Origin of the sequence: Streptomyces spinoverrucosus (assembly GCF_006539505.1) — a bacterium.
In the GTDB taxonomy this organism is placed as follows: domain Bacteria; phylum Actinomycetota; class Actinomycetes; order Streptomycetales; family Streptomycetaceae; genus Streptomyces; species Streptomyces spinoverrucosus.
Map to the genome: position 1 here is coordinate 1 of NZ_BJND01000032.1, position 56495 is coordinate 56495.

General features: G+C 71.5%; 51 protein-coding genes (1 of these 51 running past the window's edge). 25 read left to right on the plus strand and 26 right to left on the minus strand.

Annotated elements, in window-relative coordinates:
- Positions 1–8 precede the first annotated feature (8 nt).
- Positions 9–1091 (minus strand): mannose-1-phosphate guanylyltransferase, encoded by a 1083-nt coding sequence (gene manB / locus SSP24_RS21865; RefSeq protein ID WP_141311376.1) that lies wholly within the window; start codon positions 1089–1091, stop codon positions 9–11.
- Positions 1092–1214: 123 nt separating this feature from the next.
- Positions 1215–2594, minus strand: a complete 1380-nt coding sequence (locus SSP24_RS21870; RefSeq protein WP_229865769.1) for a peptidoglycan recognition protein family protein — start codon at positions 2592–2594, stop codon at positions 1215–1217.
- Positions 2595–2723: 129 nt separating this feature from the next.
- Between SSP24_RS21870 and SSP24_RS21875 the strand changes: the two genes are divergently transcribed.
- The 4 genes from SSP24_RS21875 to SSP24_RS21890 all read left to right on the plus strand — a co-directional run bounded on the left by SSP24_RS21875 (position 2724) and on the right by SSP24_RS21890 (position 8646).
- The gene (locus tag SSP24_RS21875; RefSeq protein WP_141311378.1) at positions 2724–3479 is read left to right on the plus strand and encodes a TIGR03089 family protein; all 756 of its coding nucleotides are present in this window, start codon (positions 2724–2726) and stop codon (positions 3477–3479) included.
- Positions 3480–3633: 154 nt separating this feature from the next.
- The gene (locus SSP24_RS21880) at positions 3634–4899 is read left to right on the plus strand and encodes an LCP family protein (protein WP_141311379.1); all 1266 of its coding nucleotides are present in this window, start codon (positions 3634–3636) and stop codon (positions 4897–4899) included.
- A 246-nt stretch (positions 4900–5145) separates the two neighbouring features.
- Positions 5146–6885, plus strand: coding sequence for an LCP family protein (locus SSP24_RS21885; RefSeq protein ID WP_141311380.1), 1740 nt, complete (start codon positions 5146–5148; stop codon positions 6883–6885).
- A 99-nt stretch (positions 6886–6984) separates the two neighbouring features.
- Positions 6985–8646, plus strand: a complete 1662-nt coding sequence (locus SSP24_RS21890) for an LCP family protein (RefSeq protein ID WP_141311381.1) — start codon at positions 6985–6987, stop codon at positions 8644–8646.
- A 43-nt stretch (positions 8647–8689) separates the two neighbouring features.
- Here the strand turns inward: SSP24_RS21890 and SSP24_RS21895 are convergent, their stop codons facing one another.
- Positions 8690–9724 carry a glycosyltransferase family 2 protein gene (locus tag SSP24_RS21895; protein WP_141311382.1) on the minus strand — a complete coding sequence of 345 codons (1035 nt, stop codon included), beginning with the start codon at positions 9722–9724 and terminating at the stop codon, positions 8690–8692.
- A 137-nt stretch (positions 9725–9861) separates the two neighbouring features.
- Between SSP24_RS21895 and SSP24_RS21900 the strand changes: the two genes are divergently transcribed.
- Positions 9862–11325 carry an LCP family protein gene (locus SSP24_RS21900; RefSeq protein ID WP_141311383.1) on the plus strand — a complete coding sequence of 488 codons (1464 nt, stop codon included), beginning with the start codon at positions 9862–9864 and terminating at the stop codon, positions 11323–11325.
- Between the two features lie 60 nt (positions 11326–11385).
- Here SSP24_RS21900 and SSP24_RS21905 read toward each other — a convergent pair whose 3' ends face one another.
- Positions 11386–11961 carry an acyl-CoA thioesterase gene (locus SSP24_RS21905; RefSeq protein WP_141311384.1) on the minus strand — a complete coding sequence of 192 codons (576 nt, stop codon included), beginning with the start codon at positions 11959–11961 and terminating at the stop codon, positions 11386–11388.
- Positions 11962–12080: 119 nt separating this feature from the next.
- Here SSP24_RS21905 and SSP24_RS21910 point away from each other — a divergent pair, with 119 nt between their 5' ends.
- Together SSP24_RS21910 and SSP24_RS21915 are read left to right on the plus strand one after the other, a co-directional pair.
- A complete protein-coding gene (locus SSP24_RS21910) occupies positions 12081–13370 on the plus strand; it encodes an LCP family protein (RefSeq protein ID WP_141311385.1) in 1290 nt (429 codons plus the stop codon).
- Positions 13363–13986 carry an HAD family hydrolase gene (locus SSP24_RS21915; protein WP_141311386.1) on the plus strand — a complete coding sequence of 208 codons (624 nt, stop codon included), beginning with the start codon at positions 13363–13365 and terminating at the stop codon, positions 13984–13986. Before SSP24_RS21910 ends, SSP24_RS21915 begins: the two co-directional genes overlap by 8 nt.
- Positions 13987–14012: 26 nt before the next feature.
- Here SSP24_RS21915 and SSP24_RS21920 read toward each other — a convergent pair whose 3' ends face one another.
- The gene (locus SSP24_RS21920) at positions 14013–14363 is read right to left on the minus strand and encodes a four-helix bundle copper-binding protein (protein WP_141311387.1); all 351 of its coding nucleotides are present in this window, start codon (positions 14361–14363) and stop codon (positions 14013–14015) included.
- A 215-nt stretch (positions 14364–14578) separates the two neighbouring features.
- A complete protein-coding gene (locus SSP24_RS21925) occupies positions 14579–15736 on the minus strand; it encodes an acyl-CoA dehydrogenase (RefSeq protein ID WP_141311388.1) in 1158 nt (385 codons plus the stop codon).
- A 184-nt stretch (positions 15737–15920) separates the two neighbouring features.
- Between SSP24_RS21925 and SSP24_RS21930 the strand changes: the two genes are divergently transcribed.
- Positions 15921–17264 (plus strand): UDP-glucose dehydrogenase family protein, encoded by a 1344-nt coding sequence (locus tag SSP24_RS21930; protein ID WP_141311389.1) that lies wholly within the window; start codon positions 15921–15923, stop codon positions 17262–17264.
- Positions 17265–17563: 299 nt separating this feature from the next.
- Positions 17564–17956, plus strand: a complete 393-nt coding sequence (locus tag SSP24_RS21940; protein ID WP_141311390.1) for a VOC family protein — start codon at positions 17564–17566, stop codon at positions 17954–17956.
- Between the two features lie 32 nt (positions 17957–17988).
- Here the strand turns inward: SSP24_RS21940 and SSP24_RS21945 are convergent, their stop codons facing one another.
- Positions 17989–19110, minus strand: coding sequence for a dipeptidase (locus SSP24_RS21945; RefSeq protein WP_141311391.1), 1122 nt, complete (start codon positions 19108–19110; stop codon positions 17989–17991).
- 277 nt (positions 19111–19387) lie between these two features.
- Positions 19388–19747 carry a MerR family transcriptional regulator gene (locus tag SSP24_RS21950; RefSeq protein WP_141311392.1) on the minus strand — a complete coding sequence of 120 codons (360 nt, stop codon included), beginning with the start codon at positions 19745–19747 and terminating at the stop codon, positions 19388–19390.
- Between the two features lie 55 nt (positions 19748–19802).
- Between SSP24_RS21950 and SSP24_RS21955 the strand changes: the two genes are divergently transcribed.
- Positions 19803–20924 carry an oxidoreductase gene (locus SSP24_RS21955; protein WP_141311393.1) on the plus strand — a complete coding sequence of 374 codons (1122 nt, stop codon included), beginning with the start codon at positions 19803–19805 and terminating at the stop codon, positions 20922–20924.
- Here SSP24_RS21955 and SSP24_RS21960 read toward each other — a convergent pair.
- The 3 genes from SSP24_RS21960 to SSP24_RS21970 are packed head-to-tail and all read right to left on the minus strand — an operon-like array spanning position 20873 to position 23717.
- Positions 20873–22060, minus strand: coding sequence for a dipeptidase (locus tag SSP24_RS21960; protein WP_141311394.1), 1188 nt, complete (start codon positions 22058–22060; stop codon positions 20873–20875). The genes SSP24_RS21955 and SSP24_RS21960 overlap by 52 nt on opposite strands.
- Positions 22057–22581, minus strand: a complete 525-nt coding sequence (gene purE / locus SSP24_RS21965) for a 5-(carboxyamino)imidazole ribonucleotide mutase (RefSeq protein WP_141311395.1) — start codon at positions 22579–22581, stop codon at positions 22057–22059. The genes SSP24_RS21960 and purE overlap by 4 nt, the downstream gene beginning before the upstream one ends.
- The gene (locus tag SSP24_RS21970; RefSeq protein WP_141311396.1) at positions 22578–23717 is read right to left on the minus strand and encodes a 5-(carboxyamino)imidazole ribonucleotide synthase; all 1140 of its coding nucleotides are present in this window, start codon (positions 23715–23717) and stop codon (positions 22578–22580) included. Before SSP24_RS21970 ends, purE begins: the two co-directional genes overlap by 4 nt.
- A gap of 164 nt (positions 23718–23881) precedes the next feature.
- Here SSP24_RS21970 and SSP24_RS21975 point away from each other — a divergent pair, with 164 nt between their 5' ends.
- Positions 23882–24385 carry a GtrA family protein gene (locus SSP24_RS21975; RefSeq protein WP_141311397.1) on the plus strand — a complete coding sequence of 168 codons (504 nt, stop codon included), beginning with the start codon at positions 23882–23884 and terminating at the stop codon, positions 24383–24385.
- A gap of 30 nt (positions 24386–24415) precedes the next feature.
- Here the strand turns inward: SSP24_RS21975 and SSP24_RS21980 are convergent, their stop codons facing one another.
- Together SSP24_RS21980 and SSP24_RS21985 are read right to left on the minus strand one after the other, a co-directional pair.
- A complete protein-coding gene (locus SSP24_RS21980; RefSeq protein WP_141311398.1) occupies positions 24416–25684 on the minus strand; it encodes a sensor histidine kinase in 1269 nt (422 codons plus the stop codon).
- Positions 25685–25734: 50 nt separating this feature from the next.
- Positions 25735–26412 carry a response regulator transcription factor gene (locus SSP24_RS21985; RefSeq protein ID WP_141311399.1) on the minus strand — a complete coding sequence of 226 codons (678 nt, stop codon included), beginning with the start codon at positions 26410–26412 and terminating at the stop codon, positions 25735–25737.
- A gap of 355 nt (positions 26413–26767) precedes the next feature.
- Here SSP24_RS21985 and SSP24_RS21990 point away from each other — a divergent pair, with 355 nt between their 5' ends.
- The gene (locus SSP24_RS21990) at positions 26768–28279 is read left to right on the plus strand and encodes a peptide MFS transporter (protein ID WP_141311400.1); all 1512 of its coding nucleotides are present in this window, start codon (positions 26768–26770) and stop codon (positions 28277–28279) included.
- A gap of 105 nt (positions 28280–28384) precedes the next feature.
- Here SSP24_RS21990 and SSP24_RS21995 read toward each other — a convergent pair whose 3' ends face one another.
- The 6 genes from SSP24_RS21995 to SSP24_RS22020 all read right to left on the minus strand — a co-directional run bounded on the left by SSP24_RS21995 (position 28385) and on the right by SSP24_RS22020 (position 33650).
- A complete protein-coding gene (locus SSP24_RS21995; protein WP_373306761.1) occupies positions 28385–29638 on the minus strand; it encodes a hypothetical protein in 1254 nt (417 codons plus the stop codon).
- 35 nt (positions 29639–29673) lie between these two features.
- A complete protein-coding gene (locus SSP24_RS22000; RefSeq protein ID WP_141311487.1) occupies positions 29674–30720 on the minus strand; it encodes a hypothetical protein in 1047 nt (348 codons plus the stop codon).
- Positions 30721–30722: 2 nt separating this feature from the next.
- Positions 30723–31577, minus strand: a complete 855-nt coding sequence (locus SSP24_RS22005; protein WP_141311401.1) for a COG1470 family protein — start codon at positions 31575–31577, stop codon at positions 30723–30725.
- 66 nt (positions 31578–31643) lie between these two features.
- On the minus strand, positions 31644–32327 hold the full coding sequence (locus SSP24_RS22010) for an LPXTG cell wall anchor domain-containing protein (protein ID WP_174864685.1): 684 nt from the start codon (positions 32325–32327) through the stop codon (positions 31644–31646).
- Positions 32328–32535: 208 nt separating this feature from the next.
- Positions 32536–33072 (minus strand): ATP-binding protein, encoded by a 537-nt coding sequence (locus SSP24_RS22015; protein ID WP_141311402.1) that lies wholly within the window; start codon positions 33070–33072, stop codon positions 32536–32538.
- 194 nt (positions 33073–33266) lie between these two features.
- Complete coding sequence (locus tag SSP24_RS22020; protein WP_141311403.1) at positions 33267–33650, minus strand: STAS domain-containing protein; 384 nt, start codon at positions 33648–33650, stop codon at positions 33267–33269.
- A gap of 239 nt (positions 33651–33889) precedes the next feature.
- On the opposite strand from SSP24_RS22020, the gene SSP24_RS22025 reads away from it, so the two are divergent.
- Positions 33890–34852 carry an RNA polymerase sigma factor SigF gene (locus SSP24_RS22025; RefSeq protein ID WP_141311404.1) on the plus strand — a complete coding sequence of 321 codons (963 nt, stop codon included), beginning with the start codon at positions 33890–33892 and terminating at the stop codon, positions 34850–34852.
- A 210-nt stretch (positions 34853–35062) separates the two neighbouring features.
- Positions 35063–36994 carry an RICIN domain-containing protein gene (locus SSP24_RS44230; protein WP_229865766.1) on the plus strand — a complete coding sequence of 644 codons (1932 nt, stop codon included), beginning with the start codon at positions 35063–35065 and terminating at the stop codon, positions 36992–36994.
- 7 nt (positions 36995–37001) lie between these two features.
- Here the strand turns inward: SSP24_RS44230 and hutI are convergent, their stop codons facing one another.
- The 4 genes from hutI to hutU all read right to left on the minus strand — a co-directional run bounded on the left by hutI (position 37002) and on the right by hutU (position 42533).
- Entirely contained in the window at positions 37002–38189 is a 1188-nt protein-coding gene (hutI, locus tag SSP24_RS22040) for an imidazolonepropionase (RefSeq protein ID WP_141311405.1), read from the minus strand.
- Between the two features lie 38 nt (positions 38190–38227).
- Positions 38228–39568 (minus strand): formimidoylglutamate deiminase, encoded by a 1341-nt coding sequence (locus SSP24_RS22045; protein ID WP_141311406.1) that lies wholly within the window; start codon positions 39566–39568, stop codon positions 38228–38230.
- Complete coding sequence (locus SSP24_RS22050; protein WP_141311490.1) at positions 39559–40761, minus strand: allantoate amidohydrolase; 1203 nt, start codon at positions 40759–40761, stop codon at positions 39559–39561. Before SSP24_RS22050 ends, SSP24_RS22045 begins: the two co-directional genes overlap by 10 nt.
- Positions 40762–40868: 107 nt before the next feature.
- Complete coding sequence (gene hutU / locus SSP24_RS22055) at positions 40869–42533, minus strand: urocanate hydratase (RefSeq protein WP_141311407.1); 1665 nt, start codon at positions 42531–42533, stop codon at positions 40869–40871.
- Positions 42534–42688: 155 nt separating this feature from the next.
- Between hutU and SSP24_RS22060 the strand changes: the two genes are divergently transcribed.
- The 5 genes from SSP24_RS22060 to SSP24_RS22080 all read left to right on the plus strand — a co-directional run bounded on the left by SSP24_RS22060 (position 42689) and on the right by SSP24_RS22080 (position 46667).
- The gene (locus tag SSP24_RS22060; protein ID WP_141311408.1) at positions 42689–44089 is read left to right on the plus strand and encodes a type III PLP-dependent enzyme domain-containing protein; all 1401 of its coding nucleotides are present in this window, start codon (positions 42689–42691) and stop codon (positions 44087–44089) included.
- Between the two features lie 147 nt (positions 44090–44236).
- Positions 44237–44632 (plus strand): hypothetical protein, encoded by a 396-nt coding sequence (locus SSP24_RS22065; RefSeq protein WP_141311409.1) that lies wholly within the window; start codon positions 44237–44239, stop codon positions 44630–44632.
- Positions 44629–45501, plus strand: coding sequence for a transcriptional regulator (locus SSP24_RS22070; RefSeq protein ID WP_141311410.1), 873 nt, complete (start codon positions 44629–44631; stop codon positions 45499–45501). Before SSP24_RS22065 ends, SSP24_RS22070 begins: the two co-directional genes overlap by 4 nt.
- 289 nt (positions 45502–45790) lie before the next feature.
- The gene (locus SSP24_RS22075) at positions 45791–46276 is read left to right on the plus strand and encodes a roadblock/LC7 domain-containing protein (protein WP_141311411.1); all 486 of its coding nucleotides are present in this window, start codon (positions 45791–45793) and stop codon (positions 46274–46276) included.
- A 16-nt stretch (positions 46277–46292) separates the two neighbouring features.
- Positions 46293–46667: a roadblock/LC7 domain-containing protein gene (locus tag SSP24_RS22080; protein WP_141311412.1), complete on the plus strand. Its 375-nt coding sequence runs from the start codon at positions 46293–46295 to the stop codon at positions 46665–46667.
- Between the two features lie 10 nt (positions 46668–46677).
- On the opposite strand, the gene SSP24_RS22085 is transcribed toward SSP24_RS22080, so the two are convergent.
- The 3 genes from SSP24_RS22085 to SSP24_RS22095 form a co-directional block, all read right to left on the minus strand.
- Positions 46678–47277, minus strand: a complete 600-nt coding sequence (locus SSP24_RS22085) for a hypothetical protein (RefSeq protein ID WP_141311413.1) — start codon at positions 47275–47277, stop codon at positions 46678–46680.
- Positions 47278–47390: 113 nt separating this feature from the next.
- Positions 47391–48251: a MurR/RpiR family transcriptional regulator gene (locus tag SSP24_RS22090; protein WP_141311414.1), complete on the minus strand. Its 861-nt coding sequence runs from the start codon at positions 48249–48251 to the stop codon at positions 47391–47393.
- Complete coding sequence (locus SSP24_RS22095) at positions 48248–49756, minus strand: aromatic amino acid ammonia-lyase (RefSeq protein WP_141311415.1); 1509 nt, start codon at positions 49754–49756, stop codon at positions 48248–48250. Before SSP24_RS22095 ends, SSP24_RS22090 begins: the two co-directional genes overlap by 4 nt.
- Before the next feature lie 142 nt (positions 49757–49898).
- On the opposite strand from SSP24_RS22095, the gene SSP24_RS22100 reads away from it, so the two are divergent.
- The 6 genes from SSP24_RS22100 to SSP24_RS22125 all read left to right on the plus strand — a co-directional run.
- Positions 49899–50933: an ABC transporter ATP-binding protein gene (locus SSP24_RS22100; RefSeq protein ID WP_141311416.1), complete on the plus strand. Its 1035-nt coding sequence runs from the start codon at positions 49899–49901 to the stop codon at positions 50931–50933.
- Positions 50930–51571: an ABC transporter permease gene (locus SSP24_RS22105; RefSeq protein WP_141311417.1), complete on the plus strand. Its 642-nt coding sequence runs from the start codon at positions 50930–50932 to the stop codon at positions 51569–51571. Before SSP24_RS22100 ends, SSP24_RS22105 begins: the two co-directional genes overlap by 4 nt.
- 1 nt (position 51572) lies before the next feature.
- A complete protein-coding gene (locus SSP24_RS22110) occupies positions 51573–52271 on the plus strand; it encodes an ABC transporter permease (protein WP_141311418.1) in 699 nt (232 codons plus the stop codon).
- 11 nt (positions 52272–52282) lie between these two features.
- Positions 52283–53221: an ABC transporter substrate-binding protein gene (locus SSP24_RS22115; RefSeq protein WP_141311419.1), complete on the plus strand. Its 939-nt coding sequence runs from the start codon at positions 52283–52285 to the stop codon at positions 53219–53221.
- Positions 53222–53295: 74 nt separating this feature from the next.
- Complete coding sequence (locus SSP24_RS22120; protein ID WP_167529659.1) at positions 53296–53721, plus strand: hypothetical protein; 426 nt, start codon at positions 53296–53298, stop codon at positions 53719–53721.
- Between the two features lie 102 nt (positions 53722–53823).
- Positions 53824–56495, plus strand: partial view of an FtsX-like permease family protein gene (locus SSP24_RS22125; RefSeq protein WP_141311421.1) — the 5' portion only. It continues 565 nt past the right edge of the window; the window shows 2672 of its 3237 coding nt (coding positions 1–2672); its start codon is at positions 53824–53826; the stop codon falls past the right edge of the window.

The following is a 56495-nucleotide window of genomic DNA, read 5'->3' on the forward strand; positions in this document are numbered from 1 at the left end:
CCCGGCCCCTACTGATCCGACGAGAACCGCACCGCACCCCCCGGAATCCGCGCATCGCACCACACCCGCGCGCCCTCCCGGAGTTCGTTGTCCGGCCCGACCACCGCCCCGTCGCCGATGACCGTGCCGGTCAGTATGGAGCGCTGCCCGACGCGCGCCCGGGTGCCGATGAGGGAGTCGGTGATCACGGCGCCGGGCTCGATCACCGCCCCCGGCAGGATCGTGCTGCCGAACACCCGCGCGCCCTCCGCCACGAACGCCCCCTCGCCCACCACCGTGCCGCCGGCCAGTTTCGCGTCCGGCGCCACCCTCGCCGTGGGCAGGACCAGCCGGTCACCACAACGCCCCGGCACCGCCGGAGACGGCGCCCGCCCCAGCACCAGATCCGCCGAGCCCCGCACGAACGCCGCCGGCGTGCCCAGGTCCAGCCAGTACGTGGAGTCGACCATCCCCTGCAGATGCGCCCCCGCCGACAGCAGATCCGGGAAGGTCTCGCGTTCCACCGACACCGGCCTGCCCCCGGGAATCGTGTCGATGACCGACCGCCGGAAGACGTACGCCCCCGCGTTGATCTGATCGGTGACGATCTCCTCCGGCGTCTGCGGCTTCTCAAGGAACGCCGTCACCCGCCCCGTCTCGTCCGTCGGCACCAGCCCGTACGCCCGAGGGTCCGTCACCTGCGTCAGATGCAGGGAGACATCCGCCCCCGTCGTCTCGTGCGTCCGCACCAACGCCCTGATGTCCAGCCCCGTCAGAATGTCCCCGTTGAAGACGAGTACCGGATCGTCAGGCCCGGAGTGCAGCCGCGACGCCACGTTCCGGATCGCCCCGCCCGTGCCGAGCGGCTCATCCTCCGTGACGTACTCGATGTGCAGCCCCAGCGACGAGCCGTCCCCGAAGTACGGCTCGAAGACCTCCGCCAGATAGGACGTGGCGAGCACGATGTGCTCCACGCCCGCCGCCCTCGCCCGCGCCAGCTGATGCGTGAGGAACGGCACCCCCGCCGCCCTGACCATGGGCTTGGGCGTGTGCACCGTGAGCGGGCGCAACCGAGTGCCCTTGCCGCCGACCAGGAGGATCGCTTCTGTCACCTGTCGTCTCTGCTTCCTGCCAGGACCGGCCGAACTGTCTTTCGGCCGGCCAGTGTATGCAGACCGTTGTCCGGTGCCTTCGACGGCAGTACGCCCTCACCGAAAGCCCCCCTCTTCGAACCCTCAGGGCCGCCCCTGGAGGCGTGACGCATCCGACCGGACGGATCCGAGCTTGCCGTACAGGAGCTGTCCTGGGCAGTCCGTCAGGAAACCGTCCTTGTGGCCGGAGATCACATTCAGTCGTACGTTCGTACCCTTTTTGTAGAGGTTGCCACCCCCGGACTTCAGAGATGTCTTGCCCCCCGGATCGCCCCCGAAGAGGCCCAGCTTCCAGGCCGTCAACTGCCCGATGGCCTTTACCGACTTCGTGGGCGGTGAGGTGGAGTTGAACGTGCCGAGAACGGCGACCCCCATGCTGTCGTGGTTGAAACCGAGGGTGTGCGCCCCCATGACCGGCTCCGCCACGCCCCCGGCGCGCCCCTCGTAGATCTTTCCGCACTTGTCGACGAGGAAGTTGTAGCCGATGTCCCGCCAGCCCATGCTCACCACGTGGTAGCGGTAAATACTGCGGATGACGGACGGCGCCTGTGCGCAGGTGTAGTTGTTCCCGGTGGCGGTGTGGTGCACGAAGGCCGCCTTGACGTGCTTCGTGTAGAGGAACTCCTTCTCGCGCAGTTTCTCGTCGGCGCCCCAGCCGTGCCGGGTGGTGATGCCCGGGCGGGGGCCGATGTACGGCTTGGCCAGCTGCTCCGCCGTCATCTCGGGGGCACGCAGCACGAACAGCTCGTCCTCGGTGTCCGCCCGGCCCAGCTCCGGGATCTCGGTGGCGCCGAGCGGCGCGAGCAGGGCGTTGGCCTGCGAGGCGGCGGTCGTCTCGGCGTTGAGGGGACCGGTGAGCGGAGGATCGTCGTCGGTGCCGCGGGCGGTGCTCGCGCCGGTGTCCGCGCGGCCGGGGTCCACGAGTTCGAGGCGGAGGCCGGACGGGAGCGGGGCAGGCGTACGCGAGGAGGCCTCGGGCAGGACCCGTACCTCCACGCCGTCGGAGTCCCCCACCCACAAAGGCGCCGTGGCGCCACGGCGGCGACCGGAGGAGTCTTCGGGGGTGCCCGGGTCGGGGCCGTGGTCGGCGTTGTGGGTCTCGACGTCCTGCCAGCCGGACCAGGCGCCGGTACCGGCCGCGCGGGTACGGACCTGGACGCGGCCGTGGAGTTCGGTGTCCGGGTCGTCCCAGACGACGCCGACGAGCGAGAACCGCCGTACGTCCTGGCGGGGCAGGCCCTGCGCGCCGGGCGCGCCCGCGGCACGCTCATCGGCTAGAGGGACCAGCGGAAGCGACTGGGTGCTGCCGGAGATACCCGGCTGGGCGGACGGGTCGGCGGCCTTCGTCCCGGCCCCCGCGCTCGCTGCCGGTAACGCGGTCGCCGTGGTCGCGGGCAGGGTCAGCGGTAGGGCGAGGGCTGCGGCGCAGGTCACGCCGATGGAGGAAGCAAGGAATCCACGCATGCTCCTGATACTGGGCATAGCCACATAAATCTGTCCATCGGGGAATTGACGGGCCGTCGGGGCGGATTCGCCCGAACCGGTGGCCCCGCCACTCGATGCGCGCCCGGCCGCGCGCGTACGCTTGCGCAGGTGAACGCCACCGATCGCACCCCTGCCGACCTGCTGCGTTCCGCGCTCGCCGCGGACCCCGCGCGCCCCCTGGTCACGTTCTACGACGACGCCACCGGAGAACGGGTCGAATTGTCCGTGGCCACCTTCGCCAATTGGGTGGCCAAGACCGCCAACCTGATCCAGGACGGACTGTCGGCCGAGCCCGGCGACCGGGTCGCGCTGCTGCTGCCCGCGCACTGGCAGACGGCGGTGTGGCTGCTGGCCTGTTCGTCGGTGGGGGTGCTCGCGGACATGGACGGCGATCCGGCGCGGGCGGACTTCGTGGTGGCCGGCCCCGGCCGCTTCGAGGACGGGCTCGCCTGCCGCGGCGAGCGGTACGCGCTGTCGCTGGCACCGCTGGGGCGGCGCTTCCCGTCGCCGCCGGAGGGGTACGCCGACTACGCCGTGGACGTGCCCAGTCACGGCGACCGGTTCGCGCCGTACGCGCCGGTGGACCCGGAGGCGCCCGCGCTGATCGTGGCCGGGGCGGAGTACACCGGGGCGGAGGTCGTGGAGCGGGCGGCGGCCGAAGCGCCGGGGCTGGACCTGACGGGGCCCGGCTCGCGGATCCTGTCCGCACTGCCGTACGACACCTGGGAGGGCCTCAGCGCCGGGCTGTACGCGCCGCTCGCCATCGGGGGCTCCGTGGTGCTGTGCCGGAACCTGGACCGGCTGGACGGGGAGTCCCTGGCCAAGCGGATCGAGGCCGAGCGCGTCACGGCGACGGCCCGTTAGCAGACGGCGCCAGCAGACGCCACCAGCCGACGTCACCAGCAGAGCGCACCAGCAGACGTCACCCGTTCAGCCCACCCCCACCCGCGCCCCCACCCCATCCGCGTCATGGTCGTAGGAGCAGTCTCACAAGACTCCATGAGGGGTGGATTCCGTCGTGAGGGACACCGCAGGCCTGCCATCCGGGGGTCCGGACGACAACACGCCGGCGGTGGTTCTCGGGCCGGGCGGCGGGGTGTCGGCGACCGGTGACGGGCTCATACGACGGCGCCGGCGGCGCTGGATACGGGGCGGCACGGCGGGGGTCGCGGTGTTGGTCGCGGGTGCGCTGGCCGCCGGGTGGATCGTGTACGCCAAGCTCGACGGGAACATCACGCCCGACGAGGCCGCGGCCGCCGAGCTCGCGCGCTACGAGCGGGAGCGGCCCACCGCGCTGGTGCGGGGCGCGCAGAACATCCTGCTCATCGGCTCGGACTCACGGGCCGGTGCGGGCAACCGCAAGTACGGGCGGGACTCGGGGACCGAGCGGTCCGACACCACCATCCTGTTGCATCTGTCGGCCGGGCGCCGCAGCGCCACCGCCGTCTCGATCCCCCGCGACCTCATGGTGGACGTCCCGAGCTGCCGGCGCCCGGACGGCAGCCGCACCGCTCCGGCGTTCGCGATGTTCAACTACGCCTTCGAGAAGGGCGGTTCGGCCTGCACGATCCGGACCGTCGAGCGGATGACGGACATCCGGATCGACCATCATGCGGTCGTCGACTTCAGCGGGTTCAAGAAGCTGGTCGACGCGGTCGGCGGCGTACGGATCTGTGTGGCCGAGCCGATCGTCGACAAGGAGGCCAAGCTGCGGCTGCCCGCGGGCCCCGTAACGCTCGACGGCGAGCAGGCCCTCGGCTACGTCCGCGCCCGCAAGTCCCTCGGCGACGGCAGCGACACCGACCGGATGGAGCGCCAGCAGCAATTCCTCGCGGCGCTGGTGCAGAAGCTGCGCGGCAGCGACGTACTGCTGAATCCCGTGAAGCTGTACCCCGTCCTGGACGCGGCCACGTCGTCGCTCACCACGGACCCGGGGCTGGCAAGTCTGCGTGGTTTGTACGACCTTGTCCGTGGGCTGCGGGACATTCCCACGGAGCGTGTGCAGTTCCTGACGGTGCCGCGGGAGTCGTATGCCCGCGATGCCAATCGCGACCAGTTGATGGAGCCCGAAGCCCGGCGGCTCTTCGAGCGGTTGCGTGCCGACGCACCGGTGCAGGTCTCGGGGAAGACCGTGCTGGATTTCGGTGAAAGCGCCGGCGAGGGCAACGGGGGTGCGGATTCGCAGTCGTTCGGTTACGGGGAGTACGCCGATTCCATCCTGTCCCCCGTTTCCCCCGCGCCCACGTTCAGCGGGAAGACCGCCGCCGAGGACGGCTGCCGGTAAAGCGCGCACCAAGTCGGCGAACTTTCGTTCAAGGAAATGGGCGGATTGCCCAGTTGTAGGGACGTGGAATTTGTCACCGTCGTCGCTCGACGCTGAACTGGCCGGATAGTGTGAGCGCTTCGGTGCACCCGGCCCCCGGCCACGCAGTCCTTTTCCGGGGTCGCGCACTGTGTACGTGGTTTGTACGAGACCGAGCGCCTCGAGGGGGAAGGCGCCGCGTGGCCCCGACGGAGGATTCAGACAACCGTGGACGCGCAAGGCCGTGGGCGGGCGGAGAACATCGACCCCGCAGACCAGTGGGTACTCAATCCGAACACCGGCGAATACGAACTGCGACTGAGCCCTTCCGCACCGCAGTCGACGGTTCCCGGCCCGCGCAGAGCAGGCTCCCGCGGCTCCGGTGGCGGACCCCGCGCCCGTACGTCGGGCCCCGGCCGTGAGAAGCAGGACGCCCCGGGCCGTGAGGTCCCGGCCCAGCGCAGGCGCCGCGGTGCGCCCGCCGAACCCCCGCCGGGTCGACGCAGCCGCCGTCCCGCGAAGAAGTCGAAGGCCAAGAAGGCCGTGCTGTGGACCGGCGGCACCATGGCCTTCGTCCTGCTCGCGGCGGCGGGTGCCGGATACCTCTACATCGAGCACCTCAACGACAACATCACCTCGGCCCCCGACGACGGCGCCAGCACCGGTGGCTTCCAGAAGGACAAGGCCATCAACATCCTGCTGATCGGCACCGACAAGCGCACCGGCGCGGGCAACGAGTCCTACGGCGACGCGGGCAGCCCCGGACACGCGGACACCACGATCCTGCTGCACGTCTCCAAGGACCGCTCCAACGCGACCGCGCTCAGCATCCCGCGCGACCTGATCGTGGACGTCCCGGACTGCCCGACCACGCAGGAGGACGGCAGCCAGAAGGTCATCCCCGGCTCGCAGGGCGTCCGCTTCAACACCAGCCTCGGCCAGGACGGTCGTACGCCGTCCTGCACCATGCGCACGGTCACCGAGCTGACCGGGATCACGCCGGACAACTTCATGGTCGCCGACTTCAACGCGGTGAAGACGCTGACCACGGCGGTGGGCGGCGTCGAGGTGTGCCTGGCCAAGGACATCGACGACCCGGACTCCAAGCTCAACCTCCCGGCCGGCCCGCACACCATCGAGGGCGAGCAGGCGCTGGCCTTCGTCCGCACCCGGCACTCCGTCGGCACCGGCGGCGATCTGAGCCGGATCAACCTCCAGCAGCAGTTCCTCAGCGCGCTGATGCGCAAGCTGAAGTCGAACGACACGCTCACCAACCCGTCGAAGATGCTGAAGCTGGCCGAGGCGGGCACCAAGGCGCTGACCGTCGACTCGCAGCTGGACAGCATCGGCAAGCTCAAGGACCTCGGTCTGGAGCTGGGCAAGCTCAACACCAAGAACCTGACGTTCACCACCGTGCCGGTCATCGACAACCCGGCCGAGACGGTGAAGGCCACGGTCGTGCCCAATCCGACGACGGCACCCCAGGTCTTCCAGATGATCAAGGAGGACGTCTCCTTCACCGAGGTCAAGGAGCAGAAGGCGAAGGAGGCGGCCGCGGTGGCCGCCCGGCTCAAGGGCAGCAAGGCCGACCCGTCCGAGGTGCGGGTGCGGATCTTCAACGGCGGCGCCCCGTCGGGCAGCGCCCAGGAGACCCTCAACTGGCTGCAGAACGACGAGGGTGTGACGAAGTCCGAGAACGCGGGCAACGCGGACGAGGAACTGAGCAAGACCACCTTGGAGTACGCGCCCGAGCAGGCCGACCAGGCCCGCAGCCTGGCCGCCATCATGGGCCTGTCCGGGTCCGCGATGAAGCCCGGCGAGAGCGTGGAGAACTCCCAGGGCCTGCCCACGATGACGCTGACGCTCGGCAAGGACTTCAAGGGCGCCGGTGTGTCGCTCACGGCTCCCACGAAGGTGCCGGAGGGCGTCGAGAAGTCCACGGCGGACAAGGTCGAGTGCGCCAAGTAGCACGTAGTGAATTGGGGGGTAACCCAACGGGTCCCTCAAGCGTCTGACTTGTCGCGGGGTGGACCCGTGTGAGCAGGCGCAGGGGTGGGAGGGCAGGCTGTGGCGCAGAGCGGTGTGCGCGGGGACGCGCCGGCGGTGAAGGACGTGACGTCCGTCGCCACGCGAACCGAGGAGGCCAGGGACACGGCGGGCCGCCACGGGCGGCACGGTGGCGGTGGACGGCGCGGGGGGCGCCGCGGCACCGCACGGCGGCCGCGCAGACGACGTGTGCTGCGCTGGTCTGCGACGGTGCTGTCGGTGGTGATACTTGGGACCGCGGGCACGGGCTATCTCTACTATCGGCACCTCAACGACAATCTGGAGACCGGCCGGCGCAGCGGCGGTGACTCCAAGGCCGAGAAGCCGCAGCCGAACGCGGCCGGGCAGACGCCGCTGAACATCCTGCTGATCGGCTCCGACAGCCGGAACTCGGCCCAGAACCTGGAACTCGGCGGCTCCAAGAGCAGCGTCGGCAGCAAGCCGCTCGCGGACGTGCAGATGCTGGTCCACCTCTCCGCGGACCGCAAGAACGCGTCGGTGGTGAGCATTCCGCGTGACACCCGGGTCGACATACCCGCGTGCACGGACCCGGAGACCGGCGAGACGTACCCGGCGACCAACCGGATCATCAACGAGTCCCTCGCCCGTGGCGGCGCCGGCTGCACGCTGACCACCTGGGAGAACCTCACCGGGGTCTACATCGACCACTGGATGATGATCGACTTCGCGGGTGTGGTGAGCATGGCCGACGCGGTCGGAGGCGTCGAGGTCTGTGTGAAACAGAACGTGTGGGACCGCCCGCTGCCCGGCGTGCCCGGCGGCTCCGGCCTGAAGCTGAAGAAGGGCAAGCAGAAGGTGCAGGGCAAGGAAGCGCTGCAGTGGCTGCGCACCCGGCACGCCTTCTACAGCGACGTGGGCCGGGCCCAGGCCCAGCACATGTACATGAACTCGATGATCCGCACCCTGAAGCAGCAGGACGTCTTCACGGACACCGGGCGGCTGATGAACCTCGCCGAGACGGCCACGAAGGCGCTGAAGGTCTCCGAGGAGATCGGCTCGGTCAAGCAGCTGTACGACCTCGCCATGCAGCTGAAGACGGTGCCGACGAACCGCATCACCATGACGACCATGCCGACGGACACCGACCCGCAGAACGCCAACCATCTGGTGCCGGCCGGGGCGGACGCCGAGAAGATCTGGGCGATGGTCCGGGACGACGTGGCCTTCGACAAGAACGGCAAGCCGTCCTCGAAGAAGCCCGAGAGCACGGACAAGAACAAGGAGGCCTCCGGCGACCCCGCCGCCGCCGACGCCGAGATCGGTGTCCTGGTGCAGAACGCCACCCGGTCCGACGCCGAGGGCCCGGTCGACGGACGGGCGAGCACGGTCGCCGGGGTGCTGGTGGAGAAGGGCTTCGCGCGGGCGGCGGCGGACACGACGAGCGGGCTGTCCATGGAGAAGACGGTCGTCCGCTACCCGAGCGCCGAACTGGAGGGCGACGCCCAGCGGGTCGCCAAGTCCCTCGGGATACCGCTGAGTTCGGTGCAGAAGTCGACCGATGTCACCGGGGTCACGCTCCTCGTGGGCGCCGACTGGCGCACCGGGACGACGTATCCGAAGCAGACGCCGCCGAAGGCCGGGGACGTGCCGGAGTCGGCGGGCGCGATCAACGGGTCGGACAGCAGCCAGTGCATGGACGTGTACGCGCCCTACCGCTGGTAGAACGCGGCAGGGGCGTGCCCGGTGGCACGCCCCTGCCGGAGTCTCACGCGGTGGCGGAGTCCCGCACCGCCGGCCGCCGGGACGCGATGACCCGCCTCGCCAGGGACCTGGGGCTGGTCAGGAAGCCGTACCCCCACGACATGTGCATCGTGGCGAGGGCGACGGGGATCTGCAGCCGGGCCTTCAGCGGCAGCCCCTTGCCCGCCGGTACGGAGCCGAGGGCGATCGCCGCCAGATAGCCGCCGGGGATCACGAACCCCCACGGCGTCAGCGCGGCGCCCACGACCAGACCGGCCGCGATCGCGCACACGGCGGTCGGCGGGGCGAGGTAGCGCAAATTGATGGACCCGGCGTGGTAGCGGGCGACGACGTGCCGCCAACGGCCGTAGTCCTTGTACTGCTTGGCCAGCGCCTTCACGCTGGGCCGCGGGCGGTACGACACCTTCAGCTCGGGCGAGAACCAGATCAGCCCGCCCGCCTCACGGATCCGGAAGTTCAGCTCCCAGTCCTGGGCGCGGATGAACTCCTCGTTGTAGCCGCCCTGTTGTTCGAGGGCCGCGCGGCGGAAGACGCCGAGGTACACGGTCTCGGCGGGTCCCGCCTGTCCCCCGGTGTGGAACGCGGCGTTCCCGACGCCGATCTTCGAGGTCATCGCGGCGGCGACGGCGTGCTCCCAGTCGTTCTCGCCCTCGGCGTGCATGATGCCGCCTACGTTCTGCGCGCCGGTCTCCTCCAGGAGCCGTACGGCGGTCGCGATGTAGTTCGGGGAGAGCATGCCGTGGCCGTCGACGCGGACCACGATCGGGTGCCGGGAGGCCTTGATCGCCGCGTTCAGCGCGGCGGGCGTCCGGCCGGTCGGGTTAGGCACCGTGTGCACCCGGGGGTCCTCGGCGACCAGCTCGGCGGCGATCTCGTCCGTGCGGTCCGTGGACGGGCCGAGGGCGATCACGACCTCCATCTCGCCGGCGTACTCCTGGGCGAGGATCGCGTGGACGGCGCCGCGCAGATGCCGCTCCTCGTTGAGGACGGGCATGATCACGGACACGGCGGGGAACTGCACGTCGGGATTGGCGTTCATAGGGCCCTCACGTTACCGCGAACGGGCGACAGCGAGACGCCCGCCCGGGGCGGTGCACCGGTCCACAGATCGTATGGGCCTACGGTGCTCATGATCCCACGTACGACCGCAGCGCCCGCTCCAGCGGAGGTTTTCCCATGCCCGCCTCGCCGCCTCGGTCCCCTGCCCGGCCGCAGCGCCGCCCGCAACCCCGCCCCGTGATGCGTCCGCCCGTACGGCGGAAGAAGCCGCGTTGGGCCATGCGGGCGATCACCACACTTTCCGTGGTGATCCTCGCCTCCGCCGGGATCGGGCACGCGGTGGTCAGCAGCCTGGACGCGGGCATCTCCCGGGTCGACCCGTTCCGGGACATGAAGAACCGGCCGCGCGGCGGGCACGGCATGAACGTCCTGCTGGTCGGCACCGACGGCCGGGACAAGATCTCCGAGGCCGAGCGGCGCAAGTACCGCCTGGGTGGGGCGCCCTGCCACTGCACGGACACGATCATGATCGTGCACATCTCGGAGGACCGGGAGCGGGCCAGCGTGGTGAGCCTGCCGCGCGACTCCTACGCCGAGCTGCCCGCACACGTCGACCACACCACCGGCAAGCGGCACGCGGCGCATCCGGTCAAGCTGAACGCGGCGTACTCGGAGGGCGGACCGCAGCTCACCGTGCGAACGGTCGAGCACATGACACGGGTAAAAATCGACCACTATCTGGAGATCGACTTCACCAGCTTCATGCGCACCGTGGACGTCCTCGGCGGCGTGAAGATCTGCACGGCCCGCCCGCTGAAGGACTCCCACACCGGCCTGCACCTCCCCGCCGGCACACACAAGCTCACAGGCGGCCAGGCACTCCAATACGTCCGCGCCCGGTACGTCGACGGGGCGTCCGACCTCGGCCGGATGCAGCGCCAGCAGCACTTCCTGGCCGCGCTGATCGAGCAGTCGACGTCGTCCGGGGTGCTGCTGAACCCGATGAAGTTCCGGGACGTGACGCGGGCGGTGCTGGGCTCCGTCCGCGCGGACAAGGGCTTCGGCACGGAGGAACTGCTGGACCTGGCCCGAGCGATGCGCAACTTCTCCCCGTCCTCCTCGGAGTTCGCGACGGTCCCCATCGGCCGGATGGGATACGCCGTGAAGGGCATCGGCTCGACGCTGAAGTGGGACCCCGTCAGGTCCGGCCGCCTCTTCCAGGCCCTCCGCGACGACAAGCCGCTGGCCGCGGGCCGCCCCAGGGACACGTCGGTGCGCGTCGAGGTGGCACCCCAGCAGATCCGCGTCCAGGTGCAGAACGGCACGAAGACCCCCGGCCTCGGCCGCCGCGCGGACGCCGCCCTGGCGGCCACGGGCTTCCGCACCACCCGCCGGCCGACGAACGCCACGACCCAGTCCGTACGCCGGACGGTCGTCGCCTACGACCCCCGCTGGGACCGCTCCGCGAGGTCCCTCGCGGCAGCCCTGCCCGGCAGCGAGCTGCGACCGGTCAAGGGGCAGGGGCCGACGCTGAAGGTGATCGTCGGGACGGACTACCGGCAGGTACGGAAGGTGAAGGCGACGGATGTGCGGGAGGGGGAGTTCGGGGTGGTGCGGGGGGATGAGGTGAAGTGCTCGTAGCGCCGCGTCGGTCGACGAAACCCCACGCGCTCGTCAGCTCCGGTCAGCCCTCGGCTCCTGTCAGTCCTCGAACCCCTCCGCCGCCCGCTTCTCCCGCAGTTCCATGATCGCCCGGCGGCGGGCCAGCCGGTGGGTGCGGCGGATCTGGGCCTCCTGGTAGCGGCGCTTGTCGCGCTCCGTCTCCGGTATGACCGGCGGGACTTGGCGGGGCTTGCCGTCGGCGTCGACCGCGGCGAAGACGAGGTAGGCGGAGCCGACCTGGGTGGGCGGGGTGGACTCGTTCCAGCGTTCGGCAAGAACCCGGACGCCGACCTCCATCGAGGTCCGGCCGGTCCAGTTGACCTGGGCCTTGACGTGGACCAGGTCACCGACGCGGACCGGCTCCAGGAACGCCATCTCGTCCATGGACGCGGTGACGGCGGGGCCGCCGCTGTGCCGGCCGGCCACCGCGCCCGCCGCGTCGTCGACCAGCTTCATGATCACACCGCCGTGCACGGTGCCCAGCAGGTTCGTGTCGCTGTGGGTCATGATGTGGCTGAGAGTGGTCCGGGACGCGGAGGTGGGCTTACCCGGGATGTCCGGGGTGTCCGGAGTGTCCGGGGTCTCCGGCTCCGGGGCGCTGGCCTGGTCTGTCATGGCCTCCACCTTATGCCGAGGTGGAGGCTGTGGAATTTGTGTCAGCTTGGCAACAGCCGCGCTGTGATTTTCCGCCGAACCTTGTAAGGCACACATCCCCGCCCTGCACACTGGGGCGCATGAATGACTGGCCCCAGGGATGGTCCGACGACAACCGCGGCACCAGGTACGGACGCGGCAGCGCAGGCGCGCAGCCCGAAGGCGCCCGCGTGATGCGCCAGGTGCGGCGCGGCCCGGCGGCACCGCCCGGCGGCGGCCAGGGGGCACCGCCGTACGGAGTCCCGCAGCAGCCGTCGTACGTCGACGGACAGGGATACGACGGTTACGACAGCGGTTACAACACCGGCCAGGTCTACGGCACTCCGGGCGGCCGGGGTCCCGGCGGGCCCGGCTACGGCGACGGCTATGGCGGGCGTGCGCCGCGGCCCGCGCCGAACTGGCGGCGCCGTATCAAGGTGACGTCGATCACGGTGGTGACCGTGCTGGTCGTCACCCTCGTCGGCACCTACTTCTGGGCCGACTCCAAGCTCAACCGCGAGGTCGACCTGTCGAAGGTGATCGACCGGCCGGAGGCGGGCGAGGGCACGAACTACCTCATCGTCGGCTCCGACAGCCGTGAGGGCATGACCGACGAGCAGAAGAAGGAACTGCACACCGGGTCCGCCGAGGGCAAGCGCACGGACTCGATGATGATCCTGCACACCGGGAGCAACGGCTCGACGCTGGTCTCGCTGCCGCGCGACTCGGACGTGGAGATACCGACGTTCGTCGGCTCGGAGTCCGGCAAGACGTACCAGGGCACGGGTCGGCATGTGAAGCTGAACGCCGCGTACGCCGAGGACGGGCCCGAACTGCTGGTCCGTACCGTCGAGTTCAACACCGGACTGCGCATCGACCACTACGTCGAGATCGGTTTCGCCGGTTTCGCGAACATCGTGGACGCGGTCGGCGGTGTCGAGATGGACATCCCGCAGGACATCAAGGACTCAAAGTCGGGCGCGGACCTGAAGAAGGGCAAGCAGGTCCTCAACGGCGAGCAGGCCCTCGCCTTCGTGCGCACCCGGTACGCGTTGGCCGGTTCCGACCTGGACCGTACGAAGAACCAGCAGAAGTTCCTCTCCGCGCTCGCCGGCCAGGTGGCCACGCCGGGCACGATCCTCAACCCGTTCAAGCTGTACCCGACCATGGGTGCCGGCCTGGACTCCCTCATCGTCGACAAGGACATGGGCCTGTTCGACCTGGCCGACATGTTCTGGGCGATGAAGGGCGTCAGCGGCGGCGACGGCACGTCCATGAACATGCCCCTGGCGGGCAGCTCCGGCGGCAACCTCCTGTGGGACAAGGACAAGGTGAAGACGCTCGTCGAGCAGTTGAAGAACGACGAGAAGGTCACGGTCTCGGGTGACTGAGCCCGCGGGGCGGCGGCCCTTCGACGCGGTGCTCTGCGATGTCGACAACGTGATCCGCTTCTACGACGCCTCCGAGGTGACCGCCCTGGAGCGGGCCGCCGGGCTGGCCGAGGGCATCACGATGAAGGTGGCGTTCGCGCCCGAGACCGACCTGCCGTTGATGCTGGGCCGGATCGACATGCGGGAGTGGGTCGAGGCGATCGTGGCCGGCTTCGCCGGGCTCGCGCCGCAGCCGGTGGCGTACGAACTGGCCACCGCGCTCGCCGAGGCGCCCTTCCACGCCGACGAGACGGTGGTGTCGCTACTGCGCCGGGCCCGGGCGCTGATGCCGCTGGTCCTGGTCAGCAACGCCTCCGTGACCCTGGAGGCCGACCTCGACTCGCTCGGTCTGTCCGACCTCGCCGACCACGTCGTCAGCAGCGCCCGGGTCGGGCTGGTCAAGCCGGATCCGCGGATCTACCGCATCGCCGCCGACCTGGCGGGCGTACCGCTCGAACGGTGCCTGTTCGTGGACGACACCCTGGAGAACGTTCGAGCGGCGGCCGCGCTCGGTATGGCGACCGTCCACTTCCGTGAACCGGCCGACCTGGAACGGGCCCTGGCGCCGCTGCTCTGAGCGACGCCAGGGCCCGTCGGCGGGGTTCAGGCCACCGCGCGGCACATCTCGGCGCAGCGGCGACAGGCCTCGGCGCAGCGCATCATCTGCGCGTCGTCCGGCATGGACATACACGCCTCGGCGCACATGTCGCACGCCTTGGCGCACATCGCGCACATCTCGGCCGACATCGGCGAGCGGCGCATCATCATGTCCGCGCACATGCGGGTCGTCTCGGAACAGTCCATCAGCGCCCGCATGATCTGCATCTGGGCCTGCCCGCCCATCTGCATGCAGGAGCTCATGGTCTCCTCGCACACGGAGTGGCAGGACATGCAGGCCTGGACGCAGTCCTGCATCGCCTTGCTCATCGCGGTCATGGTTCCGGGCTGGGTCATGGCTCCTCCTGGGGGGTGGGAGGGGGTCCGTGGTCGGACCCCATGCCCTTCCGTCGTACGCCTCTCCGCCCCCACGCGCCATCGGGCGGACATGAACAATTCCCCGCGAATGACGCGCCAGGCAAAGGCAATGAAACGTCCGCAAGACGACAAAAGCCCCCGGAATCGCTCCGGGGGCTGATGTGGCGGTACGCCGAATGGCTACGGACCTGCTACTACGGCAGGTTCCGGGCCATCACGATTCGCTGGACCTGGTTCGTGCCCTCGTAGATCTGGGTGATCTTGGCGTCGCGCATCATCCGCTCCACCGGATAGTCGCGCGTGTAGCCGTAGCCGCCGAGGAGCTGGACCGCGTCCGTCGTCACCTCCATCGCCACGTCCGATGCGAAGCACTTGGCCGCGGCGCCCAGGTAGGTGAGGTCGGCGTCGCCGCGCTCGGAGGCGGCGGCGGCCTGGTAGGTCAGGGCGCGGGCGGCCGAGATCTTCATGGCCATGTCGGCGAGCATGAACTGGATGCCCTGGAAGTCGGCGATCGGCTTGCCGAACTGCTTGCGCTCCTGGACGTAGCCCTTCGCGTAGTCCAACGCCCCCTGGGCGATGCCGAGGGCCTGGGCCGCGATGGTGATGCGGGTGTGGTCCAGGGTCTTCATCGCCGTGGCGAAGCCGGTGCCCTCCTCGCCGATCATGCGGTCGGCGGGGATGCGGACGTTGTCCAGGTAGACCTCGCGGGTCGGGGAGCCCTTGATGCCGAGCTTCTTCTCGGGGGCGCCGAAGGAGACGCCCTCGTCCGACTTCTCGACGACGAAGGCGGAGATGCCCTTCGAGCGCTTCGACGGGTCCGTGACCGCCATGACCGTGTAGTACTCGGAGACGCCCGCGTTGGTGATCCAGCGCTTCACGCCGTTCAGGACGTAGTGGTCGCCGTCGCGGACCGCCTTCGTCTTCATGCCGGCCGCGTCGGAACCGGCGTCCGGCTCGGAGAGGCAGTACGAGAACATGCCGTCGCCCTTGGCGAGCGGGGTCATGTACTTCTTCTTCAGGTCCTCGGAGCCGGAGAGGATCACCGGGAGCGAGCCCAGCTTGTTCACCGCGGGGATGAGGGAGGAGGAGGCACACACGCGCGCCACCTCCTCGATGACGATCACCGTGGCCAGCGCGTCCGCGCCCGCGCCGCCGTACGACTCGGGTACGTGCACCGCGTGCAGGTCGTTGGCGACCAGCGCGTCCAGCGCCTCCTGCGGGAAGCGGGCCTCCTCGTCCACCGCGGCGGCGAACGGCGCGATCTTCGCCTCGGCCAGCGCGCGAACGGTGTCGCGGAGCATCTCGTGCTCCTCGGACGGGCGGTACAGGTCGAAGTCAGCCGATCCGGCCAAGGTCTCTCACGCTCCAAGGAAGACGCTGTGATGCTGCTGGCGCTAATTACCGTTAAGTAACCCAAATTTTAGGGGTCCGCCCACGCCCCGGGGTACGTGAGCTTGACGACAGCGGGAAAGTTGCCCGTCGGGACCGACGGCTATGCTCGGCCCCGCACTACAGACGCTACCCAGTGGAGTCCCCATGGCCCTCAAGATCACCGTGATCGGTACCGGTTATCTCGGCGCGACCCACGCCGCGGCCATGGCCGAACTCGGGTTCGAGGTGCTGGGGCTCGACGTGGTCCCGGAGAAGGTCGAGATGCTCCGGCGGGGCGAGGTCCCGATGTACGAGCCGGGCCTCGAGGAGCTGCTGCGCAAGCATGTCGCCGGGATCGAGGGGTCCAGCGGTCGGCTGCGGTTCACCACGGACTACGCCGAGGTGGCGGCGTTCGGCGATGTGCACTTCGTCTGTGTGAACACCCCGCAGAAGCACGGCGAGTACGCCTGCGACATGTCCTACGTCGACTCCGCGTTCGCCTCCCTCGCGCCGCATCTGACCGGCCCCGCGCTGGTCGTCGGCAAGTCGACCGTGCCCGTCGGCTCCGCCGACCGCCTCGCCGCCTACCTGGCCGAGCACGCGCCCGCCGGCGCGGACGCCGAGCTGGCCTGGAACCCGGAGTTCCTGCGCGAGGGCTTCGCCGTGCAGGACACCCTGCGCCCGGACCGGATCGTGGTCGGCGTGCGCAGCGACCGGGCCGAGAAGCTGCTGCGCGAGGTGTACACGACGCCGGTCGCCGAGGGGTCGCCGTTCGTGGTGACCGACTTCCCGACCGCCGAGCTGGTGAAGACCTCGGCGAACTCCTTCCTCGCCACCAAGATCTCCTTCATCAACGCCATGGCGGAGGTGTGCGAGGCCGCGGGCGGCGACGTGGTGAAGCTGGCGGAGGCGATCGGGTACGACGACCGGATCGGCAAGAAGTTCCTGCGGGCCGGGATCGGCTTCGGCGGCGGCTGTCTGCCGAAGGACATCCGGGCGTTCATGGCGCGCGCCGGTGAGCTGGGCTCCGATCAGGCGCTGACCTTCCTGCGCGAGATCGACTCGATCAACATGCGGCGGCGCGGGCAGATGGTGGAGATGGCGCGGGAGGCGCTCGGCAGCGGGTCCTTCCTGGGCAAGCGGGTGGCCGTGCTCGGCGCCGCGTTCAAGCCCGACTCCGACGACGTCCGTGACTCGCCCGCGCTGAACGTCGCCGGGCAGATCCACCTCCAGGGCGGCCAGGTGACGGTGTACGACCCGAAGGGCATGGCCAACGCCCGGCGGCTCTTCCCGACGCTGGGGTACGCCGACTCCGCGCAGGCGGCGGTGCGGGGCGCCGACGTCGTACTGCACCTGACCGAGTGGCGGGAGTTCCGTGAGCTGGACCCGGCCGCGCTGGGCGAGGTCGTGAAGTCCCGCGTCATCCTGGACGGCCGCAACGCGCTCGAGCCGGAGCTGTGGCGGCGGGCCGGGTGGACGTACCGCGCGATGGGCCGTCCCACCGCATAGCTGTCGGGGCGACGCCGGTTCGGCCGAGGCTCAGTCGGCCGAACCGGCGTCTTCACGCATTCTGCACCACGGGCCCGCCCCTCCGGCGCCGTTCGCCCGGTACCGCCGCGTCTCTCATCCGGACCGACCATCCGGGCCGACCTCAACGGTCGAGGACCTGGACGCGGCCGAGGCGGGCGTGCCGGTGCGGGGCGCCCGGGCGTCGGGCGCCGCGGACCGCTCACGCAGGCGGCGTGTGTACGCGGGTCCGGCGGGGCACCCGTTCTGCCTGTGCGCCTGCTGAGCCGGGAGGTATCGCCATGGCACCCGTGGCACGTTTGCGTTCCGTCGTCCTCGACTGCCCCGACCCGCGGGCGCTCGCCCGCTTCTACGCCGAGATCGTGGGCGGCACCCCGGACGACGCGGACGTCGACTGGGTCGTCCTGCTGGTCCCCGGCGGTCCGCGGCTGTCCTTCCAGCGCGTGGACGGCTACACGCCGCCGGAGTGGCCGCGCGCCGACCGCAACGCGCAGCAGTTCCACATCGACCTCGACGCCGGGTCCACCTGGGAGCAGGTGGACATGGCCGAGAAGCGGGTGCTGGGGCTGGGGGCGCGGGTGCTGGACGCGGAGGACTACGAGACCAAGGACTTCCGGGTGTACGCCGACCCGGCGGGGCATCCGTTCTGCCTCTGCCGGATCGAGCACGACTGACATCAAAGACATCCAGACATCGCCTCTCCCCCTCATCCGTCCAGCTCCGCGATCCGTGCCGTCGACGGCTCGCGGCGTTCCTGGGCCGCCCGGGCGGTGACGTCCGCCGTGCGCAGCACGCGCTGGACGTTTCCCCAGGTCAGCAGCGCCAGGTCGGTCTCCGACCAGCCGCGTCGCAGCAGTTCGGCGACGAGGTGCGGGTAGCAGGAGGCGTCGGTCAGCTCCTGCGGATGGGCGCAGCCGGCGTCGTAGGTGCCGGACAGGCCGACGCAGCCGGGCCCGGCGACGGTGCGGACGTGGTCGAGGTGGTCGGCGACGTCCCGGACCGTCGGCCCGGTCTGCTCCGCCGTCAGCGGCACCAGGCACAGCCCTCTCTCCTTGCCCAGCCCGGCCAGCACGTCGTCGGGGAGGTTGGCGGGGTGGGGGCGCAGGCCGCGGGCGCCGGAGCGGGTGCACAGGACGGGCGCTTTGGAGGCGGCGAGGACGCGTTCGGTGGTCCGTTCGGAGGCGCCGGAGAGGTCGGCGAGCACACCGAGGCGGTTCATCTCGCGCACGACCTCCTCGCCGAACCGGGTCAGCCCGGCCTCGCTGGCCCAGGAGGTGCCGGCGAGGGTGAGGATGCGCAGGCCGAGGGCGTGCAGGACGCGCAGCAGGCTCACGGAGTCGTCGAGCGCGGCGGCGGTGGCCGGGCCTAGCAGCACGGCGGTACGGCCGCAGTTGCGGGCGTCGACGACCTGTCCGGCGGTGCGCGCCAGGCGCAGGCCCTCGGGGTGGTTGACGATCACCGTGCGGACCAGGTCCAGCTGCTCCAGGGTCGCGGCGACGGCCCGGTCGGCGGCCAGCCCCTCGGGCAGGTGCAGCGAGCAGAACAGCGCGCCGACGTGGCCCTGACGCATCCGTGGGACGTCCGTGTCGACGGCGATCTCCCCCAGCTCCAGGTCGTACCAGGGCAGATGGCGCAGTGCCCACGGCAGCCCGCTGTAGCCGTCGGCGACGGGGTGGGCGGCGAGCAGGGCGTGCGCCCGGTCCAGCAGGTCGGCCTCCGGATCGGCCACGAGGGCGTACGGCTCCGCCGGTATCGGGGGATCCAGGGACAGGTCGTCGAGCTCGCCGACCTCACCGGGGGTGTGCAGGTCGTTCTGGAGATCGGCCATGGCGGCTCCGTACGTGAGCGGGCGATCGCTGTACGGTCACCGTCCCACGGGCCACCGAAGGGCTCCTGGTGAGCGGGGCGTTCGGGGTAGGGGAGGGCGTGGTCAGCGCACCCCGGGGCATGCGGGTGGGGCCGGTTCAGCCGACCCCGGGGGCATCCAGGGCGAGGGCCGGTTCAGCCGACCCCGAGGCATCCGGGGCGGGGCCGGTTCAGCCGACCCCGGGGCATCCGGGGCGGGGCCAGTTCAGCCGACCCCCGGCCTACGGGGCGGGGCCACTTCAGCGACCCCGGGCCGCCTCAATGACCTCGTCCAGGGTTTCCCGCGAGCGCTCCAGGTCCGCGATCATCCGGTCGATCCGGTCGCGCTCCTCGGTGAGGTCGGCGACCAGCTTCGGCGTGGCCACGGCCGAGGGGCCGCCATCGGCGTCGCGCATGCAGGGCAGCAGCTCGGCGATCCTGCTGCTGTGCAGCCCGGCCGCGAACAGCTCCTGGATCCGGACGACCCGGTCGACGGCCGCCTCCGCGTAGTCCCGGTGCCCACCGGGCGTCCGCTCGGCCCGCAGCAGGCCTTGGGCCTCGTAGTACCGCAGCGACCGCTCGCTCACGCCGGTACGCCGGGCCAGCTCACCGATCCGCATTCCGCCACCCCTGGGCTTGATTCTGACATCAGTGTCAGGTTTTAGCTTACGGGGCATGACGCAGCCGACAGACACCTTCCAGCTGGGCCCGCTGGCCCTCCCCAACCGCCTCGTGATGGCCCCGCTCACCCGCAACCGCGCCGCCGCCGACGGCACCCCGACCCCGCTGATGGCCGAGTACTACGCCCAGCGCGCCTCCGCCGGGCTGATCATCGGCGAGGCCGCGACGCCGAACGCGGTCGGGCAGACGTACCCGAACATCACCGCCATCCACCGCCCCGAGCACGTGGCCGGGTGGCGGCAGGTCACGGACGCCGTCCGAAAGGCAGGCGGGCGGATGTTCCTGCAGCTTCAGCACGGCGGGCGGGTCGGCCACCCGGCGACCAGCGGCCACACGCCCGTCGCGCCCTCGCCGGTGCCGCTCCCGGAGACCATCTTCACGCCCGGCGGCCACCGGCCCTCCGTGGTCCCCCGGGAGATGACCGCCGAGGACATCCGCGCCACCGCCGCCGACTTCGCGGCCGCCGCGCGGGGCGCGGTCGACGCCGGTTTCGAGGGCGTCGAGGTGCACTCCGCCAACGGCCACCTGCTGCACCAGTTCCTCGCCGCCAACGTCAACCGGCGCACCGACGCCTACGGCGGCCCCGCCGCCCGGCGGATCCGGTTCGTGGTGGAGGTCGTCGAGGCGGTGGCCGACGCGATCGGGCCCGAGCGGGTGGGCCTGCGGGTCTCCCCCGGCAACACCGTCAACGGGATCCAGGAGGGCGAGACCGAGGTCATCTACCCGGAACTCGTGCGCGCGTTGCGCGGACTCGGCCTCGCCTATCTGCACATCGTCTTCGCCGACCCGGACTCGCCGGTGTACCGGCGGATCCGCGCGGACTGGCCGGGCACGCTCGTCGCCAACCCGGTGCTGGACGAGCTGACGACCGAGGCCGTCGACCGCGGTACCCGGCGGCTGCTGGCCTCCGGCGCCGAACTGGTCGCCCTGGGCCGCCCGTTCCTCGCCAATCCCGACCTGGTCACCCGGCTGCGGCGCGGGGCACCGCTGAACCCGATACGGGACCGCTACCTGATGTACGTGGGCGGGGCGACCGGCTACACCGACTACCCCGCCCTCGACGCTCACCCGTCGAGCGACTCGATGGTGGCGTTGGACGGTGCGCGCGTGGTCTGAAGGTCGCGGGCCACGTCCTCCGCCGCGCCCAGCACCCGCACCGCGTTCTGCCAGGTCAGCTTGGCCAGGTCGGACCTGGACCAGCCGCGGTCGAGCAGCTCCGCGATCAGGTTCGGGTAACCGGAGACGTCGTTCAGGCCCTCGGGGGTGAACGCGGTGCCGTCGTAATCGCCGCCGATCCCGAGGTGGTCGATGCCGGTCACCTCGCGCATGTGGTCGAGGTGGTCGGCGACGGTCGCCACCGTCGCGACCGGGCGCGGGTTGCGCTCCTCGAAGGCCCGGTGCACCTTCATCGCCTCGGCGGTGGTGTCGAGGTGGTGGAAGCCGTGGGCGCGCATGTTGTCGTCCGCCTCGGCCGTCCAGTCGACGGCGGCCTGGAGCACGAACTTCGGCACGAACGTCACCATGGCGACGCCCCCGTTGGCGGGCAGGCGTTCCAGGACGTCGTCGGGGATGTTGCGCGGGTGGTCGCAGATCGCGCGGGCGGAGGAGTGCGAGAAGATCACCGGCGCGGCGGTGGCGTCCAGCGCGTCCCGCATGGTCGTGGCGGCCACGTGCGAGAGGTCGACCAGCATGCCCTCGCGGTTCATCTCCCGCACCACCTCACGGCCGAAGGCCGACAGGCCGCCGACGTTCGGTTCGTCCGTCGCCGAGTCCGCCCACGCGATGTTGTCGTTGTGGGTGAGGGTCATGTAGCGGACGCCGAGCGCGTACAACGCCCGTAGCGTGGCGAGGGAGTTGGCGATGGAGTGGCCGCCTTCGGCGCCCATGAGGGAGGCGATACGGCCCTCCGCGCGCGCCGCCTCCATGTCCGCGGCCGTCCGGGCGGGCGCCAGGTCGCCCGGGTACCGGGCGAGCAACTGCCGTACGCAGTCGATCTGTTCCAGCGTCGCGGGCACCGCGTCGGGCAGGTCCGAGCGGACGTACACCGACCAGTACTGCGCCCCGACCCCGCCCTCGCGCAGCCGCGGGAGGTCGGTGTGCAGGTGGGCGCCCTGCGGGGCGGCGATGTCCCGGGCGTCGAGGTCGTAGCGGACCTGCTCGCGCAGCGCCCAGGGCAGGTCGTTGTGCCCGTCGACCACCGGGAACTCGCGCAGCAGTTCCCGTGCCGCCTCCAGTGAGCTCACCGCGGTCACTTCCCGAAGCCGAAGCCGCTGCCCGCGCCCTCGACCTTGGCGCGCAGCCGCTTGCCCTTCTCGGCGGCCTGGTCGTTCAGCTCCTGCTGGAAGTCCCGCATCCGGCCGAGGAGTTCCTCGTCGTGGGCGGCGAGGATACGGGCCGCGAGCAGTCCGGCGTTGCGGGCACCGGCGACCGAGACCGTGGCGACCGGCACACCGGCCGGCATCTGCACGATGGACAGCAGCGAGTCCATGCCGTCGAGGTACTTCAGCGGAACCGGGACGCCGATCACCGGCAGCGGGGTCACGGACGCGAGCATGCCGGGCAGATGGGCGGCGCCGCCCGCACCCGCGATGATCACCTTCAGTCCCCGGTCCGCGGCCTGCTCGCCGTACGTGATCATCTCGCGCGGCATCCGGTGCGCGGAGACGACGTCGACCTCGTAGGCGATCTCGAACTCGTCGAGCGCCTTGGCGGCGGCCTCCATGACGGGCCAGTCGGAGTCCGACCCCATGACGATGCCAACAACGGGGCTCATTCGGTGATCGTGCCTCTCAGGTAGCCGGCAGCGTGACGGGCGCGCTCCAGCACGTCGTCGAGGTCGTCGCCGTAGGTGTTGACGTGGCCGACCTTGCGGCCGGGCTTCACGTCCTTGCCGTACATGTGGATCTTCAGCTGGGGGTCGCGGGCCATGCAGTGCAGGTACGCGGAGTACATGTCGGGGTAGTCGCCGCCGAGGACGTTGACCATGACCGTCCACTTGGCGCGCGGGCGCGGGTCGCCGAGCGGGAGGTCCAGGACGGCCCGGACGTGGTTGGCGAACTGGGACGTGATCGCGCCGTCCTGGGTCCAGTGGCCCGAGTTGTGCGGGCGCATCGCCAGCTCGTTGACGAGGATGCGGCCGTCGCGGGTCTGGAACAGCTCGACGGCGAGGTGGCCGACGACGCCGAGTTCCTTGGCGATGCGCAGGGCCATCTCCTCGGCCTGGAGGGCGAGGGCCTCGTCGAGGTCGGGGGCGGGGGCGATGACCGTGTCGCAGACGCCGTTGACCTGCTGCGACTCAACCACCGGGTACGCGACGGCCTGGCCGTGCGGGGAGCGGACGACGTTCGCCGCGAGCTCCCGTACGAAGTCGACCTTCTCCTCGGCGAGCACGGGCACACCGGCGCGGAACGGCTCGGCGGCCTCCTCGACCGACTTCACCACCCACACGCCCTTGCCGTCGTAGCCACCGCGGACGGTCTTGAGCACGACGGGGAAGCCTTCACCCTCGGCGGCGAATGCGGCCACATCGGCCGGATCGCTCACGATGCGGTGGCGCGGGCACGGCACGCCGATCGCGTCGAGCTTCGCGCGCATCACGCCCTTGTCCTGGGCGTGCACCAGCGCGTCGGGCCCCGGGCGCACGGGGATGCCGTCCGCCTCCAGGGCGCGTAGGTGCTCGGTGGGTACGTGCTCGTGATCGAAGGTGATCACGTCGCAGCCGCGTGCGAAGGCGCGCAGCGTGTCCAGGTCGCGATAGTCGCCGATCACGACATCGCTGACCACCTGCGCCGCGGAATCCTGCGGAGTGTCACTGAGAAGCTTGAACCTGATGCCCAACGGGATACCCGCCTCGTGCGTCATACGCGCGAGCTGGCCCCCGCCGACCATGCCGACTACCGGGAACGTCACGCCCCCAGGGTATCGGCCACGCCAGGTCGGCCGGTTTCCACCTCTTTCGACGCCGTAACGACAGCTGTGACGCCGGCCGTGACGCCATACACAGGCGATCACAGAAGCGCGGTGGTTAGCATGGCGGGGTTGACGACATCGACCGACTGGGGGCCTGTACGACCATGGGACATGGTTCCTCAGGGCTGCGTAGGCTCGTGCACGAGGTCGCAAGGTTCGGTGCGGTGGGTGGCGCCGGTCTCCTCGTCAACCTCCTCGTGTTCAACCTGGTACGGCATGTGACCGACCTCCAGGTGGTGCGCGCCAGTGTGATCGCGACGGTCGTGGCGATCGCCTTCAATTACGTGGGTTTCCGCTACTTCACCTACCGCGACCGCGACAAGAGCGGCCGGACGAAGGAACTGACGCTGTTCCTGCTGTTCAGCGCGGCCGGTCTGGTGATCGAGAACGGTGTGCTGTACGCCGCGACGTACGGTTTCGGCTGGGACAGCCCGCTGCAGAGCAACATCTTCAAGTTCCTCGGCATCGGCGTCGCCACGCTGTTCCGGTTCTGGTCCTACCGGACCTGGGTTTTCCGGGCGCTGCCCGCCCGGGACGCCGTGGCGAGCGCGGAATCGTTCCTGGAGACCCCGGAGCCGGTACGGCCGCCGCAGCGGGCCCGGGTGTGACGCCGGGCGCGTACCCCTCTGCCCCCAGCGCTACCGGACCGTCCGCTCGTCCTCCGACGACTTCTTCACCGGCGTACGCGACAGGAACAGCCCGAAGACCGGCGGCATGGCCTGGAGCATCTCCAGGCGGCCCCCGTCGGCCTCCGCCAGGTCGCGGGCGACGGCCAGGCCGATGCCGGTCGAGTTGCGGCCGCTGATCGCGCGCTCGAAGATACGGGCGCCGAGGTCGGCCGGGACTCCGGGGCCCTCGTCGGTGACCTCGATGACCGCCTGGTTGCCGGTGACGCGGGTTCGCAGGGCGACCGTGCCGCCGCCGTGCATCAGGGAGTTCTCGATCAGCGCGGCCAGCACCTGGGCGACCGCGCCCGGCGTGCCCACCGCCTTCAGGTGCCGTTTGCCGGAGCTGACGATCGCGCGCCCGGCCTGGCGATAGGCCGGGCGCCACTCGGCGAGCTGCTGCTGGATCACCTCGTCGAGATCGAAGGTGACCGCGGAGCCGGTGCGCGGGTCGCGGCTGTTGGTCAGCAGCCTTTCGACGACGTCCGTGAGGCGTTCCACCTGCGCGAGCGCGATGGTCGCCTCCTCCTTCACGGTGGCCGGATCGTCGGTGAGGGTGATCTCCTCCAGCCGCATGGACAGCGCGGTGAGCGGGGTGCGCAGCTGGTGGGAGGCGTCGGCGGCGAGGCGCCGCTCGGCGGTGAGCATGCGGGCGATGCGTTCGGCGGAGGAGTCCAGGACGTCGGCGACACGGTCCAGTTCCGGGACGCCGTACCGCTTGTGGCGGGGCCGTGGGTCGCCGGAGCCGAGGCGTTCGGCGGTCTCGGCGAGGTCGGTGAGCGGTGAGGCGAGGCGGTTGGCCTGCCGTAGCGCGAGCAGGACGGCCGCGACGACCGCCATCAGCGCCACCGCGCCGATGATCAGCAGCGTCCGGCCGACCTCCCGGGTCACCAAGGAGCGCGGCTCCTGGACGGTGACCGTCTCGCCCTCCTCGCCCCGCCGGGTCGACTCGATGACGTCGCCGGACGGCTTCTGGCCGATCTCGATCGGCGGCTGGCCGGGGATGTGGACCACGGCGTACCGGTCGTCGCCGACCTGGTCGACGAGTATCTCGGAGGTGATCTCCTCGTCGCCGAGGATCCGGCTGTCGACGATGCCGGCCAGCCGCACCGCCTCGGACTCCACCCGCTCCTGGGCGCTGTTGGTGATCGTCCTGGTCTCGACCACGACGAGGGAGACGCCGAAGACGGCGATCACGACGAGCACCACGGCGAGCGTGGACTGGATCAGTCGGCGGCGCATGTCCTCTTACCCGTGTATTACCCGCGTCTCACCCGGCCGGGGGCGCGGCGCTAGCTTTTCTCGAAGCGGAAGCCCACGCCGCGGACGGTCGCGATGTAGCGGGGGTTCGCCGCGTCGTCGCCCAGCTTCTTGCGCAGCCAGGAGATGTGCATGTCGAGGGTCTTGGTGGACGACCACCAGGTGGTGTCCCAGACCTCGCGCATCAGCTGGTCGCGGGTGACGACCCGCCCGGCGTCCCGCACCAGGACCCGCAGCAGGTCGAACTCCTTGGCGGTGAGCTGAAGCTCCTCGTCGCCCATCCAGGCGCGGTGCGACTCCACGTCGATCCGCACCCCGTGCGTGGCGGGCGGCTGCTGGGGCTCGGCGGCACCGCGCCGCAGCAGGGCCCGGACCCGGGCGAGCAGCTCGGCCAGGCGGAACGGCTTGGTGACGTAGTCGTCGGCGCCGGCGTCCAGACCGACGACGGTGTCCACCTCGTCGGCGCGCGCGGTCAGGATGAGAATGGGCACGGTGTGGCCTTCGGCACGCAGTCGGCGGGCCACCTCCAGGCCGTCCATACCGGGCAGTCCGAGGTCCAGCACGACCAGGTCGACGCCGCCCTGGATGCCCGCGTCGAGCGCGGTGGGGCCGTCCTCACGCACCTCGACCTCGTAACCCTCCCGGCGCAGGGCGCGCGCCAGTGGCTCCGAGATGGAGGCGTCGTCCTCGGCGAGCAGTACACGGGTCATGAGGTGATGGTAGTCCGCCTGTGGCCGGAGCCGGGGGGCTATGGCCGGGCCAGGATTCTTACCCTGGGGTGCTTTGGTACGAACCTGGGTCTGCGGCGTGGGACTGTGTTGAGACCTTGGAAAGGGCGACTGTGGTTCCAGCGACACCTGTGATCCCTGTCTCAAGTCCTTCCATTTCCGGCAGTGTCCTGCCGTATGGTGATTGGACGCCTGTAGCAACCAAGGGGACCTTTGGCGGATGTCTTGACGCCGAAGGTCACTTTTGTGTGCGGGCCGGCTCAGGCCGGCCTCGAAAGGAATGACACCGGGCGCCCCAACACCTCTGGGAGCGCGTCCCGACCAGCAAGGATCGACCATGGCGTCCAGCCTGACGAAGGACTCGGCCTCCCCGGGCACCCCCGGTTCCGAGAAGACCTTCTTCGGCCACCCCCGCGGTATGGCCACGCTTTTCATGACGGAGATGTGGGAGCGCTTCTCCTGGTACGGAATGCGCGCCATCCTCACCCTCTACTTGATCGCGGGTGTCCTCGACGGCCCGCTGGCAGGCCGGGAAGCCCTGGCCGCCTCGATCTACGGTGTGTACAACGCGGTCGTGTACATGGCCGCCATGCCCGGTGGCTGGGTCGCGGACCGCCTCTGGGGTGCCCGCAAGGCCGTGCTCGTCGGCGGCATCGTCATCGCGGCCGGCCACTTCGTGCTGGCGATCCCCGCGGATGCGACCTTCTTCTTCGGCCTCGGCCTGATCGCGATCGGCACCGGCCTGCTGAAGCCGAACATCTCCGCGATGGTCGGCGGCCTCTACGAGGGCCAGTCCAGCGCCCGCCGTGACGCCGGCTTCACGCTCTTCTACATGGCGATCAACATCGGCGGCATGGTCGCCCCCCTGCTCGTCGGCTACCTCGGAGAGAACGTCAACTGGCACCTCGGCTTCGGTGTCGCCGGTGTCGGCATGACCCTCGCCGTCATCCAGTACGTCCTCGGCGGCCGCCACCTCGGCGACATCGGCAAGGAGCCCGGCACCCCGGCCTCCCCGGAGGAGAAGCGGGCCGCGCTGCGCAAGGTCGCGCTGTGGGGCGGCATCGCCGTCGCCGCGCTGGTCCTGGACATCGTGCTGGGGACGTACGACATCGAGCACATCGTCAACGTGCTCGCGGTCCTCGGCATCGTGGTCCCGATCGTCTACTTCGTGACGATGTACCGGAACCCGGCCCTGGCCAAGGAGGACAAGCCGAAGATCCAGGCCTTCGCCTGGTTCTTCGCCACCGCCGTGCTGTTCTGGATGATCTACGACCAGTCCGGTTCGCTGCTGACGATCTTCGCGGACGGCAAGACCGACCGCATGATCGGCGGCTGGGAGTTCCCGGCGTCCTGGTATCAGTCGGTGAACCCGGCCATGGTCATCGTGCTCGCCCCGATCTTCGCCGCACTGTGGGTGAAGCTGGCCCGGCGCAACCGCGAGCCCAGCACGCCCATGAAGTTCGCCCTGGCGATGCTCCTCATCGGTGGCTCGTTCGGCATTATGGGGCTGGCCGGCGCCGCCGCCGCGAACAGCGACACCGGTAAGGTCACCGTCTTCTGGCTGCTGAGCGTCTACCTGGTGCAGACCCTCGGCGAGATGTGCCTGTCGCCGGTGGGCCTGTCCCTGTCGACGAAGCTGGCGCCGAAGCAGTTCGTGGGCCAGATCATGGGTCTGTGGTTCCTGGCCACCGCGACGGGCAACGCCCTCAACGGTTGGACCACCAAGCTCAACGCGCCGCTGGGCGACGCGGTCTACTACACGATGTGGGGCCTCATCGCAGCCGCGGCCGGGCTGACCTTCATGATGGCGGGCCGCAAGATCCGCTCGCTGATGGGCGACGTGCGCTAGGCGCGCTGCCTGAGCCGACGGGGCCGCTGGGATCCATGTGGGTTTCAGCGGCCCCGTCGCTTTCTGTGGCTGTGCGCGGTTCCCCGCGCCCCCAAAGCAGGTCGGCTAGCGCGCCCTGCGTCCAGGCATGAACGTGAACACCGCGCCGCCCAGCAGGACCGCCGTGCCTGCCACCAGGCCCAGGGCCTTGAGGGTGCTCTGGTCGTCGGCGCCGGTTTCGGCGAGGCCGCCGTCCGGGGTCTTACCGCCGGAGGAGGAGCCGCCGCCCGAGGACGAGCCTCCTGATGCTCCGCCCTCCTGTTCCGTCGTGTCGAGGGTCAGCGAGACCTCGGTCTTCGCCGGGGTGCACGTCGTGGTCGTGCCCAGGGCCTCGATCGTCAGCACGCCCGGCGACAGGGTCGACTCACCGCTCGCGCCCGGCTTGTAGGTGCCGGTCAGGTCGGGGATCTCGATCGGGTCGCCCGCCTTGATCTCCTCGGCGTTGGTGGGCCCCTCGACATGGACCGTGCCCGTGTCGGCACCGCCCAGCACGACCTCCATCGACGGCTTCACCGAGTCCTTCGGGATGGTGGCGGGGCTGTCCATCACCGACTTCTTGAACTTCACGGTGAGATCGAAACTCCCGCCGTTCTTCCGGGCGTTGATCTGCACCGGCGAGGTGGCGTTCTTGTCGCCGATGGGCGTCTTGCACTCGTAGGGGACCTGGACCTCCTTGCCCGTGAAGTCGGTCTGCCCGGGCCCGGTCGCTGTGGGGCTGGGGGTGTCCGTCGGAGTACTCGTCGGTGGGGTCGTCGGCGTCGGGGATTCGCTCCCCGTGGGGTCGGGCGTCGGGCTCCCCGTACCCGAACCCCCGTCCTCGGGCGTGACATTGATGGTCGCCGCCGACTTCACCGCTTCCTGCGGAGCGCACTTCGTGTCCGTCGACAGGGCGTTGATGGCGTACGCGTCGGGTGTGAGCGTCACCGCGCCGGGTGTCGTCAGTTTCAGCGTGCCCTTCATGTCGGACAGCACCATGGCGCCGCCCTTGGGAATCGGCGGGTTCTCCCGCGGCCCCTGCATCGCGATGTCCGCGACCTGGGCGCCGGCCGCCTTCAGCGTGCCGCTCGGCTGCACCGAGTTCGCGGGCAGATCGACGATGTCGGGGTTCTTCGAGGCCGCCTGCACAAACGTCCAGACCACCTCCACTTCGTCGCCCACCTTCGCGGTCGCCGGTGCGCTGATCTCCACCGTCGTGGTGCCCTGAACCGGCGGCAGGCCGGAGATGGCGGGCGGGATGCACTCGGTCTGGTACGACACCTCGGCGGCCTGCGCGGGCACCGCGGCCAGGCCGAGCAGCAGCCCGGCGCCGCCCACCAGCATCACGAGGCCGGCCGGTGTGACTCTCCTTCGCGTTCTCACGTGGGTCCCTTTCTGAGCGGAGTCGTAGGACTCGGCGGGCTGTCGTCGTGCGGTGCGGAGAGCCGACCGGCCGTGCCCGGATCGGCGTCCGGGGTGAACCACGGCAGGGTCGAGTTCGAGGGTGCGGGTGCTGGCTGACGGGGGCTCACGTAGCGGACGGACAGGCGTCGGTGGCGGACGCCGCCCGGCCGGGGCGGCCGTACCCGGTCCACCACGGCCATCCCGGCGCGGAACACCGCCGCGGGCACCACCAGGCACACCAGGACCCAGAACAGCGTCACGCCCCAGGGCCGCCCCACGGCCCACGGCTGCTCGGCGAGGACCTTCCCGCCGTACTTCAGCGAGACGGTGTAGTCCCCGTGCGCCCCCGCCGCCAGCTCGACCGGCAGCCGGATCTGCGCCTTGCGGCCCGGCTCGATCGTGCCGCGCCACTGCCGTTCCTCCCACTCGGGCGCGAACACGCCGTGCGAGGTGCCGATCTGGAAGACGGGGTTCTTGATCGCCGAGGTGCCGACGTTGCCGACGGTGAAGACGAGGGTGCGGGCGGGCGATGCGCCGAACCAGGTCAACAGGCCGCTGGAGCCGTCGAGCCGGGTGTCGTTGAGCACCGACAGGCGTCCGCCGGCCGGTTCGGCGGGCAGCGGTTCGACGGCGTGCCCGGCGACCTGGAAGACGGCGTCGGCCTGCGCCTTGGGGCCGGTGACGGTGGCGACGTGCACGACACAAGGGCACGGCACGGGCGGCTCGGCGACCGGCAGCTCCTTGCGGAACCGGCCCTCGGCGTCGGTGGTGACGGCCCGGCCGTCCGCGTTGGCGCAGGAGTTGGTGCCACCGATCACGCCCCGGGACGGCACGGACTGCCCGCAGATCAGGATCATGAGCAGCGTCCGCGCCCGCCACCCGCTCCCGGTCACGGTGACCGAACCGCCGGTCCCCGCCTGCGCCGTGGACAGCTTTACGCTCGGCCCGTCGGCGGCGACGGCGGGCGCGGGCACGACAGGCAGTAGCAGCAGCGCCGCGAACGCCGAGACCACAAACCGCATCCTCACGTCGCCGCTCCCGTCAACTCGGCCTGTTCGCGTGCAGATTCGCGCGCGGGTTCGGGGGTCCTGGGGCGCCTTCGTCGTCGTACGACCGCCAGAGCCGCCGTGCCGACGGCGAGGGCGCCGCCCGCCGCCACCCCGCCCCACGGCACGAACCGCGCCGACGCCCGCGCGGTGTCCCGCGCCCCGCCCGTCGCGCTCACCGTCAGCCGTACGTCGACCGCGTCCAGCGCGGGCCGGTCGGGCCAGGGTTCGGTCAGGTGGAGGCGGCGGCCCGGGGGGAGTTCGACTTCGAGGGTGCGCGGGGCGCGGTCGAGGAGGGTGCCGAAGACGCCGTCGACGTGCACGGAGAGGGTGGGTACGAGGTCGGTGGTGCCGCGGTTGACGAGGTCGTATGTGATGCGGTCACCGCGTACGGCGACCTTCTCGACGGTGAGTGCGGACAGCTCGGGGCCGCCGATCCGGAGCAGCAGGGGCACGCTCTCGGACCTTCCGTCGCCGTCCCGTACGACGATCGACCCCGGACGGTCGCCGGGCGCGGCCCGCTCGGGCACGGCCACGGTGAACGGGATGTCGGCGCGGGTGCGGGCGGGCACGCGTATCTCGGCGTCGGCGAAGGTGACCGGGACGCCGGTGCCGCTCAGCCGTACGTCGACCGGGTGCGATGTGCGGTTCGTCACGGAGACCGTGTCCCGCAGGGCCGTGCCGGGCGCGCCCTCGGCGTAGAAGGAGGGGCGGCCGCCACCGGCGGGCGCGACGGACCAGCCCTCGTCCGCCGCGGTCGCCGCCGGGGCGGCGCACAGCAGGGCGAGGAACGAGAGGCATACGGCACGGGCGGCACGGGTGGGATACGACATCGGCGGCTCCAGCGGTCGTACTCCGGGGTGGTCGGCGACGGACAGCTGCCGCCTGCTTGCGGTGGCTCAGCGGCGTACCCGCACCGGCTGGTTCCGTCGCGTCAGCCACAGCGCGCCCGCCGCGCCTGCCAGCAGGACCGTTCCGCCGAGGGTGCCGAGGGCGATCGCGGAGTCCTCGGGGCCGGTCTGCGGGAGCTGACCGCCGGAGTCGCCGCCGCCCTGGGGCGCTCCCCCGCCGGCCGACGCGGTGACGTCGAGCGTGAGGGACGGCCCGGGGTCGTTGCTCGGGGTGCAGGTCGTCGTCGTACCGAGGGCCTTGATGGTGAGCACGCCCGCCGTGAAGGTGACCTTGCCGGTCTTCTTCGGGGTGTAGGTGCCCGACAGGTCGTTGATCTTGATGGGGGTGTCGGCGGGGATCGCGGCCTGGTTGGCGGGGCCGGTGACGGTCAGCGTGCCGCTGTCGGCGCCGCCCAGCTGGATCGTGGCGCTGGGGTTCATCGCGCCCTTGCCGAGTTCGACCGGGCTGGAGGAGACGCCCTTCTGCCAGGACATGGTGATCTTGTAGTTGGAGCCGCTCCTGACGCCCTTGATGTCGATCGGCGAGACGGCACTCTTGTCGCCGATCGGCGTCTTGCACTGGTAGTTGACGTCGACGACCTCGGCGTGGGCCGTGGGAGCGGCCATCAGTACAGCCGCGCCGGCCAGGGCGGCGGCCGACGTGAGCGCGACGGTTCGCTTCTGGTACGACACGGTCCCCTCATTCCTGACGGCACATCAGATTGGCCGTCAAGGTACGCCGGGGGAGATAAGAGGGGAAGACGCGGGGCGTGTTGGAAGTGTGGGGATGTGAAACGTCCCTAAGGGGCGCGGGGCTGTGCCATATATGCGGCTCTGCCGCGTGGGCGCGATCAACCACCGAGGACCCGCAGCCGACGTACTGGATGAACCCCAACGGCGCTTACGCGGGCGCCCCCAACTCCGCCCACACCTTCTTACCGGCCACCCCAGGAGCCCGTACAACCCCCCAATCCAGACAAAGCCGCTGCACGATGAACATCCCATGCCCCCCGGGCCGCCCCGCCCGATGCGGCGTCCGCGGCGCCGGCTGCCCCGCCCCCCGGTCGGAGACCTCGATCCGGATCACCTTGTTGTCGCAGGTGACGACCATCTCGTCCGGCCCCTCCGCATGGAGACACGCGTTGGTGACCAACTCGGACACGACGAGCAGCACATCCTCGGCGGCGGCCCGCTGATCCGCGGTCGCCGCCGGGAGCCAGCCCCACGCGTACAGCGCCTGGCGGGCGAAGTCGCGGGCCAGCGGCACGACACCGCTCTCGCCCTCGAAGGCCAGTCTGCGGACCTGCCGCGCCCCCGACGACACGGCCGCGTCCCCCTCGGACGCCCCGGTCCCTGGAACGCCCCCCTCGGACGCCCCGGAAGCGCCGCCGGGCTCCGGGCCGCGGTCGCCCGGCGAGTAGGGCCGGGTGGTGCTCATCAGCGCTTCACCTCACCGATTCACCAGTTCACGATTCAAGAGTTCAGTTACGAATAGGTCGGTGCTCAGTACTCAGTGTCCGCGCCCTCGGTCACGATTGCCGCCGACATGTTCAGGATGTCTCCTGCCCGACCCGTCCAGCGGAACACCCCCCACTTCGGCACGGCCCGGCGCTGCGGACACCCCCAACGCGCTCAGTCGGCCTCGTCCTCGCCGGACAGGGCCGCCTCGACCGTGTCATGCACGGTGAAGACCGCCTCCGCGCCTGTGATCTCGAACACACGAGCCACCACCGGCTGCATCCCAGCGAGGTGCACCCCACCCCCGGCGTCCTCCGCCTTCAGGCGGGCGCCGAGCAGCACATTGAGTCCCGTGGAGTCGCAGAACTCCAGCCGCGAGCAGTCCACGACCAGACGGCTGAATCCCTTGGCGAGGCATGCGTCGAGTGGTTCGCGCAACAGCTCGGCGGTGTGGTGATCCAGCTCACCCGCCGGAGTCACGACGGCACTAGAGCCCTGTTCGCGCACCTCCACCAGAAGCCGGCCCGACTGTGCGCTGCCGACCGTCCCGTGGTCCATGCCGTCTCTCTCTCCCGAGGTCGTGGCTGCTGACGTTCGCCCTCGAACACTACGCCTTCCGTACGCCCTTCGACAGCCGAACATCCGCCCAGAATCGGACATATGCCCACAGAACGCACTTGCGATCGACTTGCGAAAGCGGGTAGGGCTAGTAGAGACACGTAACCAACACGGCCGGCTTTGGAGGCGCCGCACACCGCAGTGCACGTACTGGCTTCGGCAGCCTTATGCCGAGAACGATGGAGGACATCATGTCACCCCGGCTCGACGCATCGCATACCCGGACGGCGACGTCGACACCACCTTCGGAACATCTGGATCCCATCGCGCAGGACAGCGAGACGTTCACGGAGACGTTCGCGGCCCAGGAGGACGCCCTCGGCGTCCCGGACGACGTACTGGCCGGACTTCCGGAGATCCCCCCGTACGACGAGGTCGGTCCCGTCGATGCGCGGGCCCTGTCCAAGACCCTCTTCGAGCGGCTGGAATCGCTCGAGGAAGGCACGCACGAATACTCCTACGTGCGCAACACGCTCGTCGAACTCAACCTCGCCCTGGTCAAGTTCGCAGCCTCCCGCTTCCGCTCCCGCAGCGAGCCGATGGAGGACATCATCCAGGTCGGCACCATCGGCCTCATCAAGGCGATCGACCGTTTCGAACTCAGCCGTGGCGTCGAGTTCCCCACCTTCGCCATGCCAACCATCATCGGCGAGATCAAGCGTTTCTTTCGTGACACCTCGTGGTCCGTGCGCGTCCCGCGCCGGCTGCAGGAGCTCCGGCTCGACCTGGCCAAGGCCGGCGACGAGCTGGCCCAGCAGCTCGACCGCGCGCCGACGGTGGCGGAACTGGCTGAGCGACTGGGGCTGTCCCACGACGAGGTCGTCGAGGGCATGGCCGCGTCCAACGCCTACACCGCCTCCTCGCTGGACGCGCAGCCCGAGGAGGACGACAGCGAGGGCGCCCTCGCGGACCGGATCGGCTACGAGGACCACGGGATCGAGGGCATCGAGTACGTCGAGTCCCTCAAGCCCCTGATCGCCGAACTGCCGCACCGGGACCGGAAGATCCTCTCCCTCCGTTTCGTCGCCAACATGACCCAGTCGGAGATCGGCGACGAGCTGGGCATCTCGCAGATGCATGTGTCGCGGTTGCTGTCGCGGACGTTGGGGCGGTTGCGCAAGGGGTTGACCGTCGAGGAGTGACGCCGGTTGAGGCGTTGGGCCGGTCAAGGTGTGACGTCGGCCCGCAAAGGCTTCCCGTCCGGCGCCCGTTGGGTGCCGGACGAGCCTTTTCATTACCCTGAGTAACACCTTTCCCCGCAGGCCCCTCTGCACCACTATGGGCAGCCTCCAAACCGGCCGGTACGTCAGGGACTTGGCCGGGCTCCGGCGGGGACGCGAGGAGGCGGGTGGATGGCTCGGCCCGAGGGGACCGACAACGACGCGACGGACGGCCTGCATTCCGGCGCGTCCGACGCACGGCTGACCGCACTGCTGCGCGCCGACACCGCCGTCGCCTACCCGGCGCTGAAGGAACTGCGCGCCCGCCACCGCGCGTCGGTCCTCACCTACGCCCGGCTGTGCACGACCGGCGACTCGGCGGCGCGCCAGCTGGCGGCCCAGGCGTTCACCCTGGCGGCCCGGGAGACGGCACGCGGCACCGACCCGGCTGTTCCCTGGCGGCACCAACTCCTGCTGCTGATCGGCCGGGTGGCCGGGACCTGGGCCGAGGGCGACCGCTCGGCCGCGCTTGACGCTGGCCTGCTCCTGGTCCTCAACACGGCCGGCCCCGACGGGCCCGTACCGCCCATGCTCGCCGCGTACCGGACGCTGCCGGTCCGCAGCCGTGGCCTCATCTGGTACGGCGTCGTGGAGCAGGAGAGCGTCGAGCGGACCGCCGTACTGCTGGGCATCACCCGCGAGGACGTGACCTACGGGACCGAACCGGCGCTGGGCGCGCTCGGCCGGTCCCTGCTGCGGGCCCGGCTGGCCGCCTCCGACGACCCCGACTGCCAGGACTTCCGGCGGCTGATCGAGGAGTCGGTACGGCCGGACACGCCCCGGCACAGCCCCGACCTGGTGGCCCACATGGCGCGCTGCCCGCACTGCACCACCGCGTACGAGGAGCTGACCGCCCTGCGCGACACCCCGCGCACGGCGCTGGCCGAGGGACTGACGCCGTGGGCGGGCGCGGCGTACGCGGCGCGGATCGGCGGGGGAGCGGGCGGGGAAGGCCGTAGGGCGTGGGAGCGATCCGGCGAGCCGGGGGTGGCGGGGCGTGCTGCGCGGGGGTGGTCCGGCGGACTGGGCACGGGAGGACGTACCGCTCGGGGCTGGTCCGGCGGACGGGGCACGGGCGGCCGTATCGCGCGGAAACGATCCGGCCGACGCGGCGCGGGCGGCCGTAACGCGCGAGGCTGGTCCGGCGAATCCGGCGCGGGAAGCCGTACCGCGCAAGGCTGGTCAGGCGAACCCGGCGCGGGAAGCCGTACCGCGCAAGGCTGGTCCGGCGAACCCGGCGCGGAAGGCCATGCCGCGCAAGGCTGGTCAGGCGAATCGAGGGCGGTGGGCCGTACGGCGTGGGAGCGATCCGGCGAACCCGGCGCGGGCGGCCGTGCCGCGCGCGAGCGGAACTGGCCGCCGTCCCGGCGGGTCGCGTTGGCCTCGGCGGGACTGGGAGTGGCGCTCACTCCGCTGCTGTTCTTCCTGCTGTCCCCGGGCGACTCCCCCGCCGAGAACGCCTCGAACCGGATCACTGCCGCGCCGCCGCCCGCGGTGACGGTGACCGCGACGGTGCCGGCGCCCCCGGCATCCCCGTCGCCCTCGAAGACCTCCAAGTCGTCCTCCCCGACGGCGAGTCCGTCGCCGTCGCGGACGACCCAGCCGCCGAAGCCGTCCCCCACCCCGCCGCCGCCCCCGGCCACGCACCCGCCGGGCAGCGCCTATGCGCAGGTCGTGAACGTCGCCTCGGGGCTGTGCCTGGACATCCGGGGCGGGGTCCTGGACAAGGGCGTGGACGTGGTCACGGCGCCCTGCTCACCGGACGCCACCCAGCGCTGGCGGGTCGACGCCGGGCGGGGCGTGCTGCAGTCGGCCGCCGACCCGGACTACTGCCTGGACAGCCGTGGCTCCACGGACCGCGGCGTGGGCATCTGGACCTGCTCCTCCGTGGAGGGGAGGAACGCGCAGAACCTGAAGTTCGTGGTCGACGACGCCGGGCTGATCCGGCCCGCGATCGCCGTGGAGACGGCGGTGACGCCGGACGGCGGGGACGGGCTGGAGTTCCGGTCGCTGGACGACTCGAACGGAGACTCGGACCAGCGGTGGCGGGCGGGGGCCGCCTGACACCGGGTCAGCTGACTCGCAGGCCGCGCCGCCACACCTCGGTCACCAGCGGCACGCCCGGCCGGTAGGCGAGATGGACGTGGCTGGGGGCGTCCAGGAGGGCCAGGTCGGCGTAGGCGCCTGGGCTGAGGCGGCCGATGTCGTCGCGGCGCAGGGCGCGGGCGCCGCCCGCCGTGGCGGACCAGAGGGCCTCGTCGGGGGTCATGCCCATGTCCCGTACGGCGAGGGCGATGCAGAACGGGACGGACGACGTGAAGGACGAGCCCGGGTTGCAGTCCGTCGACAGGGCCACGGTGACGCCCGCGTCGAGGAGGCGACGGGCGTCCGGCCACTCGGCGCGGGTGGAGAACTCGGCGCCGGGGAGGAGGGTGGCGACGGTGGCGCTGTTGGCGAGCGCGTCGACGTCGTCGTCCGTGAGGTGGGTGCAGTGGTCGGCGGAGGCGGCGTCGAGTTCGACGGCGAGCTGTACTCCGGGGCCGTACGTCAGCTGGTTGGCGTGGATGCGCGGGTGCAGGCCCTTCGCCTTGCCCGCGGTGAGGATCGCGCGCGCCTGGTCGCCGTCGAAGGCGCCCTTCTCGCAGAAGACGTCGATCCAACGGGCGTACGGCGCACAGGCGTCGAGCATCTCGCCGGTGACCAGGGCGACGTACGCCGCCGGATCCTCCGCATAGTCGGGGGAGACGATGTGGGCGCCGAGGTAGGTGACCTCGTCGGTGTGGGCGGCGGCGATGCGCAGGGCCCGGGCCTCGTCCTCGACGGTGAGGCCGTAGCCGGACTTGGTCTCGAAGGTCGTGGTGCCCTGGCGGAGGGCTTCGGCGAGGTAACGGGTGAGGTTGGCTTCGAGCTGGGCGTCCGTCGCGGCGCGGGTGGCGGCGACGGTGGTCCGGATGCCGCCCGCGCTGTAGGCCCGGCCGGACATCCGGGCGTTGAACTCCTCGGTGCGGTCGCCCGCGAAGACGAGGTGGGAGTGCGAGTCCACGAAGCCCGGGATCACCGCGCGGCCGCCGGCGTCGACCCGATTGTCAGTGGCGGGTGCTTTGCTTGATTCACCGGTCCACGCGACGCGGTGGCCGTCGATGACGACGGCCGCGTCCCGGATCAGGCCCAGGGGAGATCCGTCACCGAGGGAGGGGTCGTTGGTGACCAGTGTGGCGATGTTGGTGATGACGGTGGTCGTGCCGGTGGTGCTGCTCATGGTGTCCTCGTGGCTGGGGGCCGGTCTGGGGGGAGTCGTCAGGCGCGCAGGGCGTCGACGGCTTGCGCGAGTGCCTGCGGCACATCGGGTACGAGGGTGTGCGCCCCGTCGCGTACGACATGCCGCCCGCCGACGACCGTATGGCGGACGTCCGCTGCAGTCGCGGCGAATACGGCCGTCTCGGCGCCCAGCCGGGGCAGCGCCCCCGCTGTTCTGACCGAGTCGAGCGCGATCGTCGTGAAGTCGGCGAGCGCGCCGGGCTCCAGGCTGCCCGCGTCCGCCCAGCCGAGCGCGGCGTGCCCGTCCGCCGTGGCGGCCCGCAGCAGGGCGGCGGCCGTCCAGTGGCCGCGGGTGCGGCTGCGCAGCCGCTCGTTCAGCTCCATCGCGCGCGCCTCTTCGAGCAGGTCGATGACGGCGTGGCTGTCGGAGCCGAGGGAGAGGGGCGAGCCTTCGTTCTGGAGGGCTACGGCGGGTCCGATGCCGTCGGCGAGGTCCCGCTCGGTCGTCGGGCACATGCAGGTGCCGGTTCCGCTGCCGCCGATGAGGGAGATGTCCTCGGCGGTGAGGTGGGTGTTGTGGACGCCGGTGGTGCGCGGTCCGAGCACGCCGTGCAGGGCGAGGAGCTGCGTCGGGGTGCAGCCGTGGACGTCCCGGCAGGCGTCGTTCTCGGCGATCTGCTCCGACAGGTGCACATGCAGCGGGGCCCGCCGCTCCTCGGCCCACTGCGCCACGGTCGCCAACTGGTCGGCGGGCACAGCCCGTACGGAGTGGATCGCCGCCCCGATCCGTGCGTGATCCCGTTCCTTGAGAACTGAACAGCGTTCGGCCCATGCCTCGGCCGTCCGGTCGGAGAACCGGAGCTGGTGGGTGTTGGGCGGCTGTCCGAAGCCGGCGGAGAGATAGCAGGTGTCGAGGAGGGTGATGCGGATCCCGGCGTCGGCGGCCGCCGCGATGAGGGCCTCGCCCATGGCGTTGGGGTCGGCGTAGGGGGTGCCGCCGGGGGCGTGGTGGACGTAGTGGAACTCGCCGACGGCGGTGATGCCGGCGAGGGCCATCTCGGCGTAGGCCGCCCTGGCCAGCGCGTGGTAGGTGTCCGGGGTGAGCCGGTCGGCGGTGGCGTACATGATCTCGCGCCAGGTCCAGAAGGTGCCGGAGCCGACCTGCACGGTGCCGCGCAGGGCCCGGTGGAAGGCGTGGCTGTGGGCGTTGGCGAGGCCGGGGAGGGTGAGGCCGCGGAGGATCTCGGCGCCCGGGGGCGGGGTGTCCGCATCCTGGTGAACGGCGGTGATCCGGCCGTCCTTGGTGTCGACGGCGACTCCCGGCTCGACGTGGGTGCCGAGCCAGGCGTGCTCCAGCCAGTACGTCCGTGTCACGCGCAGGCCAGCCCTTCCAGTACGTCGGCGAGTGCGCTCACTCCGGCCACGCAGTCGTCCTCGGCCGCGAACTCGGCCGGGGAGTGCGAGACACCGGTGGGGTTGCGCACGAACAGCATGGCGGTCGGGACGGTCCCGGAGAGGATCCCGGCGTCGTGTCCGGCGCCGGTGCCCAGGACGGGGACCTTGAGGTCGGTGTCCTTGCCCAGGATGCGGGCCAGTTCGTCACGCAGGGCGTGGTCGAACTCGACGACCGGCGTGAACGACTCCCGTACGACGTCGAGGTCGACGCCGTGCGCGTCGGCGTACTCGCGGGCCGCCTGCTGGATCCCAGTGACGACGGTGTCGAGGGTCTGCTGGTCGGCGGCACGGGAGTCGAGCCAGCCGCGCACCAGGGAGGGGATGGCGTTGACGCCGTTGGGCTCGACGGCGATCTTGCCGAAGGTGGCGACGGCGTCGGCGAGCCGGGCCTCGCGGCGGGCGGCGAGGACCGTCTCGGCGTACGACAGCATGGGGTCGCGCCGGTCGGCGAGCCGGGTGGTGCCGGCGTGGTTGGCCTCGCCGCGGAAGTCGAACCGCCACCGCCCGTGCGGCCAGATGGCACTGGCGATGCCCACCCGGTCGCCGGACAGGTCGAGGGCGCGGCCCTGTTCGACGTGCAGCTCGACGAAGGCGCCGATACGGGCGAGCCGCTCGGGGTCGGGCCCGATGGCGTCGGGGTCGTACCCGGCGGCGGCCATGGCCTGCGGCAGCGTGATCCCGTCGCCGTCGGTCAGCCGGTGCGCCTGATCGACGGTGAGCTGCCCGGCGGCGAGCCGGGAGCCGACGCAGGCGAGCCCGAAGCGGGCGCCCTCCTCGTCGCCGAAGTTGACGATGCCGAGGGGCTTGGCGAAGCGCGCGTCGCGGCCGCGCAGTTCGTCGAGCGCGGCGAAGGACGACACGACCCCGAGGGGCCCGTCGAAGGCCCCGCCGTCGGGCACGGAGTCCAGGTGCGACCCCGTGACGACGGCGTCGCCCTGGGCGGGGTCGCCGAGCCAGGCCCACTGGTTGCCGTTGCGGTCGACCTCGTAGGCGAGCCCGCGTGCCTCGGCCTGCGCCCGGAACCAGTCCCGGCACTCGCCGTCGGCACCGGTCCAGGCGTAGCGGCGGTAGCCGCCGGAGGCGGAGCTGCGGCCGATCGGCAGCAGCTCGCGCCACATCTCGTGGAAGGAAACGCCACCCGGGCCCGGCCCCGGCAAGGACAGGCCGCCCGCTGGCGAAGCCGCAACCCCCACCGGACGGTTGCCGTGCCCGTCGTCGTGCAGGGTCACGCTTCCTCACCCTCACGCATCGGCACCCGCACGCCCCGCTCCGACGCCACCGACTCCGCGATGTCGTAGCCCGCGTCCACGTGCCGGATGACGCCCATCCCGGGGTCGTTGGTCAGCACCCGCCGGATCTTCTCCCCGGCCAGCGCCGTGCCGTCGGCCACCGTCACCTGGCCGGCGTGGATGGACCGCCCCATGCCGACGCCGCCGCCGTGGTGGATGGACACCCAGGAGGCGCCCGAGGCCACGTTCACCATGGCGTTCAGCAGCGGCCAGTCGGCGATCGCGTCGGAGCCGTCGAGCATGGCCTCGGTCTCCCGGTAGGGGGAGGCCACGGAGCCGCAGTCGAGGTGGTCGCGCCCGATGACGATCGGCGCGGCCAGCTCGCCGCTCGCGACCATGTCGTTGAAGCGCTCACCGGCCTTGTCCCGCTCGCCGTATCCGAGCCAGCAGATCCGGGCGGGCAGCCCCTGGAAGTGCACCCGCTCCCCGGCCATGCGGATCCAGCGGGCGAGGGACTCGTTCTCGGGGAACAGGTCGAGGACGGCCTTGTCCGTCCTGGCGATGTCGGCGGGGTCGCCGGACAGGGCCGCCCAGCGGAAGGGGCCCTTGCCCTCGCAGAACAGGGGGCGGATGTAGGCGGGGACGAAGCCGGGGAAGGCGAACGCCCGGTCGTATCCGGCGAGTTGTGCCTCGCCGCGGATGGAGTTGCCGTAGTCGAAGACCTCGGCGCCGGCCTCCATGAAGCCCACCATCGCCTCGACATGCCGGGCCATCGACTCACGGGCCCGTGTGGTGAAGCCCGCCGGGTCCTTCGCGGCGTACGACGCCATCTCGTCGAAGTCGACGCCGAGCGGCAGGTACGCCAGCGGGTCGTGCGCCGACGTCTGGTCGGTGACGATGTCGATGGGGGCGCCCATGGCCAGCAGCTGCGGCACCAGCTCAGCCGCGTTGCCCAGCACGCCGATGGACAGCGGGCGGCGCGCGTCCCGCGCCTCGACGGCCAGCTGGAGGGCGTGGTCGAGGGAGTCGGCCCGCACGTCCAGGTAGCGGTGCTCGATACGGCGGTCGATGGCGCGCGGGTCGCAGTCGATGCAGATCGCCACGCCATCGTTCATGGTCACGGCGAGCGGCTGGGCGCCGCCCATCCCGCCGAGCCCGGCCGTCAGGGTGATCGTCCCGGCCAGCGAACCGCCGAACTTCATCGCGGCGACGGCGGCGAAGGTCTCGTAGGTGCCCTGGAGGATGCCCTGGGTGCCGATGTAGATCCAGGAACCGGCGGTCATCTGCCCGTACATGGTCAGGCCGAGGGCCTCCAGGCGGCGGAACTCCTCCCAGTTGGCCCAGTCGCCGACGAGGTTGGAGTTGGCGATGAGCACCCGCGGCGCCCACTCGTGGGTCTGCATCACGCCGACCGGGCGGCCGGACTGGACGAGCATCGTCTCGTCCTGCTTCAGCCCCTTCAGCGTCCGCACCATCGCGTCGAAGGACCGCCAGTCCCGCGCCGCCTTGCCCGTGCCGCCGTAGACGACGAGCTTGTCGGGGTGCTCGGCGACCTCGGGGTCGAGGTTGTTCTGCAGCATCCGCAGGGCAGCCTCCTGCTGCCAGCCCAGGGCGCTCGGCTGCGTACCGCGCGGCGCTCGTACGGGGCGGGGTCCTGACATGGTCTGCCTCCTGGTGACTGCTCGCTCGGAGCTCCCTGCGGAATGTTGCTGCGGTTATTCACATCCTGGCGAGATGAATAGAGCTAGTCAATAGGGGGGTGCCCCGACATGACCCCGGCGGGAGTGTTTGGCTGGATGTATGGAGTCAGGCATCGATGTCAGGCATCGACAGGACGGGGGACGACGTGCACGACGTTCATGAAGGCCGGGCGGGCGGCGACGAGCGGTCGGTGCGGCGCGACGAGGCGGTGCGGGCCGCCGTGGAGCAGGGGCTGCTGGGGCCGGACGTTCCCATCGTCGGCCTGCTCGACGTCACCGGCATCCGGGGGTCGGCGGCGGAGCTGCGGGCGGCGTTCGACGCGGTGGTGGCACCCGGCACGCCCGTGCTGCACGCCTTCGCGGTGAAGGCGACCCCGCTGGTCCCGGTGCTGCGGCTGCTGCGCGACGAGGGCATCGGCGCCGAAGTGGCGAGCCCGGGTGAGCTGGCGCTGGCCCAGGCAGCCGGGGTGGCGCCGGAGCGGACAGTGCTGGACTCGCCCGCGAAGACACCGGCCGAGCTGCGGGAGGCGCTGGCACTGGGGATCGCCGTCAACGCGGACAACCCGCAGGAGCTGGCCCGCATCGACGGCCTCATGCGGTCGGCGCCGAGCCGCTCCCCCATCGGGATCCGGGTGAATCCGCAGGTCGGCGGCGGCTCCATCGAGGCGCTGTCCACGGCCACGGAGACCTCGAAGTTCGGGGTGGCGCTGCGGGACGAGGGGGCGCGCGAGTGGGTGGTACGGGCGTACGCCGAGCGCCCCTGGCTGACCCGGCTGCACGCGCACACCGGGTCGCAGGGCATCCCGCTGTCCCGGATGACCGAGGGCGTGGCGGCGACGTACGCGCTGGCGGAGGAGATCAACCGGCGGATCGGGCGGCCGCAGGTCGACACGATCGACATCGGCGGCGGGCTGCCGGTGAACTTCGCGTCGGAGACGACGACACCGACGTACGCGCAGTACGCGCGGATGCTGAAGGAGGCGGTGCCGGGGCTGTTCGACGGGCGCTACGGGCTGGTGACCGAGTTCGGGCGGTCGCTGCTGGCCAAGCACGGGACGGTGGTGGCGCGGGTGGAGTACGCCAAGAGCGCGGGCGGGCGGCCGGTGGCCGTGACGCACGCGGGCGTGCAGGTGGCGACGCGGACGGTGTACGCGCCGGGGTCGTGGCCGCTGCGGATCACCGCGTACGACGGCAAGGGGCGGCCCAAGGAGGGGCCGGCGGTGGTGCAGGACGTGGCGGGACCGGCGTGCTTCGCGGGCGATCTGCTGGCCGAGGGGCGCGAACTGCCGCTGCTGGAGCAGGGCGACTACGCGGCGGCGCTGGACACGGGCGCGTACTACTTCGCCCACCACTACGCCTACAACTCCCTCGCCCGGCCCGGAATCTACGGCTTCGCCCCGGACGGCGCGGGTGGCGTGACCTTCGCGACCGTACGGACCGCGCAGACGATCGACGAGATCGTGGCCGAGTCGGGCGGGGCGCACGCGGGCACGCTCACCGCACTCCCCGAGGGGTGATCAACTCCCTTGTAATGAGCGTCAGTTGACCCACCCTAGTCACTCGACGCATGTTCCACTGGAAAATGCCAGAAGGCTCACCTCTCGCACACACGTTGCGTAGTCTCTGGGTCACTCAGCCGAACCCAGGCAGGAGGGGAGTCCGGGGTGCCCGGAATCGACGAGTGCTTACTGGAGGCCATGCGGCTGCCCGGAGCGCGGGGAGCCGCACTGGTCGACTGGACGAGCGGACTGGCCCTGGGCACCGTCGGCGAACCACCGGGCGGCGACCACGAGGCGGCGGCCGCCGAGGCCGCGGAACTGGCCCGGCTGGCCGCCGAGCAGCGGGCGTTCGCACCGGGGGACGCCGAGGCGGAGGACGCCGATCCGCCGGTCGAGGATCTGATCCTCAGCAACCGGGACAGCTATCACGTCCTGCGGTTCGTGCGGACCTCGTTCGACAGCAGCGTCTTCCTGCACCTGTGGCTGGCCCGGGCAGACGGCAACCTCGCACTGGCCCGGATCCGGCTGGGCGAGATGGCCGGACGGCTGGTGCTGGGATGACCGTGGTCGGCACCACCCCGCCGCCCCGACTGCCGGTACGGGACAAGGCGGCCCGGCACCGGACCGGCGGCGTCTCCCCGATGCTGACCCGCCTCGCCGCCGAGCGCGCCACCGGCGTCCTGGTCCGCGCGAGCGGCACCCTGTACCTCGCCGAGGGTCGGGTGGTGCACGCCGAGAGCCCCCTCGCCCCCGGCCTCGGCGTGCTCCTCACGGCGCACGGCACCCTCGACGCCCGGGCCTGGCAGGACGCCGTCGACCGGGCCGACGAGCCGGGCACCGCCGACCGCCTGCTCGTCGACGGGGGCCGACTCGCGCCGGGCGCCCTGGAGTTGTGTCACCTCAGCGCGCTGTACGACGCCGCGTACTTCGCGCTCGCGCCCAGCAGCACCCCGGGCCGCTTCCGGTACGGCGCCACGCACTGGCTCGGTTCCGTGCATCCGGTCCCGGTCGGCGCCGTCGAGCACGAGACGCTCCGCCGACGGGCCCTGCTGCACCGCATCTGGCCGGACCCGGCGACCGACAGCGCACCCCTGGAACGCCTCGACACCGCCGCCGCCCCGGCGGTCGCGCCCCGGCAGAGCGCGGTGCTGGCCCGCGTGGACGGCCTGCGCACGGCGACCGACATCGCCCGCGACCTGGGCAGACCGGCCTTCCACACCCTGGTGGCCATACGCCGCCTGGCGGCCGCGGGCCTGGTGGCTCCCCGCACGGCACATCCGGGCACGGACGGCTCCGGGCCCGAGCACCCGGACCCGGGCCACGGCGCCCCCGCGACTCCGGCCCGCCTCACGCCCGTCGGCCCCCGCACCGCCCAACACCCCGACATCGCGCTGCTGAAGAGGGTCAGGGATGCGCTGGAGGCCCTTTGACCGGCAGCAACCGCGGCAGCCCGCACCGCGACAGCCGACGCCACCGAAACCGACGCCGCCACCACCCGCACGACAACAGCCCCCGTCACCGAAACCCGCGCCGCCACCACCCGCACCACGACAGCCCACGTCACCGAAACCCACGCCACCACCCGCACCACGACAAGCGACGCCACCCAACCCCACGCCGCCCCCACCGGCACCACGACAACCAACGCCACCCCACCCCCCGCCGCCCCCACCCAAGCCCCGACACCCGCCTCGACCGCCCGCCGAGAGGAGAGCCCTGATGGCGGTGGAATCCCCGATCCTCGACGAACTCCACCGGCTGAGAGCCCGCGTCCCCCAGCTGACCGGCGCCCTCGCCGCCGGTGTGGACGGTCTGGTGATCGCCCACGACACCCCCGGCGTCGAGCCGGAGGGCCTCGCCGCGCTCACCGCCGCCGCGCTCGGCGTCGCGGTACGGGTCACGGACGCGACCGGCCGGGGCGACCTGCGCGAACTGCTGGTCCGCGGCGCCCGCGGCTATGTGGCGACGTACGCCGCGGGCCGCACCGCCGTACTCACACTGCTCGCCGAGGACCGCGTCAACGTCGGCCGACTGCACCTGGAGGGCCGCCGCACCGGCGCCCGCATCGGCGAGCTGGTCGACAACCTGCCCCCGGTCCCGCCCGGCATCCCCGCGAAGCCCGCGACGGCCCCCACCACCCGCCAGAAACCCGTCCGCCGAACCCCCCGCACCGCCACGAACACACCCACCACCACGGAACGTTGAGAGGAACCCGACCACCATGGCCAACACCGAGACCGCCCTCAAAGAAGCCCTCGCCTCCATCGAAGGCGCCACCGGAGTCGCCCTCGTCGACTACACCAGCGGTATGGCCCTGGGCACGATGGGCGGCAGCAAGAGCTTCGACCTCAACGTCGCCGCCGCCGGCAACACCGACGTGGTCCGCGCCAAGATGCGCACGATGGAGCACCTCGGGCTCAAGGGCCGGATCGAGGACATCCTGATCACACTGTCGGACCAGTACCACCTGATCCGCCTGCTCAGCGGCCGCAGCGGCAACGGGCTGTTCCTCTATCTCGTCCTGGACGCCAAGCGCGCCAACCTCGCGATGGCCCGGCATCAGCTGCGCCGAATCGAGGAGGAGCTCGAAGTCTGACAGCCCGGGCTCAGACCAGCGCGTCGGTGCGGCGACGGGAACCGCCCGGCGCCGCGTCGCCCGCCGCGATGCCGGTACTGCGGAAGGCCTTCACGGCCTTGCCGACGGGACGGCCCCCGCCCCCGCTCAGGCCACCGCTCAGCCAGTCGACGCGCACCCACAGCAGCGCCTCGTCGGTCCGCTCTCGCCGCCCGAGCCACGCCGCCTTCAGCCACAGCCCCGCACCGCACCCGGCGAGCAGCATGCCGCCCGCGGCGGGGGCGGCGAAGGAGCTGCCCAGCGCGGCGAGGAAGGCGAGCAGCAGCCACCAGCGATGCCCGCGCCGCCAGTTGCGTACGGTCACGGCGCGGTCCTGGAGCACGTCCTGCTTGGCGGCGCGGGCGGCGCCGCGGGCGAGGGCGGCGTACCGCTTGCGGCGCGCGTACGCCACGAGGGCCGCCGCCAGGATGAACAGCACGGCCCCGGCCATGACGCCGATCCGGCGTCCCGTCAGTCCCGGCACCAGCACGCCGATGCCGGCCGCGACCACGCCCAGCCACCACAGTGGTGCGGCCCCGGCCCGTACGACGCAGGCCACCCGAGCCAGCCCCTGTCCTCCGCGCGCCCCCACGTTCAGCCTCCCGTCTCACGTTTCCTGCATGCACCTGAGGGTTTCTTAGGTCTTAGAACACCCACGCTAGCGAGGCAAGGTGAGACGAGTCTGAGAAGGCACCGGCCGTCCGCTCACTCCACGAACAGCCCCCGCGCCGCCGCCCGCGCGTCGAACTCCTCGAGCCGCGCCTGGGCGTCCGGCAGGTCGTCGCACATCGCCTCCAGCAGCACCCGCCCCAGCAGCATCGGCGCGCACGCCGTGTCGAAGGCGAGCCCGGTGCCGACGGCGGCGGGCAGCAGCAGGTCGGACACCTTGGCGACCGGCGCGAAGGCCGAGTCGGCGACGGTCACCACCGTCAGCCCGGCCTCCTTCGCGTAGGCCAGGGTGTCGACGACCTCGCGGGGATGCCGGGGCAGCGCGAAGCACAGCAGCGCCGAGGCGCCCGCCCGTACGGCGCCGTCGATCCGGTCGTGGATCATCGTGCCGCCCTCGTTGAGCAGCCGTACGTCCGGATGGACCTTGGCGGCGAAGTAGGCGAAGCCGTACGCCTGGGAGGCGGCGGCCCGCAGGCCCAGTACCGGCAGCGGGCGGGAGGCGGCCAGCTGCCGCCCGGCCTCCTGCACGGGCCGTGGGTCGGCGAGCAGTTCGGCGAGGTGCTTCAGGTTCTCGATCTCGGCCTCGACGGCCTGCTGGTACTCGTTGTACGAGGCCGCGTCCGCCGGCTGCTCGACGGGCGCGACCTCGCGCAGGTGCCTGCGCAGGGCGGGGTAGCCGTCGAAGCCGAGGGCGACCGCGAAGCGGGTGACGGACGGCTGGCTGACCCCGGCCAGTTCGGCCAGCTCGACGCTGGACAGGAACGGCACGTCGGCGGCCCGCCGCACCATGCTGTGCGCGATGCGCCGCTGGGTCGGTGTGAGCCGGTGCCCCTCGAAGAGCGCCTGCAGCCGCGCCGCAGGGCTGTCCGGCACACCCGTGTTGGTGTCCGCGCTCATGACGTGCTCCCCCTCCAGATGTCCGTGAACCGGTCGAGCAGCTCGGCCGCCACCGTGACGTCGTGCGTGAGCGGCCGGTCGGCCGGGTCCGCGTCCAGCACCGACTCGGCCAGCTCCAGCGCCCGGCCCGCCGGCAGGTCCGGTTCGGGGCGGAGGTCGCGCTGGCGCAACGCCCGTACGGCGGCGACGAGTTCGCAGCCGACGACGAGACGGTACGCGCCGCACGCGCGCAGTGTCTGACGTGCGGCGAGCGAGGCGAAGCTGGCCTGTTCCTCGACGCCTCGGGAGAGTACAGCGTGGCCGAGCGACGCGGGGGCGGAGAAGGCCCGCAGATCGCCGAGGGCGGCGCCGGCGGCGTACTCCAGGATCATCACCCCGGAGGAGGCGGGCTCGTGGTCGGCGAGGAAGGGGCGCAGGCGGGTGAAGGCGGGCTCGTTCAGCGTCGACAGCCGGGACGTCGACAGCCTGGCCACCTGCGTTATGGCGAGCCTGAAGTGGTCCAGGGCGAGGGCGAGCTGGGCCTGGTAGAAGCCGCCGTGGTGGTAGGCGGCCATGTCCTCGGGGGAGATCAGCGGGTTCTCGGCGGCCGCGTTGATCTCGACGGTGAGGACGTCGTCCAGGGCGTCGGCGGCGTCGTGCGCGGGGCCGTGGATCTGGGGCAGGCAGCGGAAGCCGTACGGGTCCTGGATCCGGCCGAGCGGCGGGTGCGGCCGGTCGGCGGCGCCGATCAGCTGCCGCATCCGGCGGGCGACGTCGGCCGTGCCCCGGTGCGGGCGGGCGGCGTGCACGGGGGCGGCGTACGCCTCGTGCGAGCCGTCGACGGCCAGCAGGGACAGCGCGGCGACGACCTGGGTGGCGGCGAGCAGCCCGCGCAGTTCGTGCAGGGCTAGCGCGGACTGGCCGAGGGTGAGGGCGTTGCTGCTGATCAGGGCCAGCGCGTCGTTGTTGTCCAGCGGCTGCGCCTCGGGGGCGCCCGCTCCCCGCCACGGATGCTCCCCGGCCAGCGCCAGCCCGACCTGCGCCAGCGCGGCTATGTCGCCGGTGCCGACCGACCCGAACTCGTTCACCACCGGGTACGCCCCGGCCTCCAGCGCCTCGCACAGCGCGGTGACGACGGACGGCCTGAGTCCGGCGCCGCCCGCGAGCAGCTGGTTGGCGCGGACGGCGAGCATCGCCCGCACCTGCCGGGCGGGCAGTTCCTCGCCGATGGCACCGGCGTGACTGCGCAGCAGCCGCAGCCCGTGCGCGGCGGCGTCCTCGGTGGGCACGGGCTCGTTCCGGTTGGCGCCGACGCCGGTGGAGCGGCCGTACACGCGTCCGGTCGCGGCGATCATGCGGGCGGCGTCCCAGGACTCCTCGGCGCGCTTCATCGCCTCGGTCCCCGGCACCGGCCGTGCGTGGCCGTCGGCCAGCCGGACGACGTCCGCGACGCCCATTCCGCGCCCGTCCAGGACCACCAGGGCCGTCGCGGCACCCTCCGGGGTGTCCACGATCCGAGACGACATCACGCGCGAACCCTCCTCAATCCGGACACTGGATCTTGCCCACCGGTCATCCGTAACCGCGGATTAACGCCAGAGCATTGACAACCTATTCAGACACCAAGAACTCTGCATGACGTTATACAGGCCGGGCAAGGGACATCTCATGATCCAGTTCGACGCGGTCCACAAGCGCTTCCCCAACGGCACCACAGCAGTCCACGACCTCACCCTCCGCATGCCGGAAGGCGGCGTGACCGTCCTCGTCGGATCCTCCGGTTGCGGCAAGACGACCACCCTGAGAATGATCAACCGGATGGTCGAACCGACCTCCGGCACCATCCGCGTCGGCGGCAAGGATGTCCAGCAACAGGACGCCGCCGAACTGCGCCGCTCCATCGGCTACGTCATCCAGCAGTCGGGCCTCTTCCCGCACCGCACGGTGCTGGACAACATCGCCACCGTGCCCCTGCTGCTCGGCTGGGGCCGCCGCAAGGCCCGTACGAAGGCGGCCGAACTCCTCGAAACCGTCGGCCTGCCCGCCGAGACCGGCCGCCGCTATCCGCACCAGCTCTCCGGCGGCCAGCAGCAGCGCGTCGGCGTGGCCCGCGCGCTGGCCGCCGATCCGCCCGTGCTGTTGATGGACGAGCCGTTCGGCGCGGTCGACCCGGTGGTCCGCACCCAGCTCCAGGACGAACTGCTCAGGCTCCAGAAGGAGTTGAGCAAGACCATCGTCTTCGTCACGCACGACATCGACGAGGCCGTCCGGCTCGGCGACCGTATCGCCGTCTTCCGCACGGGCGGTCACCTCGTCCAGTGCGCCCCGCCCGACGAACTCCTCGCCCGCCCCGCCGACGACTTCGTGGCGGACTTCCTCGGCGCCGAGCGCGGTCTGAAGCTGCTCTCCCTGCGGACCCTCGCGGACGTCCCGCAGGGCCCGGCACCGGCGGGCGGCACCTGGACCCTCGTACTCGACGAGGCACGCAGGCCACTGCACTGGGCTGCCGACGACACCCGGATCCCCGTACGACCGCTTAAGGACACCGACTCCCTGCTGTCCGCGCTCAACGAGTCGGTCGCCTCCCCCACCGGCCTCGTCGCCCGCGTCGACGCGGACGGCGTCCTCACCGGCGTCTCGTCCCGCGACGACATCCACGAGCACGCCGGACAGGCCCACACCGAGGCGCGGGTCGCCGCATGACCATCGACTGGTCGTGGATGGGCGACCACACCGACGACCTCACCACCCTGACGATCTCCCACCTCCAGGCCGCGCTCACCGCCGTCCTCCTCGGCGTACTGATCTCGCTGCCCCTCGCGGTGATCGCCCACCGGATCCGCCCCCTGCGCGGCTTCCTGCTCGGCCTCTCGAACGTCCTGTTCACGATCCCCTCGATCGCGATCTTCGTCCTCCTGCTCCCCGTCTCCGGCCTCACCCGCACCACCACCGTCATCGGCCTGACGATCTACACCCTGGTCGTCCTGCTCCGGAACACGGTCGAGGGCCTGGACTCGGTCCCGACGAAGACCAAGGAGGCGGCCCAGGCGATGGGCACACGCCCGCTGCGCACCCTGCTCACGGTCGAGTTCCCGCTGGCCCTGCCCGTGATCATGGCGGGTGTCCGGATCGCCACCGTCATGTCCATCTCCCTGGTCTCGGTCGCGACCTACATCGGCGACGGCGGCCTCGGCCAGCTCTTCACCGACGGCTTCCAGCGCAACTTCCCGACCCCGGTGATCGCCGGAGTGGTCCTCACCCTTCTGTTGGCGGTGGTCGCGGACGCGCTACTGGTCGCCGTTCAGTACGTCCTGACCCCGTGGCGGAGGCGGCGAGCCTGACATGTTCGAACTCTTCAAGAACCTCGGCGAATGGCTGGTCAGCGGCGAGCAGTGGACCGGCCCGGACGGCATCGCGCACCGCCTGGCCGAACACCTCCAGTACTCCCTCCTCGCCACGCTCATCGCGGCGGCGATCGGCCTCCCCCTCGGCCTGCTGATCGGCCACACCGGCAAGGGCGCCTTCCTCGCGATCAACCTGGCGTCCTTCGGCCGCGCCCTGCCCACCGTCGGCCTGGTCGTACTGGTCTTCCTGGCCAGCGGCCTGTCCATGACCCCGGTCTACGTCGCCCTGGTCGCCCTCGCGGTCCCGGCGATCGTCACCAACACGTACGCGGGGATGACGGCCGTCGACCCGGACGTGAAGGACGCGGCGCGCGGGCAGGGGATGCGCGGACACCAGGTCCTGTTCCGCGTGGAACTCCCCCTCGCCCTCCCCCTGATCATGACCGGCCTGCGTCTCGCGCTCATCCAGGTCGTGGCCACGGCCACCATCGCCGCGTACGTCTCGTTCGGCGGCCTGGGCCGCTACGTCTTCGACGGCCTCGCCCAGCGCGACCTCGTACAGGTGCTCGGCGGCGCGGTGCTGGTCGCCCTGGTCGCCGTAGCCCTGGACCTGGCCCTGTCCGGCCTCCAGCGCCTCCTTTTCCTCCCCCACTCTCGGCTTCGCTCGAGCGGGGGGACCCCCACCCGCACTGCCTAGGGACCCATTCGATGAACCGACGCACCCTCCTCGGCGGCCTCTTCGCAGCGGCCTCCGTCCCCGCCCTCGCCGCCTGCTCCAGCGGCATCACCTCCCTGGAGAACCAGGGCACGACCACCGGTGGCGGCGGCTCCAGCAAGGGCGGCCTCACCATCGGCACCGCCAACTTCACCGAGAACCAGGTGCTCGGGTACCTGTACGCCGCCGTGCTCCAGGAGGCCGGTGTGAAGGTGACCGTCCGCCCCAACCTCGGCACCCGCGAGATCCTCATCCCCGCCCTCAAGGGCGGCGACATCGACCTGCTCCCCGAGTACCAGGGCGCCCTCCTGCACTACATCGACCCCAAGGCGACGGCCACGGAGGAGGGCGAGATGCAGAACGCCCTCACCATGGCCCTGCCCGCCGGCCTCCAGGTGCTGCCGTACGGCAAGGCGGAGGACTCGGACGCCTTCGCGGTGACGCGGGAGACGGCCGAGAAGTACGGCCTGATGTCGTTGGCCGACCTGAGGAAGCAGAACGGCAAGCTGGTCATCGGCGCAGCGCCGGAGGTGAAGAAGCGCCAGGTCGGGGTCGTCGGACTCAAGGACGTCTACGGCGTGGAGTTCAAGGAGTTCAAGTCGCTCGACTCCTCCGGCCCGCTGGTCAAGGGCGCCCTGAAGAAGGGCGACGTCGACGTGGCCAACCTCTTCACCACCGACACCGACATCCAGGAGAACGGCTGGGTGGTCCTGACCGACCCCAAGAACCTCATCCCCGGCCAGCACGTCGTCCCCCTCATCGCCGACCGCAAGGCCGACTCGACGGTCCGCAAGGCGCTCGCCGAGCTCGGCAACGTCCTCACCACGGCCGACCTGACCGAGCTGAACCGCCAGGTCGACAAGGACAAGAAGGACCCGGAGGACGTGGCGAACGCCTACGCCGAGCGCAAGGGCCTGACGGCCACCGGCTGACCCCGCCGCCGACACGGGGGCTAACCCCAGTGCGGCAGGCGCCCCCGCTCCCTACCGTGAATCCCATGAGCGGAATGGACGCGCGGGACTCCGAGCTGAAGAAGGAACTCAACGCCACCCTGCAGGCGCGCAGGGAACTGGGCGAGGAGTACGAGTCCGCGTTGGTCGACTCGTTCCTGGAGAAGGTCGACCAGCGCATCGACGGGGCCGTGGAGCGGCGGCTGCGGCGGCAGTTGGCCGAGCAGCAGATGGTGGTGGCGCGGGACTCGCGGTCGTCGAAGCCGACGGACTCCTGGGGCGAGCGTTTCGGCTTCGGCATCGTCTCGCTGGTCCTGGCGGTGCCGCTCTCCGCGATCGGCGGCGGCCTGGCGGACCTGCCCGGCCTGTTGGTCGCCTGGGCCGGCATCGTAGGCGTCAACGCCTTCCAGGCGGCCCGGGTCAACCCCGCACTGTTCGGCAGGCGCCGCAAGTCGAATCAGGACAGCGACTGGGAGGACTGACCGTCCGAACTCGTCCAGGATCACGCTGCCGCAGTCAGTCCTACTATGCTCTCCGGACTGAATACTGGGGGGCTGGTGGCAGAACGGGCTGCAACAGTGGGCATGTTGCGGTTCATAGTGCTGCGGGCCCGGGGGTATCGCGCGCTCCTCGCCGCCGCGCTGCTGACTGTTCTGCTGACCACGGCCGTACTGGCCGCGCTCACCGCGTACGCGGGCGCGACGGGCGATGCGGCGCTGCGGCGGTCGCTTGCCGAGCAGCGCACCGCTGCCGAGGCCGCGCTGGTGGTCAAGGCGGACGTGCCGGCCGGCGAACGGCAGGCGGCCGACGACGCCGTGCGGGCGGGGGCCCGCGCCACATTCGCCGGGCTGCCCGTGCGGGTAAGCAGCCTGCTGCGGTCCGGCCCTTACGCCCTGCCGCTCGCCCTGCGGCCGGCCTCCGAGCGGAACGGGAACCCGGACCTCACGCACTTCGCCGCCCTCGATCGCACGCAGGTGCGGACCGTTGCGGGGCGGCTGCCGCGTACGGCGGGGGCCGCCGGGTACACCGAGGCCGCGCTGCCGCAGAGCGCGGCCCAGCGGCTCGGGCTGGCGCCCGGCGCCCGGCTGACCGTCACCGACCGTCTGGGCGGCCCGGCGGTGCGTGTGCTCATCACCGGCGTGTACCGGCCGGTCGATGTCGGCGCACCCTACTGGCAGTTGGACGACCTGGGTGGCCGCGGGGTGAAGGCGTCCGGCTTCACGACGTACGGTCCACTGCTCACCACTCCGGACGTGCTGGCGTCGGGCCGGGTGAGCGTCGGCGCGTCGGGCTGGCTGGCGTCGGCCGACTACTCCTCGCTGACCACGGAGCGGATCCGCGCGCTGCGCGAGGCTGCCCGCACGGAGAGTGCGCAGCTGCGCGAGCGGCCCGCGCTCAGCGGTACGACCGTCGCGGCCACTTCGTTGCCCGAGGTCCTGGACCGTATCGAACGCTCTCTGCTCGTCACCCGCTCCACCGTGCTGATCGTCGCTGTTCAGCTCGCTCTGCTCGCGGCCTGCGCCCTGTTGCTCGTTTCGCGGCTGCTCAGTTCGGAACGCGCGGCCGAGACGCGGTTGCTGCGGGCGCGCGGCGCCACCCGGGCGCGGCTGGCGGGTCTGGCCGCGCTGGAGGCCCTGCTGATTTCCGCGCCTGCGGTAGTGGGCGCGCCGCTGTTGTCGGGGCCGCTGACGCGGCTGCTGACCGGGCAGGGTGCCCTGGGCCGGACAGGGGTGCGCGTCGACGTGCCGGCCGGCGGTCGGATCGAGGTGTGGCTGGTCGCCGCGGGCGTGGCTGTGCTGTGTGCGCTGGCGGTGGCCGTCCCGGCGCTGCGGGCGTCCTTCGCGGACACCGTCAAGGTGCGGGCGGGCGCGCTGCCCGCACCGCTGCGCGCCGGGGCGGATCTCGGGCTGCTCGCCGTGGCGGGCGTCGCTTTCTGGCAGCTCGGCAGCCAGCGCTCCGGCGCCGTCACCGCCGACCGCGAGGGCGTTCTCGGTGTCGACCCGCTGCTGGTGGTGGCGCCCGCTCTCGTACTGCTCGCCGGAACGGTCCTTGTACTGCGGCTGCTGCCCTTGGTGGCACGTGTCGCCGAGCGTCATCTGGTGGCGGGGCGCGGGCTGACCGCGGCCATGGTCGGTTGGCAGTTCAGTCGCCGCCCGATGCGCGGCGCGGGCCCGGTGCTGCTCCTGGTCATCTCCGTGGCGTTGGGTGTGCTGGCGATCGGGCAGAGCGCGTCCTGGCACCGTTCCCAGGACGACCAGGCCGATTTCCGGGCGGGAGCCGCGGTGCGCGTCCTCGGCGCCGGGAGCGGCGACCTGGGCCGCACAGACGTCTACGCGGACCTTCCGCACATCGACGCGGTCGCCCCCGCTGTCCGTACCACCGTGTCGCTCTCCGGCGGCCGCACCGCGACCGTTGTGGCCCTGAACACGGCGGACGCGGTCGGGACGGTGCTGATGCGGCGTGACCTGACGGATCGTCCGCTGCTCGCCGGGCTCGCGCCACGCGGAGAACCCGCGGGCATCGAGGTGCCCGCGGGCACGGTCCGGCTCACGCTGACCGCTGCCCTGCACAGCACGACACCCGCAGAAGGCGCGGACGTCACGCTCACTGTGCGGGACGGTCACGGAACCACTTACGAGATACCGTCCGGCCGCCTTGCCGCCGACGGCCGCCCGCACCCGCTGACCCCGGATCTCGGCGACGCCCGGGGCCCGTTGGCTCTCACCGGGCTGGAACTGCGTACGACGCAACCGACCGGCCGCGCCCAGCAGCAGCGCCTGGTCCTCGGCACGCTCACGGCCGGGGCGGCCGACGGCAGCGTCCGGCAGCTGACGTTGCCGACGACGTGGGCGACGGCGGCCGAGGCCGACTCGGCCGCCCTCTCCCCCGACGGCAGCACCGAGCCGACCCGCCCCCGGATCACGTCGACGACGCCCGTCACCATGACGTACAGCACCGGCTACCAGCCACGAGACAGCACGTTGCCGGCCTCCCCGCTGGTGGTCCGGCTGGATGTCGCACAGCCTGCGGCACCCGAGATCGTCGCAGTCGCCACCGACCGGTTCCTGACCGCATCGGGCGCCCGCGCAGGGCAGCGTGTGGACGTGGCGTTCGACGGCCGGACCGTGCCCGTACGCATCGTCCGCACCGCGCGCGGCCTGCCCACCACGGAAGCCACCGCGCAGGACGGTGGGGCCCTCCTGGTCGATCTGCGGTCCGTCAACCGGGTGCTCCAGGCCCGCTACGGCACCAGCCT

Excerpts from the sequence above, each read along its gene's own strand:
- SSP24_RS21870 (WP_229865769.1), bottom strand. The coding sequence starts at position 2,594 with ATGCGTGGATTCCTTGCTTCCTCCATCGGCGTGACCTGCGCCGCAGCC.
- SSP24_RS21895 (WP_141311382.1), bottom strand. The coding sequence starts at position 9,724 with ATGAACGCCAATCCCGACGTGCAGTTCCCCGCCGTGTCCGTGATCATG.
- SSP24_RS21900 (WP_141311383.1), top strand. The coding sequence starts at position 9,862 with ATGCCCGCCTCGCCGCCTCGGTCCCCTGCCCGGCCGCAGCGCCGCCCG.
- SSP24_RS21905 (WP_141311384.1), bottom strand. The coding sequence starts at position 11,961 with ATGACAGACCAGGCCAGCGCCCCGGAGCCGGAGACCCCGGACACTCCG.
- SSP24_RS21910 (WP_141311385.1), top strand. The coding sequence starts at position 12,081 with ATGAATGACTGGCCCCAGGGATGGTCCGACGACAACCGCGGCACCAGG.
- SSP24_RS21920 (WP_141311387.1), bottom strand. The coding sequence starts at position 14,363 with ATGACCCAGCCCGGAACCATGACCGCGATGAGCAAGGCGATGCAGGAC.
- SSP24_RS21930 (WP_141311389.1), top strand. The coding sequence starts at position 15,921 with ATGGCCCTCAAGATCACCGTGATCGGTACCGGTTATCTCGGCGCGACC.
- SSP24_RS21940 (WP_141311390.1), top strand. The coding sequence starts at position 17,564 with ATGGCACCCGTGGCACGTTTGCGTTCCGTCGTCCTCGACTGCCCCGAC.
- SSP24_RS21945 (WP_141311391.1), bottom strand. The coding sequence starts at position 19,110 with ATGGCCGATCTCCAGAACGACCTGCACACCCCCGGTGAGGTCGGCGAG.
- SSP24_RS21950 (WP_141311392.1), bottom strand. The coding sequence starts at position 19,747 with ATGCGGATCGGTGAGCTGGCCCGGCGTACCGGCGTGAGCGAGCGGTCG.
- SSP24_RS21955 (WP_141311393.1), top strand. The coding sequence starts at position 19,803 with ATGACGCAGCCGACAGACACCTTCCAGCTGGGCCCGCTGGCCCTCCCC.
- purE (WP_141311395.1), bottom strand. The coding sequence starts at position 22,581 with ATGAGCCCCGTTGTTGGCATCGTCATGGGGTCGGACTCCGACTGGCCC.
- SSP24_RS21975 (WP_141311397.1), top strand. The coding sequence starts at position 23,882 with ATGGGACATGGTTCCTCAGGGCTGCGTAGGCTCGTGCACGAGGTCGCA.
- SSP24_RS21980 (WP_141311398.1), bottom strand. The coding sequence starts at position 25,684 with ATGCGCCGCCGACTGATCCAGTCCACGCTCGCCGTGGTGCTCGTCGTG.
- SSP24_RS21985 (WP_141311399.1), bottom strand. The coding sequence starts at position 26,412 with ATGACCCGTGTACTGCTCGCCGAGGACGACGCCTCCATCTCGGAGCCA.
- SSP24_RS21990 (WP_141311400.1), top strand. The coding sequence starts at position 26,768 with ATGGCGTCCAGCCTGACGAAGGACTCGGCCTCCCCGGGCACCCCCGGT.
- SSP24_RS21995 (WP_373306761.1), bottom strand. The coding sequence starts at position 29,638 with ATGCTGGTGGGCGGCGCCGGGCTGCTGCTCGGCCTGGCCGCGGTGCCC.
- SSP24_RS22000 (WP_141311487.1), bottom strand. The coding sequence starts at position 30,720 with ATGCGGTTTGTGGTCTCGGCGTTCGCGGCGCTGCTGCTACTGCCTGTC.
- SSP24_RS22005 (WP_141311401.1), bottom strand. The coding sequence starts at position 31,577 with ATGTCGTATCCCACCCGTGCCGCCCGTGCCGTATGCCTCTCGTTCCTC.
- SSP24_RS22015 (WP_141311402.1), bottom strand. The coding sequence starts at position 33,072 with ATGAGCACCACCCGGCCCTACTCGCCGGGCGACCGCGGCCCGGAGCCC.
- SSP24_RS22020 (WP_141311403.1), bottom strand. The coding sequence starts at position 33,650 with ATGGACCACGGGACGGTCGGCAGCGCACAGTCGGGCCGGCTTCTGGTG.
- SSP24_RS22025 (WP_141311404.1), top strand. The coding sequence starts at position 33,890 with ATGGAGGACATCATGTCACCCCGGCTCGACGCATCGCATACCCGGACG.
- SSP24_RS44230 (WP_229865766.1), top strand. The coding sequence starts at position 35,063 with ATGGCTCGGCCCGAGGGGACCGACAACGACGCGACGGACGGCCTGCAT.
- hutI (WP_141311405.1), bottom strand. The coding sequence starts at position 38,189 with ATGAGCAGCACCACCGGCACGACCACCGTCATCACCAACATCGCCACA.
- SSP24_RS22050 (WP_141311490.1), bottom strand. The coding sequence starts at position 40,761 with ATGTGGCGCGAGCTGCTGCCGATCGGCCGCAGCTCCGCCTCCGGCGGC.
- hutU (WP_141311407.1), bottom strand. The coding sequence starts at position 42,533 with ATGTCAGGACCCCGCCCCGTACGAGCGCCGCGCGGTACGCAGCCGAGC.
- SSP24_RS22060 (WP_141311408.1), top strand. The coding sequence starts at position 42,689 with ATGTCAGGCATCGACAGGACGGGGGACGACGTGCACGACGTTCATGAA.
- SSP24_RS22070 (WP_141311410.1), top strand. The coding sequence starts at position 44,629 with ATGACCGTGGTCGGCACCACCCCGCCGCCCCGACTGCCGGTACGGGAC.
- SSP24_RS22075 (WP_141311411.1), top strand. The coding sequence starts at position 45,791 with ATGGCGGTGGAATCCCCGATCCTCGACGAACTCCACCGGCTGAGAGCC.
- SSP24_RS22080 (WP_141311412.1), top strand. The coding sequence starts at position 46,293 with ATGGCCAACACCGAGACCGCCCTCAAAGAAGCCCTCGCCTCCATCGAA.
- SSP24_RS22090 (WP_141311414.1), bottom strand. The coding sequence starts at position 48,251 with ATGAGCGCGGACACCAACACGGGTGTGCCGGACAGCCCTGCGGCGCGG.
- SSP24_RS22095 (WP_141311415.1), bottom strand. The coding sequence starts at position 49,756 with ATGTCGTCTCGGATCGTGGACACCCCGGAGGGTGCCGCGACGGCCCTG.
- SSP24_RS22100 (WP_141311416.1), top strand. The coding sequence starts at position 49,899 with ATGATCCAGTTCGACGCGGTCCACAAGCGCTTCCCCAACGGCACCACA.
- SSP24_RS22105 (WP_141311417.1), top strand. The coding sequence starts at position 50,930 with ATGACCATCGACTGGTCGTGGATGGGCGACCACACCGACGACCTCACC.
- SSP24_RS22110 (WP_141311418.1), top strand. The coding sequence starts at position 51,573 with ATGTTCGAACTCTTCAAGAACCTCGGCGAATGGCTGGTCAGCGGCGAG.
- SSP24_RS22115 (WP_141311419.1), top strand. The coding sequence starts at position 52,283 with ATGAACCGACGCACCCTCCTCGGCGGCCTCTTCGCAGCGGCCTCCGTC.
- SSP24_RS22120 (WP_167529659.1), top strand. The coding sequence starts at position 53,296 with ATGGACGCGCGGGACTCCGAGCTGAAGAAGGAACTCAACGCCACCCTG.